This window comes from Dietzia sp. MNB45 (assembly GCF_051994785.1).
Lineage (GTDB): Bacteria > Actinomycetota > Actinomycetes > Mycobacteriales > Mycobacteriaceae > Dietzia > Dietzia kunjamensis.
On the sequence record NZ_CP163397.1, the window covers coordinates 509,196 to 562,267 of the forward strand.

Sequence of the window (53,072 nt, forward strand, 5' to 3'; positions counted from 1 at the left end):
GAACCAGGTCTGTGCCGGCTCAAGGCCACCGAAGAGGTTGCCGTACGAGCACTGGCGCAGGGGGCTGGTACACAGCTCGGTGGTGGTGGTGCCGTCGTTGAACGCGTAGACGGCCGCCGCGTAGTTGTTGGTGAAGCCCAGGAAGGCGGAGGACCGGTTGGCCTCGGATGTGCCCGTCTTGCCGGACATCGGCAGGCTCCACCCCGCGCCCGATGCGGCGCCGGCCGCCGTGCCGGCGCCCACGTGGTCCTTGGACATGGCGACGGCGAGGGTGTCGGCGAGCCCTTCCTCGACGACCTGCTCGCACTCCGGCTCGTTCAGCTCGACGGGTGCGCCGGTGCGGTCGGTGATCGACTCGATGGGACTGGGGGGACACCAGACGCCGCCGGAGGCGATGGTGGCGCCGACGTTGGACAGCTCCAGTGCGTTGACGGCGGTGGGCCCGAGGGTGAACGAGCCGAGGTTGTTCTTCTTGACGAATTCGCTGATCGAGTCGCCTCCGGGCGCGGTGCCCTTGCGGTCGTAGGAACGCATGCCGAGGCGGACCGCCATGTCGACGGTGGGCGAGACGCCCACGTCCTTGATGAGATTCACGAACGTCGTGTTGGGCGACTGCGCGAGGGCGTCGGTCACGGACAGGGAGGAGGGGTACGAGCCGGCGTTCTCCACGCAGTACTGTGCGGGCGGGCACCCGGCGGCGCCACCGGCGCCGAGTCCGGAGACCTGGACGCGACGCGGCACCGGGAGGGTCGTGTTGGTGCCCATGCCCTTCTCCATGGCGGCGGCGACGGTGAAGACCTTGAAGACCGAGCCCCCGCCGTCACCGACCAGCGAGAACGGCTGCGGTTGCACGGTCTGGCTGTCCCCCAGTTCGAGTCCGTACTGGCGGCTGGAGGCCATCGCGACGACCTTGTGGGCGTCCTTGCCGGGCCGGACGACGCTCATCACCTCGGCCACGCCCTGGGCGGTCGGGTTGCCGTACGTGTCGACCGAGCGCTGGACGTTGGACTGGACGGTCTCGTCGAGGGTGGTGCGGATCGTGTACCCGCCCTGCTCCACCATGTCGCGACTCAGGCCGTTCTCCTCGAGGTACTGGAGGACGTAGTCGCAGAAGAATCCGCTGTCACCGGCGGTGATGCACCCGCGGGGCAGCGGGTTCGGTCGCTTGAGCACGCCCAGCGGTTCGGCCGCGTAGGCCTCGCCCTCGGCCGGGGTGATGGCGCCGGTCTGGACCATCGTGTCGATGACGGTGTTGCGGCGCTGCGTGGTGCCCTCGGGGTTGGTGTACGGGTCGAACCGACTGGTGGACTGCACCATGCCCGCGAGCATCGCCGCCTGGGGGACGCTGAGGTCGCGGGCGTCGACGCCGAAGTAGGTCTGCGCGGCGGTCTGGACGCCGAACGTGCCGTTGCCGAACGAGATCAGGTTGAGGTACTTGGTGAGGATCTCGTCCTTGCTCAACTCCCCGTCGAGGGTGAGCGCCATCCGGATCTCTTTGATCTTGCGCGCGGGCGTGGTCTCGACCGCGGCGCGACGCTCCGCGTCGTTCTCGGCGGAGACGAGGAACTGGTAGTTCTTGACCAGCTGCTGGTCGATCGTCGACGCGCCCTGCTCGACCTCGCCCGAGGTGGCGTTGGTCAGGGCCGCGCGGACGGTGCCTCGCCAGTCGACACCGTTGTGGTCCGCGAACCGGCGGTCCTCGATGGCGATGATCGCCAGCTTCATCTGCTGCGAGATCTCCTCGCTGGGCACCGGCACGCGCTGCTGGTCGTACAGCCACGCGATGGGGGCGCCGGCCGAGTCGGTCACCGTGGAGATCGACGGGAGGTCACCCTTGATGAGGTCCGCGGACGTCCCGGCCAACGTGTCGGCCATCTTGTTGGATGCCAGCCCCGCTGCCCCCGCGATCGGGAACAGCGACCCCGCCGTGACCACCCCGGCGGCGACACACGTCGCGACCAGCTTTCCCAGCGAACTCATAGCCGACACACGCACAGGGTACGTGACCACCCCTCCGGGACCACCCGTCGCGCGGCGATCATGTGTCGACTCTTTACTTCTGTTGTGTGACTGCGGTAACAATATGGGGGAACGCGGGACGGATCGGACCGGAATGGGATCGCGATACACGAATCCCAGGTGCGAACGCCCGCCGACACAGTGAGTCCGCCGCGTCGGGCGGGCTCAGAAGGCCGGAGACGTGGGCGGTGAACCCGTCCACGACTCCACTCACGCTAGGGGCACTTCGATGACGTCCACCCTCCCCGGGACCACCCACTCCTCCGACCACGGGGTCCGCCCCGGTGCCGGCAACCCCCTCGGCTCCGAGGAGATCATCATCGGGGAGGGTCGCCAGGAATGGGTGGCCCAGGCCCGGTGCAAGGACATCGATCCGGACGAGCTGTTCGTCCGCGGCGCGGCGCAGCGTAAGGCCGCGTCCATCTGCCGGCACTGCCCGGTCCTGCTGCAGTGCCGGGCCGACGCACTCGACAACCGCGTCGAGTTCGGTGTCTGGGGCGGTATGACCGAGCGGCAGCGCCGCGCCCTGCTCAAGCAGCACCCCGAGGTCCGTTCCTGGGCAGACTTCTTCGCGCAGCAGATCGAGCGGCACACCGCGGTCTACTGAGTCCTGAGGTCCAACGAGTCCTGGCGAGTCGAGGCCCGGACACCTCGAGCGCGGCCCGCGGCACCCGCCGCGGGCCGCGCTCGTATCCGTCAGCCGCAGAGTTGGTCGCCCACCGACCGCAGTGCCTCCAGGTTGGAGATCTCGAACGGCAGTGAGGGCACGCCGACGATCCGCACGTCCGGGTGGGTGTCGGTGAACGACTCGAGCAGCCGGACCTCCTGCTTGGCGGTGCCCGCCCGGTCGGCGTGGATGCGCAGCACCGCCTCGGCCTCCGGGTTCTCCCCGGCCAGGCGGTCGGCGGCCGCGCAGGCCTGTTCGGCGCTCAGGTCGGTCAGTCGCGGATGGGTGCGGTTGACCACGACCCCCGCCAGCGGCATCTTCTCCTCGGACAGTCGCTCGGCGAAGAACGCGGCCTCGCGCAGGGCGGGCCGCTCCGCGGAGGAGACCACCAGGAACTCCGTGCCCTTGCGGCGCAGGATCGCCTGGGTCCGGGACGCGCGGGTGGAGAACCCGCCGAACGTGGAGTCCAGCGCCACCACCATCTCGGAGGCGTCCTTGAGCATCGAGGACCCCACCACCGTGGACACGCCGCGCATCGCGGTGCTCATCGCGCCGGTCACCAGGCGTCCGACCCCGCGGCCGGGCGTGGAGAGCAATCGCATGAGCCGACTGTCGAGGAATGCGCCGAGGCGGCGCGGTGCGTCGAGGAAGTCCAGTGCGTTGCGCGACGGGGGAGTGTCGACGACGACGAGGTCCCACGCGGAGTCGTCGAGAAGTTGCCCCAACTTCTCCATGGCCATGTACTCCTGGGTCCCCGCGAAGGAGGTGACCATCGTCTTGTAGAAGCGGTTGTCCAGGATGTCCCGGGCCTTGGCTTCCGTGGTGTTGGCCACCACCAGTTCGTCGAACGTACGGCGCATGTCCAGCATCATCGCGTGCAGTGACCCGCCGGCGGCGGATTTCTCCTGCCCGAGGTCCACGGGGGAGGGTTCGTTGGACAACTCGTCGATGCCGAGGGCCTGCGCGAGGCGACGGGCCGGGTCGATGGTCAACACGACCGTGTCGCGGCCGAGTTCGGCGGCCCGCAGGGCGACCGCCGCGGCGGTGGTCGTCTTGCCCACGCCGCCGGCGCCGGTGCACACCACCACCCGGGTGGCGGGGTCGGTGAGCATGGCGGTGATGTCGAGGCGGCGTGTCATGTCAGTGGACTCCCTGGTCGACGAGGGCGGAGGCGAGGTCGTAGAGGTCCGCGACCTCCACCCCGTTGGGCAGCGCCGGCAGCACGAGGGTGGGGCAGGCGGCGGAGGTGAGCGTCTCGCCGGCGCGGAGTTGGCCGCGGGCCACGCGGGCGTGCTCGATCGCCTGCACCAGCAGGCCCTGCAGTCCCTCGTCGTCGACCTCCACGCCGGTCGCGTCGAGGCCGTCCGCGACCGCCTCGGCGTCGATGTCCTCCTCGGCGATCCGCCGCAGCGCATCGTCGTCGAGGTGACGGGTCTCGGCGCGGTTGATGATCACCTGGCCGACCCGCAGTCCGTGGCTCTTGAGTTCGGCGATCGCCTCGATGGTCTCCTGCACCGGCAGTGACTCCAACAGCGTCACCAGGTGCACGACCGTGCGGGTGGAGTGGACCAGCTCGGCCACGGCCTCCGCCTGGCGACGGATGGGCCCGCCCCCGCCGGCGAGGTCGGCCATCGCGGTGGTGACGTCGAGGAACTTGCCGATCCGGCCCGTGGGCGGGGCGTCGACCACCACGGCGTCGTAGACGACCTCACGCTTGGCGTGCTCGCGCGCGACGACCTCATAGATCTTGCCGGTGAGCAGGACGTCCTTGAGCCCGGGCGCGATCGTGGTCGCGAATTCGATCGCACCGACCGACTTCATCACCTTGCCCACCACCCCGAGGCGGTAGAAGGTGTCGAGGTAGTCGAGCATCGCGGCCTCGATGTCGATCGCCAGCGCGAACACCTTGCCGCCGCCGTCGACCCTGGCCACGAGTTCCTCGCGGTAGGGCAGGGGGGCGCGGTCGAAGATCCGGGCGATGCCCTGACGTTCCTCCACCTCCACCAGCAGGACCCGCTTACCGGTGGAGGCCAGCGCCAGTGCGAGGGAGGTGGCGACGGTCGTCTTGCCGGTGCCGCCCTTCCCCGAGACGTAGTGCAACTCGGCCCGTTCGGAGCTGTCGGACCACCCGGTGGACAGCTCGTCGGCGATGGTCGATCGTGTCGACCGGGTACCTGGACTCATCGTGGACGGCATGCGTTCCACACTAAGCGCTCACACCACCGCGCGCGGGGCGCTCGTGACTTACCTAGAGTGGGGCACATGAGCGAATCCACTGGAGCAGCCCGGTTCGAGTACGTGACGGTCCCGCTGCTGACGCACGCCACCAAGCAGATCCTCGACCAGTGGGGAGGCGACGGCTGGGAGCTGGTCTCCGTTCTGCCCGGCCCCACGGGTGAGCAGCACGTCGCCTACATGAAGCGACAGCTCTGATGCCCGAGACCGAGACCGCCGGCTACTGGACCCGCAAGCTCGACCAGCTGGGTCTGGAGCTGCCGACGGTCGTCCCGCCGGTCGCCAACTACGTCCCGGCAGTACGTACCGGCGCGTTCGTGTACACCTCCGGGCAGTTGCCCATGGTCGACGGCGCCCTGGCGGCCACGGGCAAGGTGGGGGCCGAGGTCACCGCCGAGCAGGCCGCCGAGCTGGCCCGCACCTGCGCCCTCAACGCGCTGGCGGCCGTCGACGGGCTCGTCGGGATCGATTCGGTGGTGAAGGTCGTCAAGGTGGTCGGGTTCGTCGCCTCCGCGCCCGGCTTCAGCGGGCAGCCGGGTGTCCTCAACGGCGCCTCCGACGTGCTCGGTGAGATCTTCGGCGACGCCGGCGTCCACGCCCGGTCGGCGGTCGGCGTGTCCGAGCTGCCGCTGAACGCGCCCGTCGAGGTCGAGCTCGTGGTCGAGGTCGAGGGATAGCCGCGATGTCCGCAGGCCTGGCCCCGATCACCTTCCCGGCGTACGAGACCCTCCGGCCCGTCACGGAGCTGTCCGGGGTCATCCTCTGCGACAACCCCTCCGAGATGACCTTCGAGGGGACCAACACCGTCATCCTGCGGGCCCCGGGGTCGCCTACCTGCGTGGTGGTGGACCCCGGACCCGACGACCTCGCGCACGCCGAGCGGATCGCGGCCATCGTGGGAGAGATCGAGCTCGTCGTCGTCACCCATCGTCACGGCGACCACACCGACGGCATCGATCACCTGCGCGGATTCACCTCCGCCCCCGTCAGGGCCGTGGAGGAACGGTTCTGCCGGGACGCCGCGCCGTTGGTGACGGGCGGTGACGACGACGAGGTGATCCACGCCGCCGGCCTGGACATCATCGTGCTCGGCACCCCGGGGCACACTGCCGACTCGATCAGTCTCGAGGTGCGGGCCGCGGGGACCGGGTTCACTGCCCCGCCGGACTGCGTGGTCCTCGGGGACACGATCCTCGGCCGGGATTCGACGGTGCTGGACTCGACCGACGGCGATCTCGGCGACTACCTGGGCAGCATGGATCTCCTCGCGGCGCGGGCCGACGGGGTGATCGGTATCCCGGGGCACGGGCCCGACGTGGAGAACACCGGCCGCGCCGCCCAGGTACTCGGTCGGCACCGGCGCGATCGACTCGACCAGATCATCGCCGCCCGGGCCGAGTTGGGGCGCGACGCCTCGGCCGAGGCGATCACGCAGCACATCTACCGCGACGTGACGCCGTTCCTGCTCAAGGTGGCCGAGCAGTCCACCAAGGTCGCGCTGCGCTACCTCGACCGCCTGGATACAGGGGGCACGGAGGGCACGGGTAGCGCGGCCAACGCCTGACCCGCCCGCGACCTGACCAGCCCGCCCAGCCCGCAACGCCCGCCGGGTCCGACCATTCGCGAAAATCGGCTAGTCCGAATAGGGATCGGCTAGTCGAATTGGAGTCGCCGATCCGGATTCCGGCTAGCGGATTTGGGTGGGGCGCGGGGACGCGGGGGAGATTGTCCACAGGGAGGATTTCTCCACAGGCGGCCTGCATATCGCGGGTTACAGCGGGAGTGCGCGTGTCGGCGTGGGCGAGACTGCCGAACATGGGTGCATCAAAGACAGACGACCACGACAGTCCCTTTCTCTCGACATTCGCGCAGCTCGCCCGCAGCGGCCTGGACCACGATGAGATCAACAGGCGGATCGGCGCCGGAACGCTACGGCGGGTGCGGTCCGGCGTCTACGCCCACGAGCCGGAGGAGGCGCCCGCCGGGACCGGGCCCGATTACGTCCGCAGGGAGCGGGAGTTCCTCGAACGAACTCGGGCGGCCGCGCTCGCGGTGGAACCCGGGACGGTGATGTCGCACGGTTCCGCCCTCGCGCTCTACGGGCTGCCGCTCCACGGGATCTCCTTGGACCGGCCCACCGCCACCCGGCCACGCGAGGGCGGCGGAACGCGGCGCAGTTCGGCGCTCGTGTGCTTCACCCTGCCCGTGGAGGGGGCGACCAGACTCGTCGACGGCATCCAGTTGACCTCTCCCGCCAGGACGATCATCGACGTCGCACGGACGGTGAGCCTGGAGAGCGGCGTTGCTGCTGCCGACCAGGCCATCCGCCGAGGCATGCTGTCGCGCCCAGAACTCCAGGACGAGGCGGGTCTGGCGAAGGGGCGCACGGGTGTCGGGCGCGCGCGGGCGCTGCCGGAGCTGACATGCGGGTTGGCGGAATCGGTTCTGGAATCGTTGATACGGCTGATCCTGGTGTTCGCGGGTCTCCCGCAGCCCGAGATGCAGGTGTGGCTGTCGGGCCGGAGCGGCAAGCGGTTCCGCGTGGACTTCTACTGGCGAGAATGGAGGCTCATCGGCGAGGCGGACGGCTTCGGCAAATACGGGAACAGCCCGCAGGAGATACGGGAAGCACAGAGCCGTGAACGCCAGAGGCAGCGCGATCTGGAAGATGCCGGCTACGTGGTGATTCGCTGGGTATGGGATGACCTGCGGCGTCCGGACGTGATCGTCCGGCGGGTGAAGGACGCGATGCGTCGGCAGGAGCAACTCGGACTTGGCCGCGCGGCGTGAGAGCGTCGCCCGCCGGCAACCAAGAATCCGCTACTCGGAATAGGGATCGGCTGGTCGGATTGGACTAGCGGATCCCTATTCCGAGTAGCGGATCTCGGGGCGGGGGCTGGGGCTGGGTCTGCAGCCGGGGCCGGGGCCGGGGCCGGGGCGTCAGCGGGCGCGGCGGGCCAGCCGCTCGGTGTCGGAGATGATGACGCTCTTGCCCTCGAGCCGCAGCCAGCCGCGGTGCGCGAACTCGGCCAGCGCCTTGTTCACCGTCTCGCGGGAGGCGCCGACGAGCTGGGCGATCTCCTCCTGCGTGAGGTCGTGCGTCACGCGGATGTTGCCGCCCTCCTGCGTGCCGAAGCGCTGCGCGAGCTGCAGCAGGGCCTTGGCCACGCGGCCGGGCACGTCGGTGAAGATGAGGTCGGCGAGGTTGTTGTTGGTGCGGCGCAGGCGGCGGGCCAGCACGCGCAGCAGCTGGTCGGAGATCTCCGGACGCTCGGCGATCCAGCGCTTGAGGGCCGAGCGGTCCATGGCCTGCACAGACACGTCGGTGACACACACGGCCGACGAGGTGCGCGGGCCGGGGTCGAAGATGGAGAGCTCGCCGAACATGTCGGACGGCCCGAGGATGGAGAGCAGGTTCTCGCGACCGTCGGGGGCCTTCCGGGAGAGCTTCACCTTGCCGGAGGTGACGATGTACAGGCTGTCGCCCTGCTCGCCCTCGCGGATGATCACGTCACCCTTCGAGTACTCCTCGCTGGTCAGGTCGGAACGCAGGGCGGAGACCGCCGCCGGCTCCACGCCCTGGAAGATTCCGGCTCTGGTGAGGACGTCGTCGGCAGACTGGTCCGTGCGGCGATCAATCGTCACAGTCTGTGACCCTCCGTTCGGGCGCGGACATGCGTGTCCGTGCCATGGCGTGCGTGTGGCGAAAACCACTGTAGTCGTAAGCGCGTCGGTGGTGGTGGCGACGCGCGATCAGCGGGATGGTTCAGACGTCGATCTGTTCGGGTTCGTCGAGGATCGCGTTCTCGAAACGGTCCATGAGTAGTGCGAATCCGGCGAGGAGGACCGGCACCAGGACGACGAGGATTCCCTGCATCTGTCCGATTATCCACCCCCGGACCGCGGGACGCACACGCACCCGGGGCGGCGGTTCCGCGCCGCGGGGGCGCCGAGCCGTAATGTGGACTCATGCCCGACCCAGCTCCAGCCGTGAAGCGCCGCAGACGAGGGGTGGCCGCGAGGGGGGTGGAGACCGACCTCGGGCGCACCCGGCGCGCGAGACGCATGCTCCGCGCCCTCGAGGAGGCGTTCCCGCACGTCTACTGCGAGCTCGACTTCACCAACCCGCTGGAACTGAGCGTGGCGACGATCCTGTCCGCCCAGTGCACGGACAAGCGGGTCAACGAGGTCACGCCGGCACTGTTCGCGCGCTACCGGACCGCCGCCGACTACGCGGGGGCGGACCGGGAGGAGCTGGAGGAGTTCATCCGGCCGACGGGCTTCTACCGCAACAAGGCGCGGAGCATCCAGGGCCTGGGCGCGGCGCTCGTGGAGAGGTACGACGGCGAGGTGCCGCAGCGGCTCGAGGACCTGGTCACCCTCCCGGGATTCGGACGGAAGACGGCCAACGTGGTGTTGGGCAACGCATTCGGGATCCCGGGTCTGCCGGTCGACACCCACTTCATCCGGTTGGTGAACCGCTGGAAGTGGACCGAGGCCACGGACGCCGTCCGCATCGAGCGCGAGGTGTCGCGCATGCTGCCGCGGGCCTCCTGGACCGACGCGAGCCACCGGATCATCTTCCACGGTCGCCGGGTGTGCCACGCCCGGACCGCGGCCTGTGGGGCGTGTGTGCTGGCCGACGACTGCCCGTCCGCGGGCGAGGCCGGCCCGCTCGAGCCGGTCGCCGCCGCCCGCCTCGTGGCGGGACCCGAGCGCGACCACCTGCTGGAACTGGTCGGACTGGGGGACCAGGCGTGAGCGCCTCAGCCCGGTGGTCGCTGGTCGCTCTCGTGGCGATGATCGGCGTCGTCGTCGCACTTCTCTCCACGTTCGGTGATACCGACGACGGGTCCGGCGACCCGACCGCCGCCCCCACAGCACCTCCCGTGGGCGCCCCGCCCGCGGACGAGCCGCGCACCGTCGTGGACCCCGCGGTCCGCGCCGAGGCCGGGCTCCCCGCCTGCCGCGACAGCGCCGTGCCCGCCACCACCACCGGCCCCGTCGCCGGACTGATGGTGCGCTGCATGGACGACGGCTCCACCACCACGCTCGGCAAGATCCAGGCCGGCAGGCCCATGGTGGTCAACATGTGGGCCTACTGGTGCGAACCGTGCCGCCGTGAGCTGCCCGCCATCCGTGACGCCCAGGCCACCCTCGGTGACGAGGTGCGGGTGGTGCTCTCGCACACGGACCCGTCCGAGACCAAGGGTTTCGACACCCTCGCCGCGCTGGGCATCGAGGAACTGATCTCGGTCTCCGACCAGGAGGAGGAGCTGCCGGCCGTGCTCGGCGCGCCACCCGTCCTGCCGCTGACGCTCTTCGTCCGCGCCGACGGGACGATCGCGCACGTGCTGGTCGAGCCCATGGACAGCGAACAGGACGTGCTGGACGCCGTCGCCGAACACCTGGGAGTGACCGCGTGAGCAACCCCGCGAACGGGCCCGTGCCCCGGCCCGGCGACGTCACCGGCGTCCCGCACCCCGCTTGGATGGACCCCCTCATGACGGCGTGCACCGACGGCAGCTTCGACGGGTTGCTGCCGAGACGGCGCCCGCCCGAGGACCGCGGTCCCAACGAGGTCGGCCGGCCGCACCGCGACGCCGCCGTCCTGGTGCTGTTCTCCGGCTCGGAGGACGCGCCCGGCCCCCAGCCACCCAGCGATGCCCGCGTCCTGCTCACCCACCGGGCCCCCACGCTGCGCAACCACTCGGGTCAGATCTCGTTCCCCGGCGGCGGCGTCGACGACACGGACAGCGGCCCGGTGGAGGCCGCGCTGCGTGAGGCGTGGGAGGAGACCGGCCTCGACCCCCACGGGGTGGACGTGCTCGCGGTGCTCCCCGAGCTGTACATCCCGGTCTCGAACTACTCCGTCGCACCGGTGCTCGGATACTGGCGGGAGCCGATGGAGGTCGACGTCGTGGACCCGGGGGAGACCGCGCGCGTGATGACCGTGCCGGTCGACGAGCTACTCGATCCCGCCAACCGATTCCTGCTCCGGCACACCACCGGGTGGACCGGCCCGGCGTTCCAGCACGACGACCTCGTCGTGTGGGGCTTCACCGCCGGCATCCTCGCCGCGATGTTCCACTCCGCCGGATGGGACCTGGACTGGGACACGTCCGACATCCGGGACCTCGAGAAGACCCTGGCCGCGTCCGCGAACGGGGAGCAGCACCGCATGTCGGCGGAGGAGGCCCGCCGCGAATCCGCGGACCCACTGGCCGATCGCACCGTCGCCGGCGTGCCCGGGCTGAGCGCGCGCGCCGCCGACGGCACCGTCGCCGGTGGCACGGCCCCCGACGGCGGGCTGGCCGGGGACGGCGAGCAGCCCGCCGACGGCGAGGAGTCGCTCGACCTGCCCGCGGACAATCCTCGGAGGGGGTACCGGTGACGGGCTCGCAATGGCTCGACCTGGCACTGTTCGCACTCGCCGCGGCCGCGGCGATCTCGGGATGGATCAACGGGGCCGCCGCGTCGGGCTTCGCGTTGCTCGGGGTGGGCATCGGCGCGACCTCCGGACTGCTGGTGGCCCCGCACCTCGTGCGGGAGATCGACTCGCCGTTCGGCAGGCTGTCCGCGGGGCTGGCGATCATCGCGGTGATGGTGATCATCGGGCAGGTCGCCGGCGTCACGATCGGCCGCGCCGCCAGGCGCTACATCGCCGGATCCGGTGCACGACTCCTCGACAGCACGGTGGGCGCCGTCCTCCAGTCCGCGGCCATGCTGCTCGTGGCCTGGCTGGTCGCGGTGCCCATCGCCGCGCAGGAGGGACCCGGGCTGGGCAAGGCGGTGCGAGGGTCGTCCGTGCTGGCCAAGATCGACGACGTCGCCCCCGAACAGCTGCAACGGATCCCCGCGACGTTCACCTCGGTCCTGGGCACCACCGGTTTCCCGGACATCCTCGGCCCCTTCGGGACCACCCCGATGCAGGAGGTCCCACCGCCCGATCCGGTCCTCGCCGGCTCCGAGGTGGTGGCCCGCGTACAGCCGTCCGTGCTGAAGATCCGCGGCCGGGCCGAGTCCTGCAGCCGCGCGCTGGAGGGGTCGGGGTTCGTGGCCGCGCCGGGGCTCGTGATGACCAACGCGCACGTAGTGGCGGGCACCGAGTCCGCGACCGTGGTGTCCGGTGATGACGAGCTGGACGCCGAGGTGGTGGTCTACGACCCCCGAGTGGATATCGCGGTGCTGCGCGTGGACGGTCTGGACGCTCCGGTTCTTCCCTTCGCCGAGAATCGTGCCCGCACCGGCGACGACGCGATCGTCGTGGGCTACCCGGGCAACGGGCCCTACCGTCCGGACGCGGCACGGATCCGCGAGCGTGTGACCCTGCGCGGCCCGGACATCTACCGCGAGCAGACCGTCGAGCGCGAGGTATACATCCTGCGGGGCTCCGTTCGCGAGGGCAATTCCGGCGGACCGCTGGTCACCCCGCAGGGGCAGGTCGCCGGTGTGGTGTTCGGCGCCGCGATGGACGCCGCGGACACCGGGTACGCGCTGACCGTGGAGCAGGTGCTGCCGCAGCTCCAGCTCGCGGTCGATGCGCAGGAGTCGGTCTCGACGGGGCGGTGCGTGGGGCTGCCCAGCTGATCACCGCGGGGCCCGGCCGGCGGGGCTGGCCGGCGGGTCGGAGTCCCGGCGGCTCAGAGCGGGGTGACGCGCCGCGCGAAGTCCACGATCAGCCGGGACGTGGCGTCCGGGGCCTCCATCGCGGGATAGTGCCCGGCCCCCGGGACCAGTTCGGTGGTGAAGTCGCGCGCCCACGCCGAGGACGCGCGGACGGTGGCCGGCAGGATGAACCTGTCCTCGGCTCCACTGATCCCCAGCACGGGCTGCGGCAGGACGCCGGAGACCGCGCGGCGGAAGTCGCGGCCGTCCGGACGGAACTGGCTCCGCACCATCCAGCGGCGGCTCTCCAGGGTCAGGTGGGCGACCTTCGGGATGAGCATGGACCGCCTGAGCAGGTCGGCGGATTCGCGGAAGTCCTCCGTGTCGGGCCACGTGGGCCCGGATCGACTGCGGAGCATCTCCTCGACCACTGCGGCGCCGTCGCGGGTGAGGTGCCGCTCGGGCAACCGCGGCGCCTGGTCCGCGAGCAGGCGAGGCACCAGCGCACGACGTTGGGAGCGGTCGAGCAGTGCGGCGCGCCGGGTGGCGACCGGGTGGGGAGAGCCGACGACGACGAGGCCCCGCACCGCGCGTGGCCGGCGGTAGGCGGCGGTCCATGCGATGAATCCGCCCTCGCCCTGGCCGACGACCACCGCCGAGGAGTGACCGAGGGCCCGGATGAGGTTGGTCATGTCCGCGGCCAGGGTCCACCCGTCGTAACCGCGCGGCGGCTTGTCCGAGTCGCCGTGGCCCCGGAGATCGACGGCAACGGCATGGAACCCGGCGTCGGCCAGCGCGAGCATGGGCGCCCGCATCGTCCACCAGATTCCACTGAGACCGTGGATCAGGAGGACCAGAGGGGGGAGTCGGCCCGGCGGGGTGTCGGCCGGCAGCGCCTCGGCGATGTGCAGGCGGATGCCGTTGGCCGAGACGTCACGATGCCGCCACGACCCGTCGATCCTGACGATCGACGGGTCGGGCGGCCGGTGAGCGGGAGTTCTCAGGACTTCGACGCGGGCAAGGGCGTCTCGGTGACACGCACCGTGCCGGGCCGGGGCTCGTTGCCCTTCGGCATGGCCAGCTTGAGGTCCGACACCGAGTCGATGGTGCGCTGCGGCTTCCGGATCTTCTTGACCTTGCGGTAGCCGAGTAGTCCGAACACCGCCGCGAGCAGCACCAGGACGACGAACACGATGAGGAAGCCCATCCAGTCCCAGGTCTTGGTGCCGAACCACATCGAGATGAGCTTGGCCCACATGAACACGAACGGGAAGAAGGACATCAGCAGCAGGACGAGGGCCGCGACGAAGAAGCCGGACCCGGTCGCGGCCTTCTTCACCTGCTCGGTGACCTCGGTCTTCGCCAGTTCGATCTCGGCACGAACCAGTGTCGACACCTGCGTCGTGGCGTTCTTGACCAGGGTGCCGATACTGGCGTCGCCACGGCCGATCGAGTCAGCGTCATGCAGGGGGATCGAGGCCTCGGTCGGCTTGTGCGTTCCCTGGGCGTGGCTCACGGTTGTTCCTCCATAGTCCGGCGACGGATGCACCGTCGTCCATCGTGCCACGTCACGTGGCGGTGTTCACCCGCTACCCGTCAGCCGCGCGTGCCCTTCTCGCGGATCTGGTCCATGATCGTCGGATCCGACAGGGTCGAGGTGTCGCCGCCGTCGCGGCCCTCGGCCATGTCCTTGAGCAGGCGACGCATGATCTTCCCGGACCGCGTCTTGGGCAGCTCGGGCACGATCGTGATGTCGCGGGGCTTGGCGATCGGGGAGATCTCCCGCGACACCTCGGCCCGCAGTTCGTCGATGAGCTTCTGACGATCCTCCTCGGCGTCCACGTTGCCCCGCAGGATCACGTACGCGACGATCGCCTGGCCGGTGGTCTCGTCGTTGGCGCCGACGACCGCGGCCTCGGCGACCGCGCGGTGACCGACGAGGGCCGATTCGACCTCGGAGGTCGAGATGCGGTGACCGGAGATATTCATGACGTCGTCGACGCGGCCGAGGACCCACAGGGCGCCGTCGGCATCCCACTTGGCGCCGTCACCGGCGAAGTAGTAGCCCTCCTCGGCGAACCGGGACCAGTAGGTGTCGCGATAGCGTTCCATGTCGCCCCAGATGCCGCGGAGCATGGCCGGCCACGGCTCGGTGATCACGAGGAAGCCCTGCTCGTCCGTCGCGACCTCCTTGGCGTCGCCGTCCACGATGGCGATCTCGATACCGGGCAGCGGCCGCATGGCGGAACCGGGCTTGGTCTCGGTGACGCCCGGGAGCGGGGAGATCATGATCGCGCCGGTCTCGGTCTGCCACCAGGTGTCGACGATGGGAGCCTTGCCGCCGCCGATGTTCTCGCGGTACCAGCGCCACGCCTCCGGGTTGATCGGCTCGCCGACCGAACCGAGCAGGCGGATCGAGGACAGGTCGTGCGAGGCCGGGATCTCGTTGCCCCACTTCATGAACGTCCGGATCAGGGTCGGCGCGGAGTAGTAGATGGTGACGCCGTACTTCTCGATGATCTGGAAGTGACGGTGCTCGTCGGGCGAGTTCGGGGTTCCCTCGTAGACGATGCACTCGGCGCCGTTGGCCAGCGGGGCGTACACGCCGTAGGTGTGGCCCGTGACCCAGCCGACGTCCGCCGTGCACCAGTAGACGTCCTCGCCGGGCTTGTGGTCGAAGACGTTGTGGTGGGTGTACGCGGACTGGGTGAGGTACCCGCCCGAGGTGTGGACGATGCCCTTGGGCTTGCCGGTCGTGCCGGAGGTGTAGAGCAGGAACAGCGGGTGCTCCGAGTCGAAAGCCTCCGGCGTGTGCTCGGCGGACTGCTCGGACATCGCCTCGTCCCACCAGACGTCACGGCCGTCGGTCCAGTCCACGTCGAGACCGGTCCGGCGGACCACGAGCACGTTCTGCACGGACTCGGCGTCGCCGTCGGCATCGACGCCGTTTCCGGAGAGCGCGTCGTCGACTCCCGCCTTCAGCGGTGCGGGCTTACCGCGCCGGAACTGCCCGTCGGCGGTGATGACGAGCTTCGCCTCCGCGTCGTCGATGCGGGAGCGCAGCGCGTTCGGCGAGAAACCGGCGAAGACCACGGAGTGGGTCAGGCCCAGGCGGGCACACGCGAGCATCGCGATGTAGACCTCGGGCAGCAGGGGCATGTAGATGGCCACGCGGTCACCGGCGACGAGGCCGAGCGAGCTGAGGTAGTTGGCCGCCCGGCTGACCTCGTCCTTGAGTTCGGCGTAGGTGATGTCGCGGGCGTCGTCGCCGGGCTCGCCGATCCAGTGGATGGCCACACGATCGCCGTTGCCGGCCTCCACATGGCGGTCGACACAGTTGTAGGCCACGTTGAGCTTGCCGCCCACGAACCACTTGGCGACCGGCGCGTCAGACCAGTCCAGGACCTCGGTCCACTCGGTGTCCCAGTCGAGTCGCCGAGCCTGCTCCTCCCAGAAGGCGAGACGGTCGCTCGACGCGCTGTCGTAGAGGTCGGCCTGCGCATTGGCCTGCGCGGCGAAGTCGGGGTCGGGAGCGAAGGACTGGTCGTGCTCGGGAGCGGTCATCAGCGGCTCTCTCTCGGGATCAGATTTCACGGACGGCCGGGATCGTCACGGCGGAAGCGACCGGACCGATGTATGTGAGCGTAGTCACATGCGGCGCACCGTGTTCGGGATCTGGCCCGGCGGGGGGAGGCCGGGGGAGGCCCGCCCGATCCCGTTCACTCGCGAGGGGGGTTCTCTCCCTTCGTGGAGCCGCCGTCGGACGGCGGCCCGGCGGGTGTGGCGGGCCCCGGGCCGGAGGACTTCGCGGGCTCCGGGGTGTCGGTCGACGAGGACGAGGCAGCGGAGTTCGTCGTCGTCGTCGGCTTGTTCCCGCCCCCCGACGTCGCGCCCTTCGGCGCCGTGGCCCCGGTCGATGCGGGTGGGGTAGCCGGCCGGCGCGGCGCGCCGGTGCCCGACGACGTGCTCGTTCCCTCTGCGCTGGCTCCGACCGCGGCCCCGCCCCCGCTCGCCGGCGTGCTGCTGGTCGTCCGGGCGCTGTCCGTCTTGCCCGCACCCTCCGGCGTGTCCGTCTTGTCGGCGACGGCTGTCTTGTCGGCGACGGCTGTCTTGCCGGTGCCCTCGGGCTTGCCGGTGCCCTCGGCCTTCCCGGCGCCTGCCGTCTTGCCCGCGCTCGTCTCCTTTCCGCCGCTCGGCGCCGACTCCCCGGTCGCCGTCCCGGGCCCGGACGCGGCGGTTCCGCGAAGCCGCGTGGGGGTCTCGATGCCGTAGTACTCCAGCAACCTGGCCTCCTGCTCCGGCGTGAGGGCGTCCTCGGTGTTGTCGGGGCGCGGGGAATCGCGGATGACGGCGCGGGTGTGGTCGACATGGAGTTCGTCGTCGAGGAGTCGCGCGCCGTGGAGCGGGACGATCGCGTCGGCGGAGAAGATCCCGGTGGCGACGGTCGCGAACGTGGCCTTGCCACTGGCATCGTCCACGTAGATCTGGCGCACGGCGCCGACCTTGGCCCCGGTCGAGTCGAAGGCGGTCGCGTCGAGCAGCGCGTCGAGCTGGTCCTTGAGATTCACGAGGGCCTCCGGGATCGAGGTGTAGGGGCTGAGCCGGGCGCGTGCCCCGACGGATTGGGCTGATTACACCAGCTCGACACCGGTTGAGGCAGCTGAAAATCACCTGTGTCGGCCGATTCGCGCCGGGTCGGTAACCTCGACCCGTGACCTCCACCGCCCCCGACCCGCTCGCCCCGCTCCTCGCCCTGCCCGGTGTGGCCGAGGCCGCGGACGCCGCCCGGGCAGCCCTCGCCTCGGTGCACCGACACCCCGCCAACCGCCGCGGATGGCCCACCACCGCCGCCGAATCGGTGTTGCGGGGTGCGCGCGCATCGGCCGGCGTCGAGGGCGCGTCCGTCCGCCTGGACACCGACGGCGAGCAGGACGAGGTGCTCTCGGCAGCGCTGCGCGTGGCCGGGGAACTGACGGGCGAGTCGCTCGACCGCGCCGTGTCCGTGTGGACCCGCTCGCCCCTCCAGGAACTCGCCCATCTGCACCTCCTCGCGGCGTCCGGGCCCGGGGTGGACCCTCAGGGTCTCGGCCGGCCGCGCCCGGAGGAGGGAGTCGCCGAGCGTCTCCAGGGCCTCGCCGAGTTGGTCACCGGAGGCACTCGCGCGCCGGCGCCCGTCCTCGCCGCGGTCGTCCTCGGCGAACTCTCGGGCCTGCGACCGTTCGGGTCCGCGGACGGGATCGTCGCCCGGGCGGCGTTCCGCCTGGTCGGGGTGTCGACCGGGCTCGACCCCCATTGCCTGGGCGTGCCCGAGGTGACCTTCTATCGGGACCCGGAGGCACACCGGGCCGCCCTGCAGGGATACATGAGCGGCACCGAGGAGGGCGTGACCGAATGGCTCCTCCATTGCTGTAGAGCCCTCGAGGCCGGCGCGCGCGAGGCCACCTCGATCGCCGACGCAGCCGGGGGCTAAGCGGAGCGCGCCGGTGGCCGAACGGGCCGGGCGCGCGCGAATGGCGGGCCGACCGGAGTCGACCCGCCAATTCACTGCGGTCCATCGAGAGATCCGGGTACCAAGCGTCCTGTGGTCCGCCGTGTCGCCGGCCCGGGACAACCGTCGGTGACGGCTGGCGCGGACCCACGGCTGGTGTTGCCTCTCGGGCGTTATCCGTCGCGTGGGTTTCCGAATGTCGATGACGGTGAGGAGGGCGGGGGGCCGTGACTTCTCTTCCGTCCCGGTCCTGGCGTCTTCACCACCGTGCCCTGAGCATGCCGCCTGTGACCGGCCCGGGGCGATGGTGGGATCGCACAAGGAACACCAGAACTCGTGGGGGAGTCCGGCTATCGCCCGTGCCCGTCGCCGACGCCGATGATGAGGTGTTGCCGACGCACCGCACGGGCCCGCCCCGCCGCCGCGCGCACCCGATGGGCCGCGCTACCGCCCCGCGTGTCGCGCGGCCCGGACGAACGACACGGTGGCGGACCCCACGGCCAGGACGATGGCCGCCACCCCAACGATCGGCCCGGTCGCCCGTTCGAGCGTGGGCAGCAGCGGAGTGGGGTTCTCGAACGTCAGGATCGGCCAGCCCCGCTCCAGCGCCTCGCGCCGCAGTGCGCGGTCGGGGTTGATGACCGTCGGGTGGCCGACCATGTCGAGCATGGGCAGGTCGGTGGAGGAGTCCGAGTAGGCGTAGCTCGCCTCGAGGTCGTAACCGTAGCGCTCCGCGAACGCGCTGATCGCCTCCGCCTTGCCCGGGCCCTGGCAGTAGAACTCGATCGATCCGCCGTAGCGGCCGTCGGCGTCCCGGTTCATCCGCGTGCCGGCGTAGTGGTCCACGCCGAGCATCCGGGCGATCGGCGCCACCAACTCCTCGCCCGAGGCGGACACGATCACCAGGTCGTGGCCCAGCGCGCGGTGCTCGGCGAGCAGGTCCTGGGCCTCGGCGTACACGGTCGGGGAGACGGTCTCCTTGAGTCCCTCGGTGACGATCCGCTCGACCTGCTCGGGAGACCACCCCTTGGTGGCGGTCGCCATGGCCTGGCGCACCTTCTGCATCTGCTCGTCGTCGGCGTCGGACAGGCTGAACGCCAGCTGCGTGTAGGCCAGATCGATCACCGACCGTCGCGACAGCAGTCCCTCGCCGAGGAACGACTTGTTGAACGCGAACACCGAGGAGGTCGCGATGATCGTCTTGTCCAGGTCGAAGAACGCAGCGACCCGACGAGGCCGGTGCGACATCCTGGGGCCCGGTGGGCGTGGGGCGGACACGCCCCAACGATACGGTTCTTGTGCTGGCCATGCAGATGGGCGATACTGACGGTGCCCGTGATGGGCATCCCCCTAAGGTGCTCAGTTCATCCCCCCGAGAACTGACACTTCTGAGAGACCGCGGCACCCCCTGCCGCGGTCTCTCGCATTTCGCGGGCTCGGCTGTACCGGACAGCTGCCGACGCGTCCACCGCACAGTGCCCTCGCGAGCTTTCCCCGCGGCACGTTGTCCACAGCCCCGTCCCCCTCCACAGGCGGACCGCCGTGAGCCTTCGCGGAGCGGCCGGAGGGCGGGTGGGTGCGCGAGGCTGAGCCTCGTGAACACGACTACGAGAGCGCGGTCCGTCGCGGTGGACGTCGCCGACCCCGATCTGGACGCCGACGTGCGCGCCGTGCTGGCCGCCCTCGCCCTGGACACGGGCCCCCTGGGCGGGAACCACTCCGAGGTGGTGGTCACCGATCGCGCGGACGCCGCCGTGAGTTCCGGTGGTTCACGCGTCGTGCGGGTGGGATCCGACCGCGATCGGGGCGACGACGACGACGAGGTGGTCCGCCTGCCGTCCGGCACCGGCGATCTCGTGGGTGCGCTGCTCGCGCCGGTGCGTACGCGGTCGGGTCCGCTGATCGTGGTCGCCGGCGCGGTGGGCGGCTGCGGGGCCAGCACCCTCGCGGCGGCGCTGGCGGTTCGGGCTGCGCCGTCCTTCCGGACCCTGCTGGTCGAGGCGGACCCGCACGGCACCGGCGTCGATCTGGTGCTGGGCGTCGAGGAGCGGCCCGGGCTACGGGTCGAGGACGTGCGCGCCGACCTGGGCGGACCTGATCCGGAGGCCCTGTGGGGTGCGGTGCCCGAGGCCCTGCCCGGACTCGGCGTCCTGGCGCGGTCCAGGAGTGGACCGGTCGTGGCCGACCCTGTCCGCGCCCTCGACGGCGCCCCGGGAGCGGAGCAGGCCCACCGGTCGGCCGGGGGACTCGTGGTGAGCGATCGCGGTGGGCTCGCCGACGGCGGGCCGGTGTTCGCCGGTGCGGACCTCGTCGTCGTCGTCACCAGGGCCGACCTCCAGGGCGCTGTCGCCGCCGGGAACGCGGTGCGCGACCACCCGGGCGTGGTCCTGGTCATCAGGACCGGACGCGGCGACCCCCTGCACGCCGCCGATGTCGCCGACGTGGCCGGGGCGAGGAACTGGCACGTCCTGCCGGAGATCCGGGCGGTCCGCCGTGCGGCGGGCGCCGGTGAGCTGGCGGCCGCGCTCCATCGCGGACGGGCGGGCCGGGTGCGACGACTGGCCGCGCTCGCCGACGCACTGCTGGAGCAGGTGGACCTCGATGAACGGTGACGATCCGGCGGTGGTCGCACCGCCGGCCGACCTCGTCGACAGGGTGCGCGCGCGGCTCGCCGGCCTGGGCGTGGAGCCCGAGCCGGACGAGGTGGTCCGCGCGGTGCGGGCCGAGTCCGGGGTGCTGCACGGCCACCTCGACCTGCTGCGTACAGCGCGATTGGTCCGCGAGCACCTGGCCGGGGCCGGGCCGCTCGAGGCGCTCCTCGCGAGCCCCGGTGTCACCGACGTCGTGGTCGACGGGCCGGGGCCGGCACTGGTGGACCGCGGACGCGGCCTGGAGGAGACGGACGTCGTCGTACCCACCGAGGCCGAGCTGCGGGCGCTCGCGGTACGCCTGGCCGGACGGGCGGGTCAGCGGCTCGATGACGCCCGACCCTGGGCCGACGGCGTGGTGCGCTCCCGCGACGGGATGGCGTGGCGACTGCACGCGGTTCTGCCGCCGGTGGCCGTGGACGGGACCTGCCTGTCGCTGCGCGTGTCGCGGCCGGCGCAGGTGACCTTCGACCGGTTGGTGGAGGCGGGGACGGTGCATGCCTCCGCGGAGCCGCTGCTGCGGGGGCTCGTCGACGCCCGGGTGGGCTACCTCGTGGTGGGTGGCACCGGCTCCGGAAAGACCACCATGCTCGCGGCGCTGTTGGGGCTGGTCCCGGCGACCGAGCGGCTGCTGTGCGTCGAGGATTCCCCCGAGCTGCGACCCGCGCACCCGCACGTCGTGCGACTGGTGGTGCGGCACGGCAACGTCGAGGGCGCCGGACAGGTGACCATGGCCGACCTGGTCCGGCAGGCACTGCGCATGCGACCGGACCGGATCGCGGTGGGGGAGGTGCGTGGCGGCGAGGTCGCCGACCTGCTGGCCGCGCTGAACACCGGCCACGAAGGCAGCGCCGGCACCGTCCACGCCAACTCGCCCACGGAGCTGCCCGCCCGGCTGGAGGCGCTCGGCGCGCTGGGCGGACTCGACAGGGCGGCCCTGTCCGCACAGGTCGCGGCGTCCCTGCGGGTGGTGGTGGGGATGCGCCGGCTGCCCGACGGGCGGCGGGGCGTCGACTCGATCGGGGTGGTGCGGCGCGAGGCGCACGGGATCGTCGTGGACCCGGCCTGGCGCGCCGACGGTGGGGCGGTTCCCGGCCGCGCGGGCCTGGACGCGGTGCTCGGGGCGAGGGTCTCATGACGGCCGCGGTGCTCCTCGCCGCCGCGCTGCTGGTGTGGCCGGGCGGGATCGCGGCCGGCAGGGTACGCGCGCTCGGGGTCGGCGGTGCGCGGCAGGCGGGCGGTGCGGGGCAGGCGGGCGGCGCGGGGCAGGCGGGCGGCGCGGGCGTGGCCCGGCTGCGGTACGCCCTCGCGCAGGTGCCGATCGGCGTGCTGTGGCCTGTCGCCGCGGGCACGGTCGCGCTCGTGGCGGCGGGCCCGATCCACGCCTGCGCGGCCGCCGTGCTGGGTGGCGCCGCGGCCGACCTGCGCGGGCGGGCCACCGAACGCCGACAGCGTCTCTCGCGACTGGGGGCGTGGGAGCGTGCGCTCGACGACACCTCCTCGGCCCTGCGTGCCGGCGCCGGGCCGGGAGGCGCCCTCGGGCAGGCCGCCGACGCCGCGGCCGCGCACGACCGGCGAGTGGCCGGGATCCTCGCCGCGGCAGGGTCGCACGCCCGCCTGGGCGGCGACGTCGCGGCAGCCCTGCGACCCGCCGGAGGCGACGGCCCGGACGGGGACCGCGTCGCCGGGGAGCTCGCCGGCGCCTGGCTCCTCGCCACCCGACACGGGGTGGTGCTGGCCGACGTCGTGGACGGATTGCGGGCCGACGTGGCCTCGCGGCGGCAGCGGGCGCTGCGTGTGGACGCCACCCTCGCCGGACCCCGAGCCACCTCCGTCATCCTCACCGCGCTCCCCGGACTGGGCGTGCTCCTGGGGTCCGGCTTCGGCGCCGACCCGCTGGGGGTCCTGGGCAGCGGCGCGCTGGGCGGCGGGTTGTGCCTGGCCGGGGCGGTCCTGCTGTCCGCCGGACTGCTGTGGACCGACCGCATCGCGGGCGGTGCCGCCCGATGACCGCGGCCGTCCTCCTGCTCGCCGCCGCGCTGTGCGTGGCGCCGTGGCGCCCGCGGGCCGCCGACAGGGTGACGGCTCTCCCGGCCGGTGCCGAGGGATCGACACCCCGGGCCCGGGACAGCGACCGACCCGGCGGCAGGCTCGCCTCAAAGGTGGCCGCCCGCGCCCTGGCCGCGATCACGCGCCGCGGCCCCACCAGGGCCGACACCGGAGCCCTGGCCCAGCTGGTCGACCTGCTGGCGGTTGCGTTGCAGTCCGGTCTGCCCGTGCCCGACGCACTGGCCGCGGTGGCCGACGCCGTCGACCACTCCGATCCCGCGTCGGCGCGTCCGTTGCGGGCGGCCGCGGCGCGGATGCGGCTGGGGGCCGCCCCGGCCGAGGCCTGGCGGGAGGTCCCGGACGCCGCCCGGCTGGCCCCGATCGCCCCGGTGTTGGCCCGCGCGACCGACGGGGGTGGGTCGGTACTGGCCGCGCTCGGCCACGCCGCCGACCAGTTGCGCTCCGAGGCGGACGCCGACGCCACCGCCCGGGCCGAGCGGGCCGCCGTCATGGTCGCCGGCCCGCTCGGCCTGTGCTTCCTCCCGGCGTTCGTCTGCCTGGGAGTCCTCCCCGTCGTCGTGGGCCTGGCCGACGGGATGCTGCCGGGGGTCCTGCCGTGAGCGGACCGGCCGGCCACACCGATTCCGGGACGGAGACGCCGCCCCGGTCACCGAAGAAGGAGAACCCAGATGAACACCCACCTCACGGCCCACTCCACCGCCCGGAACGCCACCGAGAACGCCGCCCGCACGCCAGCGGTCTCCGCCGCGCCGATAGCCCGGGCCCGTGCCGCCCTGGCTCGACGGTTCAGCGCCGTGACCAGACCGGACGCCGGCATGTCGACGGTCGAGTACGCCGTGGGGATGGTGTTGTTGTAATCCCTGCCCTGACCTGCGATAATAGGGATGTACATGCAACACCGAACGGCAATATATTCTCGGATTTCTGAAGACCCCAAGAGGACTGGTTTAGGTGTTGCCCGACAGCTCGAAGACTGCCGGAACTACGCGCTGGAGCGCGGCTGGGATGTCGTGGCTGAACTCTCCGACAACGACATCAGCGCCTACAGCGGAAAACCTCGACCTGGATATAGAAGCCTTCTGGAACTCATCAAGTCCGGCCAGGTGGACTACGTCTTGGCTTGGCACACCGACCGACTCCATAGGCGGCTGAGAGAGCTTGTCGAGTACTGCGATGTAGTCACAGGCCACAACGTCCTGACGTTCACCGTGAAGTCAGGCGACCTGGACCTATCCACGCCGAGCGGCATCATGATGGCTCAGATCAAAGGCGCGGTGGATGAAGCCTACGTCTCCGAAGCGCGGCTCAAGAACAAGCGTGCTCGTCGGCAGATCGCCGAAGCTGGCAAGCGCCACTCGTGCGGTCGCGTCTACGGGTGGCAAGACGGCGGCAACAAGATTGAGCCGGCCGAGGCTGACGTGGTGCGCGAGTTAGTGCGTCGGATCATCGCGGGAGAGACCCCTACCGCCATCGCTGCGGACTTGAACGACCGTGGCATCCCTACGGTGCGTGGAGCCCGTTGGACCGGCATCGGCGTCCGCAAGTGCGCGGGCCGGGCATCGAACGCGGCTATACGTGAGCACAACGGCAGGCTCCACTACAACGGGCAATGGGAACCGATCATTACCCGCGAAGAGTACGAGCAAGTCACAAGCGTTTTGAGCAAGAAAGTTGTTCACTATCGCCGCTCGACGGGCCGCAAGTACCTGCTGACGGGCCTGGTCTACTGTGAATGCGGCAACAAAATAAGCGCCACGGTCGGGTCTGGTGAGCGCAAACCTGCGTACCGCTGCAAGACCTACTTGTCCAATGATCACCGCCGCATAGGCTGTGGAAAAGTAAGCCGGAACATCGCCGCGCTGGAGCTGCTTACAAAGAAGGCCATTCTAAAGCGCCTAGAAAGCCCGAAGTTGTTGGAGGTCATCAATACTCATTCCAGCAACGAAAGCGCCGTGAAAACGCTTGTAGAGCGCCGAGGGGCGCAGCAACAGCGGGTGGATGAACTCGTGAACGACTACGCCACGGGTTTGCTCACGGCGAGCCAGTTCCGCAGCGCCAAAGAACTCGCAGACGCAACCTTGGACAACATCGACCAACAGCTCGCCCGCGTCCAGGTGGTCGGCACCATGACGATGATCGACCTCACGCGTGACCTAGCTACTCAGTGGGAGTCTGGTGGCATCGCGTTCCGCCGCAACCTGGTTGACCTGCTGGTTGAGCGTGTTACCGTGCATCCGCTTCCCCAGGGCCATCCGCGGGTGATGTGGGAGGGTTTCAGGTTCGATCCCTCGCTAGTCGACGTCGGGTGGCGGGTTTGAATAGCCGAGTTCTTTAGCGGCTGCCTCGATCCGTAACTTAAGTAAATCTCGATCGCGAAGGCAAGATAGTAGGGTGTCAGCGACTTGCTGAGCCCGTTCGACAAGTTCTGGATCGCCCAGAGTCTCTCTCAGAGTGGTCACGAGGTTCTGGGCCACCCAGAATGGACGACCATCTTCTTTCTCTAGGGTGCGCCACTCTAGGTAAGACTTAAAACCAGCTTCGTACGACCTCGCAAATAGCTCTGCCCCGGCGCGCTCGCGGCGAATGATGGTGCTCTCGGACGCCTGCAGATCCTCCGCAACTCGTCTCCTTCGCTCCCCTAGGGGAGAAGGTACCCATTCTGGGGAAATGATGAATGATAGGGCGGCCGCAGCGGCAATTACCTCTTCGGCTACGTCGTGATCGAACTCGCCCAGCTGGTTCGCTAGTTCGAGGTACGAAAAGGTCTTTCTCAATGCTGGCCCAAAGTTAATCCTGAACGCTTGCTCGGGGTGGTCCCCTTCGAACGGCTCTAAGTCTTCGTCGGCCACAGCGTTGTTCTTCGCCATCCTGGTCAGGGCATCGACGCGCCTGCGAACGGTCTCTTCGGGTATCTGCATGACGGGCAACCTACCACCTTGACAGGCAAGCGACCACAGGGCACTCTGTCGTTACCCGAATGGTGACTAACCTGGCACCAGGGCAGGCAACCTCTCAGGAGTTGGTCGCGGTGGCAACGAACGGGAAGCGTCGGAACGGACAGGACATGGCTCGGCAGAGCGTCCACGACATGGCGATGGAACGCGCCTTGGAGCAGGTGAATCGGAGCCTTGAGCTCGATCGCCTCACGGAAGACGCACATGCACTCGACTCATTGCAGGCACTCCACGGCTCAGTCACTCGGCTGGTCGGGGCGGATGTCATCTCGACGGCACGGGGCATGAGCGCAATGGCCGAAGACGAAACGGAACTGAAGCTGCTCTGGGGCATCTTCGAGCCGTACTACCAGCGCTCGCACGACCGAGTGCAGCGCTTCGGGCAGTAAGAGCCATGACGTTCTTCGTCCTGGCCGGCTTGATTGTCCTGGCGGTACTGCTCGTCAGCTCGCTACGGACGATCTTCGGGTCCTCGGGAGGCCAACGCCCTGGGAACACGACTGAACAGGCAGCGCATGAGCGCGCAGCGGAGCAGTTGTTCGAGGCATCACTTGAGCAGCAGCTCGACAGCATCAATACACGGCTCCGGGCGCGTGAAGCGCTCGCTGAGTACAGAAACGTCAGGTGATCGCAATGAGCAGCACAAGCCTTCTCGGGCTCTTCTATCTGGTCTTCTTCTGCGTGGTGGTGATTGGCCTCAGCATCCTCATGCGACCGTATGTCCTCCGCTACCAGCGGTGGGCACTCAAGCGGGAGCTGCGCCAGCGGATCGAGATTCAGGAGGGCTACAACCGCCTGGCCGATGAAGCGTACGACGAGTACTGGGACGAGCGGGATTAGTCATGAGGCGGATGACAGATCGTCTCTTGGGGGCGTTCATCGGGTTCATTGCGATCCTGGCAGGCGCCCAAGTGTTGATCGCTCTGATTCGCCCCTACGTCCCCTACATCCTCGGCGGTCTGGCGTTCTTCCTAACCGTCGTGCTCGTGATCTGGATAGTCCGTCTCTTCTACGGGGGCGGCAAGTTCAACCACTGAGGCATGAGGCGGGGTCGCGTAATTGCGGCCCCGCTTTATGCGTCTGACGTGCGATAATGATGGTACATGGCCTCCATTGTCGCCCTCGTTTTCGTCTTTTCCTTCAGCCTCATCGGAGTGGTCATGTTCTCCAATGCCAAGCAACAGCTGCGCGACAACGATCGACGCTCGTACAAGCTGACTTTCCCCAGCGATCTCGCCCAGGCGCAGGTCGAGTCCTGGCTCCGCTCTATGTCTGCGGTGGCCCCGACTGGTGTGCGACGTGTGAGCGGGGTGGACTCCATTGTCTTCGAGACCCTCGCGGACACACGCGGCATCTCTCACTACTTGCACATCCCGTCACTGCAATCCGAGTACGTCATCGCTCAGCTCCGTGCAGCGGTGCCGTCCATCGACTACGAGCTTCTCAAAGCAGCGCCTAACCCGTGGTACTTCGACTACGGCGTGGAGGTGGGAATGAACTACCCTGATCGCCCCCTCGTCATCAAGAGCGCCAAGGACTTCGCCGGACGGCTCCTGGCCTCGATGGTGGGCATCGGCAAAGGGGAGCGAGTCCTAGTGCAGCTCGTGGTTTCGCCTACCCCACGCCTCAAACGCCCGGTCGCTGAGCAACAGCTCACCTCGACAAGTGCCTCGATGCTGCGCGTGTTGGTCGGAGCAAACCAAGCGACCCGCGACGAGAAGGCCTTCAGATCCCAGAAGCTCGACGATCAGAACTATGCCGTTTCAATCCGTGTAGCCACGGCAGCCAAAGGCTTACCTCGAGCCAAGGGCCTCGCCGGAAACGTGATCACCGCGCTCAAAGCCGAGAACATCGGTCCCGCGGCGTTCGGGGCACGGAAGGTCCCCGTCGAGAAGCTGAACCGGGCGATCAACATGCGCGGCACGCCCCGTCGTGCGACGGCGCAACTGATGGTGTCGGAGCTAGTGGCGCTTATTGGCTACCCGATCGACTTGCCTTATGTGCCAGGCCTCGACAGGCGTAGCACCCGGCATCTCCCCGCCCCTGAGTCTGTGCCTCGTGAGGGGCGCGTGATCGGCACGTCGACCATGCCTGGCAACGAGCGACCTATCGCCATGGACTACAGGGCTGCGGTCCAGCACGCCTACGTTTCGGGCAGTACGACTACTGGCAAGACGACAGTCCTCGTGAACCTGCTGGCGCAAGACTTCGCCAACGGGTGCGGAGCGATTGTCATCGAGTACGACGGCAACCTCATTGAGCGAGGGCTACGCCAAGTTCCTCCGCACCGTGCTCAAGACGTAGTGGTGGTGGACTTCAAGAACAAGGATCGTCACCTCGGGCTGAACCTTCTGGAGATTGAGGAACCGGGGAGTGTTGCCTCACGGCTCGTGTCCATCTTCGAGAAGGTCTACAGCGACAGCGGCCGCAGCGTGATGCTGCGCAAGTACATCAACTACGCGGTACGGGCGATGGGGGACACACCAGGCCTCACGGTGGGTGACCTGGTTCCCTATCTGAACCCGTCGACGCCACGAGAGACTGCTTGGGCCAAGTCGGTGGACTCGAACATCAAAGACTCCGAGATCAAGAGCTTCATGGACGCGTGGCGTTCACAGGCCTCGAAGAAGAGCGGGGATGCAATACGAGAGATCGCCCCGTTGCTGAACCGTATGTGGGAGTTCATGCTTCCCGTTCAGACCCGATACATGCTGAGCCAGTCGAAGTCGACCTTCAACCCGACGGAGATTATCGAAAAGAACAAGCTGCTCTTCGTGAACCTGGCCGGCGTGGACGCACAGGTCGCTGAGATCACCGGGACGCTGCTGCTAGGCGTCATGTGGGACGCGGCGAAAAGGTCTCACCCTGAGAAGCCCAACTTCCTGGTGGCGGATGAGTTCCAGATGTTCAGCCATCTCAACGATGAGTTCATCGACATGCTGGCGACCGCCCGTAAGCGCAACCTCGGACTCGTACTAGCTACGCAGTACATCGACCGCCTGGAGCGGAAGATGCAGGACGCGATCGGCACCAACTGCCGCACGAAGCTGGTGTTCCAGAGCGGCCCCGGTGCCTCACAGGTGCATGTACGCGACTTCGCTGATCCAAGCATCAAAGCCGAGCACATTCAGAACCTCGCCACTTACCACGCCATCGGGCGCGTGGTGACGGATGCCGGAGTGAGTGCTCCACTAACCCTCAAGACAATTCCTGACCCCCGCGGTCACTCTGACGGTGCAGAAGCCCTGGCGCTGAGTCTGAGTCGTTATTCGCGCACGAGTGAGGAAGTAGAGCAAGAGATCAAAGCTCGCAGGGTCGCACCAGACGGTCCCAAATTCGAGGAGCCGGACGTCGGCTTCGCACCACTAGGAGAGTGATTGCAATGAACAGTGATGACGCGAACCAGGTGCACAGCCTTGCCGATGATGTGCGCCGACTGGCCATGGACATCGCGGGACGTGCTGAGGCCGTGATTGTGGAGACGAGAGAGCTTGGCTACGCCATGGATCGCATCCGTAGCGGGGACGTGGACGACCGAACCTTCCAGCGGCTCACAGGGACGGTTGACGAGCTGGAGCACGTGTATCGAGACCATCTGCAGGGTGCGCTGAACACACTGAGATCGCTCCACTTCTAGGAGCTGCGAATCAGGCCCGCCACTCGAACCAACGCAGCATCGTCGGAAACGGTGAGAGATACACCGCTTTCGGCGGTGCTGCGTTCTATTAGGTCTTCGAGTAGTGGGTCTTGCATAAATGGTGGTCTTTAATCCAACAATCCACCTATGCCAAGTGGAGCTAGAAACTCGGCTGGTGGACTGCTGGTTATTCTGGCGCTCGATTCACTTCAAGCCCTTTTATTATGCGCTCTCTTTACAATTATTGCAATGTGTAATTAACTAATTGCAGTTATATCAGCCCGATATAGCAGTACATGAGGAGGTGTTTGAGATGGCTTTCATCTCGAAGCGAGTCAGCGATATTTCGGGGAAGGAACTGGAGGACGGCGAAGTGCTGAACATCGTCGTTCGCAACCATCCCGACCTGGACGAGGCCAAGCAGATCGACACGAGCGAGGAGGAGATCAAGTCCCTCAAGACGGTCGACGGCCTGGTGGAACTGGAGATCAGGCCCGCCAACGGCGAACCCCGCACGGAGTTCGTGACGAAGGCGGAGCTGGCAAAGCTGGTGCCGCTCGACGTGTTGCAGCATGCCGACGCCATTCGCGGCCGACGCAAAGGAGTACGGCTCAACGGCTCGTGACAGACGTGGTGAAGGCGCTAATCCGCTCGCACCACCTACATCCCCCCGATCGCTTGAACCATGAGTTCGCGGTCGGGGGGCTTTTAAAACCCCCGCACTGGATGTACGGGGGTTGCTGTTTTTAGCGAGACAGCACCTCGTCGATCAGGTCCTGCGGTGCACTGGTTGTGTTGCCAACTGCGTCGGGCTTGCCGAGTACCAGCACGTTGCCAAGCAGGATCAGCAGGTTGACGTGCATGTCGAAGCAAAGTTCCCAAAGGAGCAGGGTGCCTCGATTGTTCACAGGGAGGGTCTTGAGCATGCCTTCCTCGTCAACGAAGAACGACGCGGGGTGGTTGGGTACTTCCACCACTTGAAAGAGCCCGCCTATGAGCCCTTTGATGAGGCGGTAGTCCCCACCCTCCAATGTGACTTCCTCTATGGGTAGTTCGCCGTCGCAGGGGATGAACAGTCCGGTGATGGTTGTCATCTCGACTCCCTAGTGGCCTTGTGGCTCGCTCGGGAGGAGGCCGTACCTCACCGAGTCCAGGGGCTCGGGGAGCCCTAGGATTCGGAGACGTGGGCGCTCACTGGCCTTGCTTTACGCGGTCACGTTCGGCTTTGACGTCTCTAATTATCGAGTCGAGCAAGCGCTCTTCGTAGCCGTTCAACCCCTTGCCGTAGTACTTTTGTATTGCAGCGATAATCGAGTCGATCTGCTTTTCGGTGTGGCTGTGAAAAAGGTCCATCAGCATCAATACAAACTGGTCTGCTTCTGAGTGGAGCTTCGTGCGTTGCTCCCCAGTTGTCATTGATGACCACGCAAGTATCGTATGCTCAATATCTCTTCGTAGCTCGTCAGTGTCCTTGCTCATCCGTCGATCCTTCCTCTTTGCCCAGTCGCACCGGCTCGGACTTCGCTGCGTTCAACGGCCTCTATAGTTTTCAAGGTGTCGATGTCGAGCCGTCCCATCGCGTACGCTCTTTGGACTGTTCGGATCTCATCTTCGGTCATTCCCACAGCCATAAAAGAGGTTGATTGCTGGAGGATCGAATCAAGGACGTCCACGGTGGTTCCGTACTTGTTTGTTAATGTGCGGATTAAGTAAGCGTTCTCCATTATCCTATTGATTGCTTGCCAATAACTCATCGCGTTTCTTCCTTCGGCTTCTTCGTCACTACAGTTTCTACAAACCCAATCGCGTCCTCAGCGCCCTTGCAGACCGCAGCACGGAACCCGTACTCGGCCAGGGTGTCCAACCATTCCAGCTGCTCGGGGGTCGCTCGTCCGCCTCTCTGGCGCTTTAACTCGATCGCTATGCGGTGGCCTTCAGCGAAGACGAAGTAATCAGAGACACCACGCTGCACGCCAGCCCGCTTCATGCGGATTGCTCGGCGTTTGGCCGCGGGATCACTACCCGTCTCGTTCGGTACGTGGAAGAACCAGTAGCCCTTCAGGCGCAGCCAGGCCACGAGAGCCTCGCCCTCTTGCTGTTCAGTAGGGCAGGGGTTAAGCGCCATCACCTGACCCCTTCTCGAACAGCGATTCTCTGCCCGCTAAGGTCACGCGCCGGCCACGTGGCTTATCAAGTTGTCCCCAAGAAACCAGGGCATCCTGACAGTGGTTGGCCAGCTCTACGAGCTCCTGAGCGCGCAGCATGGCCGTGCGTCCTATGCCTCGGATGACATCGGGGTCTTGCAGGTCGAGCCAGTCTCGCTCGCTGCCGAGCGGTATCTGGTCGTCATCCTCTGGGTCGTAGACGACGTGAATCTCGCGAGGTGGGTGTTCGAACCTACTCATCGCGGTGTCCTCCGTAGACGAACTCCCAGACACCGTCCTTCCTGCGCTCAGAGGCGATGATGTGACCTTCCTGGCGAAGGTCGTGGATGCGCGCGCCGTAGCGGAAGCAGATGTTGTTCAAGACCACGTTGGTGACGCGGCGGTGCTTCTTTAACATCCGCAGTATCCGTGCGGTCTGTGATTCTTTCGGTTTGCTCTCCTCGCTACTCATGGTCCCCTCCAATTGTTTCCTTTACTAGTGCTCCAACTCCCTCGATCGCTTCCTCGCGGCTGATCTCGCCGTTGTCCGCTGATGTCATTGCCATCTCGAACAGCGCCCGTCGAGCCATCAGCTCGCGCTGGTGGCGGCGGAGCATGTCACGCCAGACGTCGTTGTTGTCCAGGTGGGCGTACTCCAAGAACTGAGCTCGCTTGTGTGCCCAGAACGGTGCCGAATATAGGTGTGGTTTCTTCTCCATAATTGTTGCGATCGAGATCGCAGTACCGGCGTGGATGGAATAACTACTGGGAGCGTGCCCTTCTGTTTCCACGCCAGTACTGTGGTCTCGATTGACACCAGAAGCCCTGACAGTTACCCGCTAAAATCGGAACTCGTGAGCAGTGCACTGCGCAGAGTGAATATCTCCCGCTTCTGATGCCATCCCCCACCATCACAAGCAACAGTGACGATGGGGGATGGTTGAGCGTATGAGTCAGGGGTAGGAGTTCGCTACACTCCGCATAAGGTGTCCGAGACTTACTAGACTCCGTAGTCCTCCGTGCGGTGAGGCCCAGAACGCTAACCTTGCCTTGCTCTTGGCTATACCCCTGGCTACTACGCTCAATCTACTTTTCAAGGTGCTGACTCCAGGACGCTCGCAGTCGCCCTGGAGTGAATCAACTGAGAAAAACAGCTTGCCTAGGTCTTTGGCTAACGGCCGTGCAGTGGAGTGATCCACCGCAACGAGCAAGCTTCTTATCTCATCTGTTCGTCTAGCTCGTCCGGTAGCCGTGTGACTAGGTATAGCGTGACCACCGGAGTGACTATGATTGCCACCGCGAGCATTACATTAAAGAGCATGGCGTCCGAGCATCCTTGTGATGCGGTGCTTCACCCGGTAAAGGATCGCCCGCAGCTCGGATGGATGCCGCAAGTCCTCGTAGTAAAGCTCAAACTTTGATAATTCGCTTTCGTCTTTCATGTAATGCTCCCGTTTAGTTGTTCCATTACTATTATGCGCTTTCTGATACTAATTGCAATAGTAATATCGCGTGAAAGCGGTGTAGCGTTTACAACTGTGGATAACCCGCTTTAAGTATCTCGTCTGACGCTTTGAACACCTGGCTGATCGCCTGCTCGTTTGGCGTCTCGTCCTTGAGCCAACTGCTGATGTACGCCCTGGACTCGGCAGGGTCGAACTCATCACGTAGGTCTAGCTCGTTCATGACTATGTACGCCGTGCCCTCGGCCTGAAACTCTTTCTCGCCCCGGTGCTGCACGTACTCGGCGTGAGCCTCTCGGACGGTGTGGTTCAGAACCACGTGCCCGAGCTCATGGATTGTCGTCTTCATCGGGTAGCGGGCGATGGGGGAGACGGCGATGTTCCGCTCAAAGCTAAAGCCCTGAAGGTTGCCGTCGATCTGGTCGAAGGCGACCTCACGGATAGCCAGCGCTCCCAAGGCACGTTCCTTGCTCCAAGTGGGGTGCTCGACTTCGGGGAGTGGCTCGCCCTCGGTGTCGGAGTAGGCGAACGCTCCCTTCACGGGCTTGAAGCGCATGTACTTCTTGGGGTCGCCGTTCTCGTCAAGCTCGTCCTTCGACTTCACCGTGATCGGGCGGTAGATGTACTTGCCGCTCGCACCTTTCACCACGTGACGGTCGAACTCCTTCCAACCCTCGTAGCTGCACACGGGCTCCCGTACGCCCTGCATGCGCAGCAGCATCTGGTTCCGGATGGAGTAGGTGTGTGCCCGGTTGTAGGTGGTTAGCTCTCCTGGCTCAAGCGTCAGGGCTTCGTGCAGCAGGTCCGCAGGTGTCAGCTTGGCGACTGCCTCGGGGACTTCCGCTGGTCGGCGACGGCCGGCCACTTACGTAGTTGCCTCCGAGAATGGGTCAGCCGCGTACAGCTTGTCCATCTCAGCAAAGTGGTCGGCGAGAGCCTGAGCCTCCTCTTCTTGAGCCCTGAGGTCTTTCTCGGTCACAACGAACGTATGTCGACCGCCTTTTATCTCTGATAGAAGCTCGCCAGTGCATCCGTCGACCACACCGCAGATTATGTGCGCACCACCAGGACGTTGGCTCGCTCGTACCGCATCCTTGTTCTCGCCACAGTAGAAGCAAGCGTCGAGGTACTGCTTGCTCATCCCTCGCCCTCAACAATCTCCACGTGTGGTCGGTAGAAGTCACCCGCCCAGCGCCAGGTCTTGCCCTCGGCGCTCAGCCTGCGATTGAGCTCGTACTCCTCGTCATCCGCTCCAAAGTCGTCTGCCGCCTCCAGTCGTCGGATCAGCGCTGGTGTAGATACTCCGAGGAACTTCTGCCGGATTGCCTCGGACAGCTCATCAGCCGCGGGCTCTGCCTCTACGGCGGTACTAGGCTGCTCAAGCCAAAGACCGCCCCATCCGTCGATTGCCTCGGGGGTTTCGCGGCTCGCTACGTACGCGGAGAGACTGCGCATCCATATGGCGATCTCCTCGGCGTGGGCTTCCTCCGCCTCGAGCAGCTCCCGGTCGATCTCATCCTGGAGACCCGGTGTGATCTCTCCGGTAGACGCGAAGGCGTACATGGCGCTCGTCTGCCCCGTGTGGAGCATGGTGGCGATCATGCGGCTCGTCGCGTCATCAATGCCGCGTTCCTGGGAAGCGGCCTGCTCGATGGAACTAGTGACTAGCTCGTCGTCGTAGACGCGGCGGGGTTGCTCTTGGTTTGGTTTGAATTCTTCTTTCACATCACCTCCTTCACTTTGTTATTCGTAGTAATCCCCTCGGACCGATCAAGCTCGTAGCACTCACGGCATACGCCGAATCCCAGCCCGTAGCCGTTGTGGATTGTCGGCGAGGTGTAGCAGCGGCCGTACTCCTGAGTGGTGCCGCACGAGGCGCAGTTCACGACGACCCACAGGTCTGTCAGAAGCGGGCAGTGCCACTCAGCGGGGACCGCGTAGGGCTCGTACGCGTGCTTCGCGTAGTCCCACTTGCGCATCGTGGTGTCGCTGAAGAGCGCCTCTCGGTTCAGTGCGACGACCATCAGTTGTGATCCCGCCATGCCTTGATGGCGCTACGCACGAACAGTGCGACGGCCACCACGACGAGTATCAGTAGCCCGACGCAGACCGCGACGATGACCGTCAAGCCGAGCACCTGGACCGTTGCGAGCAGGAGACCGATCATCTCTTGGAGCCAGGTCATCGTCCGTCTCCGAGCAGCATCTTTGGATCGGCGGCTATCTTCTCGAACAACGTCACACCGCGGTCGTCCACTGCGTATGGCAGGAACAGTTGCGGCAGCACCACGCTTTTCGTTGCGAGTAGCGCCATCTGGGCTTCGACCCAGTCCTTCGTAATCCTCCAGGCGACGCGCCGAGCGTGTGGTTCCTCGTAGCGGACTCGGTCGTTCTTGAGGACTTGCTGGGTGCTCCTCCAGTCGGCTGGCAGTCGGAAGTTAATCGGGTTGCCTTCGAGCATGATGCGGAAGCTCACGGCCACGACCTGGCCGGTCTCGTCGTAGTCCTGCATGATGCTGCTCGCGCCAGCTTTTACCAAAGACTTCGTGATGTCCTGGACGCTTTTTTCTACGGGCACTTTAGTTGTGTAGTTCAAGAGCGGCATGTCACCTGCGCTCCTCTTTCTCAACTGCCACGACCTGCCACACGATCCCGGCGCACATCATGAAGATGCCGTACAAGTAGTGCACCAACAGAAACACGACCAAGCCGCAGATTATGAGTGAAGCGGGACCCGGCTTGACGTCCTGCCTATATGCTGATTTTCGTTTAGTCATTTCAGACCTCCATATTAAGTTGTTGTCAAATGCGCCGAATGCGCTACGTTTTTTCTATACGTCCGTTTTCCTGAATCGCTCAATCAGTAGTTGAGTGTCTAAATCTTCGTCCCGAATGTAGCGACGCAACGTACTGATGTTCACTTCAAGCAGGCGGGCAATCGCGGTTCTGGGGACGCGCTTTCGCATGTAGCCGAGAATCTCGTCGGACTTGCCGTGAAGCTTGCGGTTTTCTGCACGGTGGCTGCCGGGTGGCCGGCCAAGCCTCACGCCCTCGGCTTTCTTGCGAGCGAGCGCCTCCCGCGTCCTGGCGCTGATCATCTCGCGCTCTACCTCCGCCGCCAGGCCGAGCCCGATCATCATGATCTTGCTCGATAGGCCTTTTGCGAAGGTCACGTCCTGCTTCACGGAGACAACGACGATGCCGCGGTCAATGCAGTCCTCCAGCACGTTTAAGAGCGTTCGGACGCTACGGCTGATGCGGCTGATCTCGCTCACGATGAGGGTGTCGCCTGCTCTAAGCCGGTCGATCAGGGCGCCGACCTTACGGTCCTTGAGTTGGAGAGTCCCGCTCGCTATGTCCTCGTCCCACTCCTCGATGGCCAGCCCACGAGCCGAGCAGTAGCGCTCGATCTCGTGTCGCTGGTTCTCCAGGTCCTGCTTGTCTGTCGAGACACGGACGTAGGCGATGACCCGGCTCATCTAGTCCTTCTTCACCCGCAAGGTGCCCGCTTCGATGCCGAGCTTCTCTTCGAGCTCGGCTACGGATAGCTCTGTGGTCTCAGTCTCGGGAGCATCTTTGAACTTGAAGCCACGCTCGTTCAGTTCATCTGGGGTGTACCAAGCACCCGCCCGGTCCTTATTGACGTAGCTGCTGAGCAGCACGCTGTTGGGCAGGACGTCGATGGCACGGAACTCATCGTCATCTGAATCGAGAAGGATGTCGCCCGGTTGAAGGTCGTGAAGCGTGCGCTCTACGGGTTCGAGGTAGTGACCGTTTTGTTGTCCCCAGTGCTTTGAGTAGCATTCGCCTCCGTGAGGACCCTCAATATGGATGTCTCCGTTAGAGTCGATCTCGGTAATCGTTACTAATTCCCCGGGATCGGCCACCTCGCACACCTCGCCGACCATTCTTGCTCTGTCGCCAACTTTGAACTTAGTTGTTTGCTGTGTCATACCACCTCCTCTAACTCTTGTGGTTTTCGGCGGCGGCTAATGCGGCCGCCCTTAGTTCCGGCAATGCTCGCCAGCTTGGGGTTCGCGGCGAAGCCTCCGGTGTTCCCGTTCTTGCCACCCAGGGCTCCGATCCGCTTATAGAAGTCCGCGCCGTGCAGCTTCATATTCGTCTGTGCGGCCTTCTTTCCACCCTGGAGAGTGCCCGGCATTAGAGGCGCCCTCCGATCTTGTCCATAAGCTTGCGCCACCAGGGCCGATCGTCTTGTCCCCGATCGAACCAGGAGAGGTCTAGCGCCTGATTGTCCCCTTCAAGGGTTTGAACGCGGTCCTCTAGCTTTTCCTGCTTCCTGGACACTGACAGCACGTTGGAGTCGAGGCTCTCTAGCTTCGTTTGAAGCTCTGCTATATCTGTTGTGACCGTGTGTGCCGCCCTGTCTGCGACACTGGGTTCATCCCGCCGTGATGCAGGGTTAAACGCGTGGCCTGGTCGCTTGAACTCCCGTGTGGTTGGGGCTTGAGGGAGTTCCTTAGCCGTAGGTGCTTGATCAGGCTTCGCTACAGCTGGACTGCTCGCCTCAGACTTGCTAGCCGTGCGCTTGCGCTTCGCTCGCCACGTCTCGTAATCCTTGGCGCTCTTGATGCTCTTAATGGTGCGCAGCGAGTAGCCAGTGTCGGCCTGCGTCGCGGTGACTCCTTGAGCGGCGATCACGGCCTTCAGGTTCTTGAATGCGTTCTCATTGATTCGTTTAGTGCCTTTGTAAGACATAGTCGTTCCTGGCGCTGAGCGCCGCTTTACGTTGTTGCTTCAAATCTTCGGTTATCTCGGTGCCTCGGTAGGGGCCAGCCACAAGGGCAAGCGTGAGGCTGAAGGTGTCATCGTTCAAACGGATGCAGGTGCCACACACGTTTGGATAGGTAGTGGTGGGGGAGAGACAGACGACACACCTTCCCGCGTGCGGCGTGTCCGCCCACAACTCATCGAACAAGACGGTCTTTCCCTCTGCATCTTGATCGTGGCGGTCGTAGGCTTCTGGGCCGTAGAAATCACTCACTGGTGGCCTCTTGCTCCGCTAGCTTTTCCTTGAGCTTCTCGATTACCGCTGACGCGTCGGCTGAGGTGTCGATCTTCATCATGACCGTTGCGTACCACTCGTCATCGTGACCGAGCTGCTGTCCCATGCGCTTAATGGCAGCGAGTTGCTTCTCGCTCGCTTCCTTCTTCGTGCTAGCGCGGGGCGCTGTCTGAGGGGCGCTTGCGGGCTTGCTGTTGCCAGCCTGGCCATCGTCATCGTCCTCAGTTGCGATGCCTAGGATTGCTCCCAGGGCGTAGCGCTTCATGTAGGTGTATAGCGAGCCGAGCTCCTGAGCGGTTTTCTGCTTCGTCGCAATATCAAGCCGCGAACTAATCGACTGGCCTGAAGTGTGCACGAGCGTCGTAGTGAGCACGGTCCACTCGTCGCGTCCACCATCAAGATGCTGGATTACCGCGAGGCCTGCTTGTTCTAGTGGCTTCCTGATCGTGTCTCGGATAATCCCGAGATCGGCATAGCTGTAGCCGTATTTGCCAGCATTAGCCGTCTTCGTCTTCTCGACATTGGGGCACGACCCCTGAAACTTCACTAGTGCGGCGTAGAGTTCTTTGTTGTCTGGTGCGGAATCAGTCCTTGTTTCCTTCTCCATCCTCTAGCTCCTTCTTTACTTGTTTAAGCATCGCCCTGTACTCGGGTATCTTTCGTAGACCCGTGACGATAATGTTGTTCATGCTGGCTTCGTAGCCGTTCTTGTACTTGGCAGAGAGTCGCCGTAGGGCTTCCCGGTCCTCCGAGTGCAGGTGTATTACTAGCTGCTTTTTCCTCGTGCCGTTCCGCTTGGGTGCTCTGTACCAGGTTGTTTCATTAGTGCTCATTGTCCATTCAATGCTCGCTCCCGTTTAACTTGATAGTGTTTTTAGTATGAACGGTTATGTTAGGCATTGCAATAGTAAAACTAAGTAGTAATTACAACAGTACAATCTGACGTGCGGATCGCTCGCGGGAAACACTGGGACTCGACCCACGCCCATACCGCCGTTTACCTGGGTGTTTAAGCGCTTGACGCCGCGGACTGCTCGCTTCATAGTGTGGTTCATGATTCTCTCGCCGCGCGACATGCAGATTTTGAGGCTCGTGGGGAGGTTCGGGCAGATGACCACGAGCCAACTCCGCACTTGCTGCTTCGCTGCGAATAAGTCACCCACAGCCTCTGAGCGCGTCTTAAAGCGTCTAGTCGATACCAAGTGCCTCCGACGCTTTGAAACGCGCACCGTGGGCGGCTGGAAGGGCGGGAGTGGGCAGTACGTCTATCAGCTCGGGAGCAAGGGCTGGACTGCGCTGCGGCGCGACGGGAAGTACTGGCCGTATAGAGCAGTGGACCTTCACCGCCTGGCGACTGCTGGGGTGTATGTCCAGGCAGTAGAAGCGTCACATGACGGATTGCTAGAGATAGACGGCTACACCTGCGAGCCGGATACATGGCAGACCGTCGGCGGCGCTGAGGTACGCCCAGACCTCGCGCTAGAGCTGAAGCTAGAGCAGGCGCGGCTTTACCTGTGGCTTGAGGTGGATATGGGCACGGAGCGCCCGAAGCAAGTCACGGAGAAGCTCACGCGCTACTGGCACGCGTATAAACACTGGAACACGGAGCACGCCGGCCAACCGTTCCCACTGGTCGTGTTTGTCGCCGTGGATGAAGAGCGCAAGCGGGAACTGGTAAAGATCACGGCTCAGAATGCGAATGCTTCGAAGCTGTTCCGGGTTCTATTACCGGAGGAGTTCGAGAACCTGTGGAAAACTGTCGCAATCTAGCGTTTTACTATTGCAAATAAAGAGGTGGGGCTTCATAATAGTAAGTGGAATAACAACTAAATAGGAGCATCAACATGAATAACGTGTCCACTTTGGAAGCTATAGAAAAGTCACCTGTCTATCAGGAGATCATGCGCGACTCATTCGGCGGCGTGATCTACAACGTAGCGAACGCGGGAAAATATCAGACCGAAGAGATCGAGAACATTTGGAACTCTACAAGCCCGGCAGAGCGTGAGTGCGCCGGGGGAGTAATGAAGGGGGCCTTTCATTTCCTGGAGGATTACCGCCGATAGCGCTGGGGTCCAAGTCCGGACCTAAGTCCAAACGCCTCGTCTAGTCGCGGGGCGTTTTTGGGTACTTCGGAACCATCCGCTGCCGTTTAGCGTCGTAGCGCCAACGCTTGTCCTCTGCGCCGATCACGTAGCGGGCTATATACATGACGCGGTTCTTGGACTGCTGGCGCTCGTGATGGAGTTCACCGGGAATGCGGGGCACAACATAGGTGGGGGCGGCGTAGACTCTGCCGATTAGTTCGGAGGGGTCCAATGTCCTACCGCTATTGTTGTTGATGCCCATATATGGCACCAGTATCGCACAAGAAACTATTTCCAACAATAGAAGATTGTTGTATTATGTAGGTGGCCTAGTCGGAGTACTCATTCCGGTAGGTAGTACTTTCCGCACTTTTTCGCACCTCCACGGTGCGTTTTACCCCCAATTCAGAAGCCCCACGACCGAACAAGTAACGTGGGGCTTTTTGTTTAACGTGGGGCTTTTTGTTTTGGGTATTGTAAAGCTGTAAGCGAAATGCTTAAATGGTGGCAACTCATTCACTAAATAAACCTAGGGGGTGAGGGGTAAGCAAGAAATGCAAAAGCGCCCGGGTAAAGGGCGCTACTGCTAAGTGTTTCACTAAATAAACCTGATACTATTATATCTCGTTTTGACTTGTTTGCAAAGACCTTTTTTGTACAAATGAGTTATACGATCTCATACCAACAAAGACGTAGATCGAGTGTGGAGCCAATACCAGGCGCTGTCGGAAGCTGACAACCTGGTCCTCCCTCTGCACTTGATCCCAATAGGTGCGAATAAAGATGTGGGAAGAGGACGCGAAAGCGGAGGGCTTAGAGCTAAAGGCGGTAACACAGTAGTCCGCGCCCTGATATTGAAAGCACTGTACAAGACTGCGTTAGAGAGGGTTCCTCGTAAGATTTAATAATCAGGGAGGGATAAAGCTTGATATTGGGTTAAGGAGAAAATGAAGCAATATGAGTACAGTAAGTAGCTATCGTGACCAACTAACTGAGCGTCTAGAGCGCAACCGGGCCAAACGTGCCGCAGCAATAGCCAACCAGGACAAGGCCAAGCCCTGTGAGCATGACTGGCAGACGTTCCGCGAGACGATCGTGCCTGAACGCCTACGACACCAGCTAAGGACGCTAGACGGCCATACGACGAGCTTTAAGGGCTCTTCTGCCCACTTCGTCGTACGTGGCTGCGTGAAGTGCCATGCGAAGCGTCGCGTGGACTATGTAGTGAGCATGCTATAGCGGGCGAGTGAACTGGTAATCAACCCACGTGCGAATCGTGCGGTAGTAGTCACGCGCAATGTAGTACGTCGTAAGTTTGTATGCTGGTTTGTTGTTTATCTTTATCGTCATTACATAACTATTTAAGCATAAACCGCGAGTTTAGTCAATAGCAATAGGCCTTTCTCGGCTCACTTATGGTAGTATGTCGCGGGTACTCGATGCATATTCGGCTGGCGAAAGATTGGTAATGACAGAGGCACTGCCAAAGAAGCGCAAACGACCTGAGGGAAAGTCTACGAACTCCGTAGTGCTCTCGTCCTCGCTGGGCAATAACGCGCCGGTCTTTCGGGACATTCTTAGACTCTTTGTCCCCGTAGGTTCAACCGTCGCTGACGTGACTTGGGGCAAGGGTGCTTTCTGGTCGTTGGTTCCAGACGGTCTTTATGACGTGCGCGCCACCGACATCCAGATGGGCGTGGACTGCAGGGACCTTCCGTACGAAGACGGCTCGATTGACGCCTTGGTTCTTGACCCTCCTTACATGGAGGGTTTGTTCCGCAAGTCCACTGGGCACATGGCCGGCGGCGGTAGTCACTCCGCCTTCCGGGAGCGCTATAGCGACAGCCAAGCTACGGAACACGTCGAGGGAGCTCCGAAGTACCACGATGCGGTGCTTGATCTGTACTTCAAGGCAGCGCAAGAGGCGAAGCGGGTGCTGCGCAACTACGGTGTGTTCATCGTTAAGTGCCAGGACGAAGTGTCAGCCAACCGGCAGCGGCTCACGCACGTCGAGCTGATCAACGAATGGGCGGAAGACTTCTACTGCAAGGACCTCTACGTCGTCACCCGAGGCAACCGCCCGGGGATCGTGCGGGTCAAGAAGCAGGAGCACGCACGCAAGAACCACTCCTACTTCCTGGTCTTCGTGAAGCGGAACCCTGAGTACCCGAAGCGCATACGTCCGACGAAGCGTGAGGCTGAAGCGCTAGGGATCGCTGATGCTCCCGAGTGGCCCGAGACAATGCCAGCTCTAGAGCAGGAGAACAACGGGCTGTTCTGACCTAGAGTCCGCCGCGCCCGCCTTTGCCTCCAGTGCCCCTGGCCTTGGACTGGGCGCGACCGCTGCTCTCTCGTCGCATGGCGTAGTAGTCGAAGTCGGCGCGATCGGCCTTCCGCTTCTCCCTTGCCTGTTTGACTTCGGGACGCTGCTCCAGACGTTCATCCTCAAGCGCTTCCATGAGAGCGATAGCGAGGGTGTCTGACTTGCAGCTGCGGACGACGGTCCCGCCTTCGACCAGGTCGTAGCCCTCGGCGGTCTTGATCACCGCAAGGTCCAGGTCTTTCACGCGGGCTAGGTACTCGCTCATCATCCTCCTACTCGGATGGGCAGCACGACGCTATAACCCTAGCGCTCCTCGACTTCCTCGCCAGCCACCTTGTCGACGTGGCTTATCTGGATGCCCTTCCTGCGCTGTTCGACAACCTCGTCCATGAGGGCGTAGAGATTTTCGGTGTAGGGAGGGGCGAGCGGGTCAGGTACGACCTGGCCGGTGCGGAGCAGGTTCTCCTTCTGGTAATCGGTGTAGTCAATCGCCTTGCCGCGGTTGTTGCCTTCGAGCGTCGTAAGATCCTCGTTCTTGCAGAAGGCGAAACGCCAGCTCTGGTATCGGTCAAACAGATTCACCGCAACAATGTCGAACTCGCCGACCGCAAGTGACGTTGTGTGGACTGAAGAGCCGTCGTCGAATTGGACGGGGCGAGCGTCGGACGCATCGCACTGGTACGGCAGCTTCCACGTGCCGTCGGCCTTCTTCCGTACGAGGTTCTTCTGGAGGCTTTTTACCTCGATGCCGATGCGCTCACCCTTGTAGGAGACGATCCAATCGCCCTTCTCTACGCGGTCATGGTCGTCGGGCTTATAGAAGTCGCTGATCTCCGGGTAGTTCTGCAGGTACAAGTTCCGGAACTTGAGCTCCGCGGCGTAGCCCTTCACGAAGGACACGAGGCTGGGGTTGTTTGTGAGCAACTCGTTGATGTCGTTGTAGCTCAGGTCCCAGTCATCCAACAGTCCCACGGCGGCGCTCCTAGGTCGGTCGTTCAAGTTGGCGCCAGCGTACATCGTAGGTCCGACAGTCAAGCTCGAGCGGTGCGCTTCGTAAAGACTCTGGACTAAACGCGCCGTTTATGCATAAATGGTGGTATATGCAAGAAGTCGAACAAAAGAACAAGGGCGGCCGACCACTAAAGTTTCAAACAGTGGAGGAGTTGCAGCGCAGAATTAGCGACTACTTCAACGCTTGCGATCCCCACACGGAGATGCGCCGCGTCCCTGTAGGTAACGACAAAGAGGGAAAAGCGATCTTCGGCGACCGCGAAGTGATGACCGATCAGAAGCCCTACACCATCACTGGGCTCGCTCGTGCGCTTGGGACCAGCCGAGAAACTCTCCTCGATTACGAGTCTGGAAAGCATGACGAAAAGGCGGGAGATTTCGACGGTGCAGACCAGCGGTTTTCTGACGCAGTAAAAGAAGCCAAGTCTCGTGTGCAGGAGGATGCCGAGTCTCGCTTGATGTCTGGTATGCCTGCGACAGGCTTCATCTTCTGGCTCAAGAACAACGCTGGATGGCGCGACCGCCAGGAGGTTGACCACACGACCAAAGACCAGCCCATGCCCCTACTCGCAGGCCTCGCTCCAGCAAAGCTAGAGGTAGACGACGATGGCGGCACTGCTCAAGCAGACGACAGCTCTCACGAAGATCAGTAGCCTCAAGCGGCGACTTCGTATTATCCAGGGAGGAACTAGCGCGTCGAAGACGTTCTCGATCCTCGCCTACCTGATTCACGTCTCGCAGGCCAACCCCGACCTGCTCACGTCAGTTGTCTCGGAGTCTCTGCCGCACCTCAAGCTCGGTGCCATCCGCGACTTCAAGCTGATCATGAAAGCCCAGCGTTACTGGGACGAGGAAGCGTGGAGCAAGGGTGACTTCATCTACACGTTCCCGAACGGCTCGATCATCGAGTTCTTCAGTGTGGACAGCTCAAAGGCGCACGGACCCCGCCGTGACATCCTCTTCCTCAACGAGTGCAACAACGTCAGCTACGAGGTGTTCACGCAGCTAGAGACGCGTACTCGCAAGCTGGTGATCGTCGACTTCAACCCGGTAGCGAGCTTCTGGATTCACGAGCGGGTCATCCCGCACATGCCCCATGACTTCCTCAAGCTCACGTACAAGGACAACGAAGCACTGGAGCCCGCCATCGTGCGGTCCATCGAGTCGCGCAAGAACGACCCGAACTACTGGAAGGTCTACGGCCTGGGTGAAGTGGGCGTCTTGGAGGGCGTCATCTTCGGCGACTGGCAGGAGATCGACCAGATTCCGGACGAGGCACGTCTTCGCCGGCGGGGCTTGGACTTCGGCTACACCAACGACCCCACGGCCATCGTGGCGGTCTACGAGTGGAACGGCGGCTACATCCTCGACGAGGAGTGCTACCAGACCGGGATGCGCAACCGTCACATCGCTGGGCACATCAAGGGACTGCCCGACCCCGACACTCTGGTCGTAGGGGACAGTTCCGAGCCAAAGAGCATCGACGACATCGAAGACGAGGGCGTGCCGATCATTGGCGCGGAGAAGGGCGCCGACTCAGTCCGCAACGGCATCGACACCATGCTCGGCCTGAAGATCTACGTGACGAAGCGCAGCCTCAACCTGATCAAAGAGCGCCGCAACTACACCTGGAAGAAGAACCGCCATGGTGAGGCGTTGAATGAGCCAATAGACAACTGGAATCACGGTATGGACGCTGCGCGGTATGCCATCACCGACTTAGTGGGCAATGATGCGGGTCCTTTGCGCTACGAGCGTCCGAGCGAAGAAAACGACATTGACACCATCTACACATCTGGACTTCTCGACAAAAGATTCTAATTGTTTTACATTAAACTCATATGGCAGATGCAAGCAAAACGAATCTACCGAAAGGTTCTAAAGAAATAGGCGAGAGCGGTACTCGCATCATCAATGGGTTTATTACTGGTGAGGAGTACAACGCCGACCTACGCGGTCGTCGGATGTACGAAATCTACGAAGAGATGCGACGTGGCAATGCCACCGTCAAGGCCACGCTCTCCGCAATGAAGCTGCCGATCCTCTCCGCGACCTGGGGAGTCAAGCCAGCTAGCGATGACCAGACCGACATTGAGGCCGCGGACCTGGTGGAGGCCAACCTCATGGAGGTGCTCAACTTCCAGTCCATCCTGAACGAGGCTCTGACACACCTGGACTTCGGCTTCGCCGTGTTCGAGAAGTGCTGGGGAGTCCAAGAGATCGACGGCAAGTGGCGCGTCGTGCTCAACAAGCTCGCGTTCCGCAAGCAGACCACCGTCTACAAGTGGGAGACCGAGGACGGCAAGCCTGGCATCACTCAGATGAGTGCCGATGGCAAGACCTACAGCATCCCTGCATCGAAGCTGCTCGTGACTACCAACGCCCAGGAGGGCGAGAACTACGAGGGCGTCAGCATCCTGCGTCCCGCCTACCAGAGCTGGTACATCATCAACCAGCTCTACAAGATCGACGCCATCGGCCATGAACGCCAGGCGCTCGGTGTGGTGGATGTGCAGTACCCCAAGGGTGCGAGCGAGAAGGACATCCAGAAGGTTGAGCGCCTAGCTCGCAACGTCCGCGCCAACGAAGAGGCGTACATCTCTCACCCTGAGGGTTGGAGCGTTGGCTTCATGGACATGAAGGCACACACGCTCAAGGACATCGGACCGTCCGTCTCGCACCACAACCGCCAGATCACGCTCTCAGCGATGGCCCAGTGGCTCATGATCGGCGCAGAGAACGGCAGTGGCACCCGCTCAGCGGGCGAGGACCAGTCGAGCATGTTCGAGCTCGCTAACCAGGCGATCGCCGACAATATCGCCGCAGACTTCAATGCCCAGGTCGTCAAGGAGATTGTCGACCACAACTTCAACGTCACCTCGTACCCGCAGGTCGTCGTCTCCCGCGTTGGCCGTGAGAACACCAAGGAACTAGCCGAGACTTTTAAGACACTCGTGGACGCTGGCGGTATCAACCCGTACGAGCAAGACGAAGAGCACCTGCGAAAGCTACTGCACCTTCCACTCCCTCAAGACATAGATGGTGACGATTCCACAACGAACTTATCCACAGGAAAGAAGAAGCCGACTGCATCAGAGGAAGAGGATGTGGACGACTCGGTCGACGGCGGTGGAAAAGTAGAAGCGTCTGTAAGTGCGCGCGAGTTCCCCGGTCTTCACGAGGGGCTAGGCATAGATACGAAGAAGCTCGGATGCATCATGCTCGACACAGAGAAGCTTGAAATCACGAAGCACATCGAGGGTGCTGAGGACGACCTTGTCCATTCCACCGATAGGCATGATCACAAAATGGGTGCGGTCGCAGAGGAAGAGCCCCACGTAACGCTACTGTTCGGGCTGCTGGAGAACGGAAACCTCTGGAAGAAGGAGGTGGATACGGTCCTGAAGGGCTGGAAGATGGACAACATCGAGATCGAGGAAGTTGACTACTTTGATACCCCTGACTCGTACGCCGTAGTAGCGCACGTCAAGAAGACGCCTGAGCTCATTGATGGGCACGAACGTCTGACTCTCCTGCCGCATGTGGCTACGTTCAGCGAGTACAAGCCTCACCTGACGCTCGCATACCTGGAGAAGTCTGCGGACGTGGACCGATGGGTATCGCAACTCGGCAAGGTCTACAACGGTAAGAAGATCAAGGCCACGGGGATCAACTACGGCGATCTTCCTGACGAGGGCGGAACAAAAGCTTCAGCACTCCACGCCCAAGCCAAGCGCCTCAGTGATCAGCTGGCAGAGGAGCTCTATGGATCGCGCCGCGCTGCTTGAGTCCCGTCGCTTAGTCCTAGCGGCTGCGAAGGCGGGGGAGCCGTGGCACTCGAGCTATAAGCGCAACAAGGCGCTGTTTCGTCGTCTCACGGAAGCGGAGGCCGCGCTTGAAACGTCTGCTGCCGAGTACCTCTACAACCTCTCAAGGCGAGCGCCGGCCTACGTCGATTGGTCCGTGTATGCCGGGGAGCTAGCCAAGCAGCCCAAGCTCCAGGCGGGCATCAAGGCCGCAGCCGATCCGGTCAGTAGCGAACCGTGGGAAGCGGAAGCGTTCGAATTCCAGCGAGCCGTCATCGACGCCATCACGATCGTGGCAACCATCGGCGCAGAAGCAGCGTATGAGCGCTATGGTCTCCCGCTCACTGTCTCCGACTACGGCGACCTGGTATCCGACGCAGCTCGCAATCACGTAGCGACTCTCGTGTCCGGCGTGACTGAGACGTCACGTGACCAGATACGCCGTGCGCTGCGGGACAGCCTGGCGCGTGGGGAGTCCTCGGACCTCGCCATGGAACGCATCATGAAGACGATCAACAACCCGGTCCGCGCCGAGATGATCGCCCAGACCGAGAGCGTCAACGCCTACACGATGGGCACGCTCGCATATGCCGAAGAGACTGGCGCGAAGAAAAAGACTTGGGAAGCGCTCGTGGATGCCTGTGATGTCTGTGCGCCCCTCGACGGCAAGACGATAAAACTGAGCGAGAAGTTCAAGCTGAACGATGGCACTGAGGTAGACGGTCCTACTTCGCACGTGCGCTGCCGATGCGGTGTCTACGTGGAGTATTAACCCTGTTGACAAACAAAATGCACTTCAGCATATTACAAGTTAGATGAAAACCAAGCCAACACTTTTTCAAGTAAAACTCAATGCCTCCACCGATGGAGGTAAGTATCCAAGCCGTATCGAGGCAATTCAAGTTGGTGAGTGGTGCGCTCCGTATCACGGCGACTTTGAAGTAACTCGTGGCGATCTGCTCGAAGCGAAAGCCAACTTCGATGCTGGTATCTATCGCGTGAACGGCACAGAGCCAATCGCGGGAACGCTCGACCACCTGGGCGGTGGCACGCCTGCAGCGTTCCGCATGACCGCCTTCGAGGTAGAGGGCGATTCACTCTATGCATCAGTCGAGTGGACTGAACTCGGCAAAGAGAAGCTTGACCGTGACGAGTACCGGTACTTCTCTATCGAGTACTTCCCACGCTCAATGCCGTGGACGAATCCGGAAGATGCCGGGCAAGTATTAGCGAACGTGATCACTGGCGGGACACTGACCAATGATCCGTTGTTCAAGAAGCTGAAACCCGTCATGGCAAGCGCCAGGGCCGGAGAAAGCGATAACCATAATGAAAGGAAAGGTATGGATTTAGAAGCAATCCGAGCGAAGCAGGTTTCAGACCTCACCGCAGAAGAGAAGACGTTCCTAGCGGAACACAAAGCCGACCTCACCGAGGAAGAGCTGACGAAGTTCGAACTGAGTGAAGGTGCTGGTGAAGGCGAAAGCCAAGACCAAGGCGGAGACCAGGGCGAAGGCACTGGTGATGAAGGTAAGAACGTCGAAGCAAGCGCCACTGGCCGCATCGCAGCACTTGAGAAAGAGCTCGCAGCCGTACGCGCCAGCGCAACCGCAGCAACCGCAGCACTTGCAGACCGTGACGCACGTGAGTTCGTCCAGGCGAGCGTGAAGGCAGGACAGATCAAAAGCGACCAAGAGGACGCAGCGGTCCGCCTGATCACTGCATCAAGCAAGAGCCAAGCAGCGGCCGTCAAGAAGTTCATCGAGGGCCTCCCGAAGAACGAGAGCCTCAACGCATCAGCCGCTGGCACAGACAGCCAAGCAGGTGCACCGTCAGCGATCAACATGGTCTACGCGAAAGCAGACGAGATGGTCAAAGCTGATGCAGGCCTCAGGCGCACCGATGCGATTATGAAAGTGCTCAAAGAGGACAAAGATCTAGCAACTAAATTTGAAGCAGAAAGGAACCAGTAATGGCAACATTCCGAGAAGGTGACTACAACACTGTCGAAGCGGCAGTCGAGCTAGCGCCATACACAATCGTGAAACACAACGCCGATGGAAAAGCAGTCAAGGCAGCAGCCGGCACTGACCTTATCCGGGGCGTGGTAGAAAAAGGCGGCAAAGCGGGAGACTCAGTCTCATACGCTCGCGTCAACGGCAGCGGGACATTCAAGGTCCGCGTCGGCGGTACAGCGGTAGCCAAGGATGCACTATTAACTAGCAATGCCAGCGGACTCGCAGTTACTGCGACTACTGGCGACACGGTGTTTGGTCGAGCAAACGTGGCTGGTGAAGCTGACAGCGTTGTTGAGTACGACAAGCTCGACACAACAGCTTAACAACTAAAACAACTTAATAGGAAAACTGAATATGGAAAACTATACAGATCAAGTGCTCACTAACATGAGCCAATCCATGCAGAACAGCGATGACTCCTTCCTGGCGTCAAAGCTTCTGCCTCGCGTCGCAGTCGCGAAAAACAGTGGTGTCTTCCCGAAGTGGGGCAAAGAAGCACTGGTCATCCAGAGCGACCTACGTCGTACAGGGCGATCACTCACTCGTGAAATCGGCATCACTCGAAGCACTGGCACATGGGGACCGCTAACAGAGAAGGCTCTCAAGTACTTCCTCTCACGCGACGAAGCCCGCATGTACAGCACACCGCTTGAAAGCCAGACACAGGCGCTCAACGTGCTCAACCAACAGATGTTGCTAGCCGAGGAGTACCAGGCTGCGCAGACACTCACAAGCACGAGCCTCATCACTAACAACGTGACTTTGACTAGCGGTTCACAGTTCAACGACGAAGCTGCTGATCCAATCAAGACCATCGTGACTGGTATCCGTGCGGTAGAAGACGCATCATTCGTCTCTCCGAACACTGTTGTCTTCTCACGCAAGGCATGGAACGCACTACTTGAGCACCCATCAATCACTGATCGTTTCAAGTACGTACAGGCCAGCATCATCGGTAAAGCTGAAATCTTGGCTATCCTCGCACCTCACGGTATAGAGAACATCGAGATCGCTAAGGCTCGCGGAACTCTGGTAGACACAGAGAATCCAAACGAGGGCGGCTCTCTGATCGACCTATGGGGCCGGGACGTACTGATCACTCACGTGACACCACGACCTGCTCTGAACACCATCAATGGTGGTTACACTCTCTACCTCGAAGGTGAGAAGTTCGTCGATCGCTGGGACGTTAAAGACCCAATCGGTGAGTACATCCGCCAACGCGACTACTACGACCAGGTGCTGTTCTCAACTGACGTGTACTACCTAATCAAGAACGCTGTCGCGGCGTAGGTAGGGCTATGAAGGTAGTTCTACAGCGCGACATCATGCTTGAGGGCAAGGTGCTTGTCCGGGGCGAAGAGATCGAGGTGAGCCAAGAGCGTGCCAAAGAACTCAAACGCCTTGGCGTGATTGAAAAACAAACATCTGATGAACAACCAAAATCAGCACCGAGTAAAGCGAAGGCTAAGAAAGACTAGTCAACCGGCTTTTCGGAAGAAGGGCGCTCCTGTGAGGGGGCGCTCTTCTCGTTCCACTCTATCTCTTTGGATTGATTTTCGGCCAGCGTGCCTGCGAGGCCCGACTTACTTCTAAACTCCGGGCGAACCCTATTTCTTGATTTGAGGTGGTGTAGTTTGCGAATCGAGTTAACGAAGTCGTTTCGGCGCTTGAAGACATCCTTAAGGTGCTTCCCGACGTTCTTTTTCTTTTCGGCAGCCATGATAAGTTCAAACAGCGCATTGGATAAATTCGATGCGTTCTCTAGGATGTCCGGCGGTGCAAAGAGGTCTCCTTGGCGTACCACGCGCCTTACGGGATACCATAGAGTTTCTGGCCTCATCGGTAGGTCGTCTCCTGCGTCGCTATCGTGTCCACGACGGTGTAGCGCGCCCGAAATTACTTCTTCGCAGACTATGAGGACTTCCGTGGCCCACTCTCGTAACTGCTTTCGGTCCTCGGCCTTGTGGGCCCTAGCGGCGATTATCCACGTAACTGTTCCAGTTATCAGCGCGCCAACAAGGGTGCCGATCAATGGCAGTACCCACACGAAGTCTTCCACTTTACTATTCCTTCGACTTCCGCCATATTAGAGACATATGGCATATAATGTTCAATGCGAATCGTTCCAAGAAGTAATCGTAAAGGAGCGCACCCAACTTCGGGAGGGTGTTCTGGTAGGAGGTGCGTCCCTCACAGTCGTGAGTGCGCAGGGAATCGCCAACGGCGACGTGGTGTTGGTGGGCACACCAGGCCTGGACGGCTGCGAGAGAGCCGTTGTGGAGACCGTTACGTCCGAGACGCAACTGGCACTGGCTGAGCCGCTGAAACTGCCACACGCGGCCTATGAAGCGCTCACAGCCCTCAAGGCGGACCGTGTTCGCACCTACCGCGCCAGCGACCTGCTGAACCAGCCGCCCGAATCAGACGAGGCTTGGACCGTCCTGGGCGATCGAGAGATCGACTTCGACCAGCACAGCACTTATTACACAGACAGCGACGGTGGTGCCGACTTTTGGTACCGCTACACCTACGTGGACGCGTCCGACTCAGTAGAGACCGCTCCATCAACCCCTATCCGTGGCACTAACTACAAGCGCTACTGCTCACTGCGGGAGATACGCGAAGAGGCCGGGTTCCTCAACGCGGTGAACCTCAAGGACACACTCGTGGAACAACAGCGTCGTGCTGCTGAGGCGGAGATCAACGCGGTTGTCTCAGGCATCTACGGTGCGCACCTACCGTTCAGCCCGGTACCCGAGATAGTTCGGTCCCTGACCATCCAGCTTGCGGCAGGACTACTGCTGCTCGTCACGTTCGGTGAAGACAGCACCCGAGGCAACGATCTGACCAGCTCCGTACGCACTCGCCTCAAAGCGATTGCGTCACGCGAAGAGACGATCGACATTCCTGGAGCGACGCCAGGTGGCACGACCACCATTGGCTTCTGGCCTGATGAAACCGCACCGCGGGCGTTCCGCATGGACCAGAGGTTCTAGCTATGGCAGACGGCAGCTTGTCGATCACGATGGAGCTAGAGAACGAGGTGCTTGTTCGACGAATGCTCGGCGCACTTGGTCTGGCTATGTCCGACCTCAAGAGCGGCATGGAGGATGTCGGCTCAGATGCCGTCAAGTTCTTCAGCGGTCCAGTCTTTGCCAGCCGAGGCCAAGCAATCGACGCCACGTGGCCGCGTCTCTCGACGTCATACGCCGCCACCAAAGCGAAGCGCTTCCCCGGACGAGGCGTGCTGGTCGCCAGCGGAACTATGCGTAAGAGCTTCGACTCCGAAGCGGACTCAATGAGCGTCACGATCAGCAACACCGACCCGAAGTTCAAGTACCACCAGTCCAGTCGCGCTCGTAAGCGCATCCCTCGCCGTCAGATGCTCGGCATGAGCCCGAGCTTGCAGAAGCGGGTGACCAACACCCTCGCCGGCACGCTGGCTAAGAAGGTGCGGGAGGCTCAGCGATGAACGACCCAGTAGACCTCGTGATCAAGTTCCTCAAGGACGAGTACGTCGGCAAGGGCTTCATCAAGACCGTCATGGACGGCGATCCTGGCGCCCTTCCCCAGTTCGACATGCCGTGCCTAATCGTGGAGAAGCTCGAAGATGAGAGCTCTAACGGAGCCACTGGCCTGCAGGAAGTCAGAGACAGCCTGGTGATCAAGGTCGTGATGGATAAGCGGGAGGACTTCCCCGACCCCCAGGCGACCCAGGCGGACACCGCCAACCTCACCGGACGACGCCTGCGCAAGTTCATCGAGGGACGCGACCCTGAGTCCCGGCAGCGGTACGCCAAGGGCTCACTGCGAAGAGTGGTCCTCAACAGGTTCGAGGCTGAAGGGATCGCCACGAACAGCACTAT

At 63.8% G+C, this 53,072-nt stretch carries 69 protein-coding genes (2 of these 69 cut by a window edge); 37 read left to right on the forward strand and 32 right to left on the reverse strand.

The features are described 5' to 3' along the window. On the reverse strand, positions 1-1,980 hold the 5' portion of the coding sequence (locus AB5G72_RS02430) for a transglycosylase domain-containing protein (protein WP_440221455.1). 402 nt of this gene lie to the left of the window's left edge; only the first 1,980 of its 2,382 coding nucleotides appear in the window; the start codon lies at positions 1,978-1,980; the stop codon falls past the left edge of the window. 268 nt (positions 1,981-2,248) lie between these two features. On the opposite strand from AB5G72_RS02430, the gene AB5G72_RS02435 reads away from it, so the two are divergent. Next, on the forward strand, positions 2,249-2,626 hold the full coding sequence (locus AB5G72_RS02435) for a WhiB family transcriptional regulator (RefSeq protein ID WP_187352252.1): 378 nt from the start codon (positions 2,249-2,251) through the stop codon (positions 2,624-2,626). 89 nt (positions 2,627-2,715) lie between these two features. Here the strand turns inward: AB5G72_RS02435 and AB5G72_RS02440 are convergent, their stop codons facing one another. Both AB5G72_RS02440 and AB5G72_RS02445 read right to left on the reverse strand, forming a co-directional pair. Beyond that, positions 2,716-3,825: an ArsA family ATPase gene (locus AB5G72_RS02440; RefSeq protein WP_067716252.1), complete on the reverse strand. Its 1,110-nt coding sequence runs from the start codon at positions 3,823-3,825 to the stop codon at positions 2,716-2,718. A gap of 1 nt (position 3,826) precedes the next feature. Further along, a complete protein-coding gene (locus AB5G72_RS02445; protein ID WP_154829133.1) occupies positions 3,827-4,882 on the reverse strand; it encodes an ArsA-related P-loop ATPase in 1,056 nt (351 codons plus the stop codon). Between the two features lie 66 nt (positions 4,883-4,948). On the opposite strand from AB5G72_RS02445, the gene AB5G72_RS02450 reads away from it, so the two are divergent. The 4 genes from AB5G72_RS02450 (at position 4,949) to AB5G72_RS02465 (ending at position 7,711) form a co-directional block, all read left to right on the forward strand. Beyond that, on the forward strand, positions 4,949-5,119 hold the full coding sequence (locus AB5G72_RS02450) for a DUF4177 domain-containing protein (protein ID WP_096906156.1): 171 nt from the start codon (positions 4,949-4,951) through the stop codon (positions 5,117-5,119). Next, positions 5,119-5,598: a RidA family protein gene (locus tag AB5G72_RS02455; RefSeq protein ID WP_096906155.1), complete on the forward strand. Its 480-nt coding sequence runs from the start codon at positions 5,119-5,121 to the stop codon at positions 5,596-5,598. The genes AB5G72_RS02450 and AB5G72_RS02455 overlap by 1 nt, the downstream gene beginning before the upstream one ends. Before the next feature lie 5 nt (positions 5,599-5,603). Then, positions 5,604-6,485 (forward strand): MBL fold metallo-hydrolase, encoded by an 882-nt coding sequence (locus tag AB5G72_RS02460; RefSeq protein WP_440220872.1) that lies wholly within the window; start codon positions 5,604-5,606, stop codon positions 6,483-6,485. 251 nt (positions 6,486-6,736) lie between these two features. Beyond that, the gene (locus tag AB5G72_RS02465; protein WP_440220873.1) at positions 6,737-7,711 is read left to right on the forward strand and encodes a hypothetical protein; all 975 of its coding nucleotides are present in this window, start codon (positions 6,737-6,739) and stop codon (positions 7,709-7,711) included. 150 nt (positions 7,712-7,861) lie between these two features. Here AB5G72_RS02465 and AB5G72_RS02470 read toward each other — a convergent pair whose 3' ends face one another. Further along, complete coding sequence (locus tag AB5G72_RS02470) at positions 7,862-8,566, reverse strand: Crp/Fnr family transcriptional regulator (RefSeq protein ID WP_096906152.1); 705 nt, start codon at positions 8,564-8,566, stop codon at positions 7,862-7,864. Between the two features lie 324 nt (positions 8,567-8,890). Between AB5G72_RS02470 and nth the strand changes: the two genes are divergently transcribed. The 4 genes from nth to AB5G72_RS02490 are packed head-to-tail and all read left to right on the forward strand — an operon-like array spanning position 8,891 to position 12,511. Beyond that, entirely contained in the window at positions 8,891-9,682 is a 792-nt protein-coding gene (gene nth, locus AB5G72_RS02475; protein WP_440220874.1) for an endonuclease III, read from the forward strand. Then, positions 9,679-10,347, forward strand: a complete 669-nt coding sequence (locus AB5G72_RS02480) for a TlpA family protein disulfide reductase (RefSeq protein WP_440220875.1) — start codon at positions 9,679-9,681, stop codon at positions 10,345-10,347. The genes nth and AB5G72_RS02480 overlap by 4 nt, the downstream gene beginning before the upstream one ends. Beyond that, positions 10,344-11,315, forward strand: a complete 972-nt coding sequence (locus AB5G72_RS02485; protein ID WP_440220876.1) for an NUDIX hydrolase — start codon at positions 10,344-10,346, stop codon at positions 11,313-11,315. Before AB5G72_RS02480 ends, AB5G72_RS02485 begins: the two co-directional genes overlap by 4 nt. Then, positions 11,312-12,511 carry a MarP family serine protease gene (locus tag AB5G72_RS02490; RefSeq protein WP_067711414.1) on the forward strand — a complete coding sequence of 400 codons (1,200 nt, stop codon included), beginning with the start codon at positions 11,312-11,314 and terminating at the stop codon, positions 12,509-12,511. The genes AB5G72_RS02485 and AB5G72_RS02490 overlap by 4 nt, the downstream gene beginning before the upstream one ends. A gap of 53 nt (positions 12,512-12,564) precedes the next feature. Here the strand turns inward: AB5G72_RS02490 and AB5G72_RS02495 are convergent, their stop codons facing one another. The 4 genes from AB5G72_RS02495 to AB5G72_RS02510 form a co-directional block, all read right to left on the reverse strand. Beyond that, positions 12,565-13,434, reverse strand: a complete 870-nt coding sequence (locus AB5G72_RS02495; protein ID WP_440221456.1) for an alpha/beta fold hydrolase — start codon at positions 13,432-13,434, stop codon at positions 12,565-12,567. A gap of 95 nt (positions 13,435-13,529) precedes the next feature. After that, entirely contained in the window at positions 13,530-14,045 is a 516-nt protein-coding gene (locus tag AB5G72_RS02500; protein WP_067711418.1) for a phage holin family protein, read from the reverse strand. A gap of 80 nt (positions 14,046-14,125) precedes the next feature. Continuing rightward, a complete protein-coding gene (acs, locus tag AB5G72_RS02505; RefSeq protein ID WP_440220877.1) occupies positions 14,126-16,093 on the reverse strand; it encodes an acetate--CoA ligase in 1,968 nt (655 codons plus the stop codon). Between the two features lie 155 nt (positions 16,094-16,248). Continuing rightward, on the reverse strand, positions 16,249-17,097 hold the full coding sequence (locus AB5G72_RS02510; protein ID WP_440220878.1) for a PRC-barrel domain-containing protein: 849 nt from the start codon (positions 17,095-17,097) through the stop codon (positions 16,249-16,251). Positions 17,098-17,240: 143 nt separating this feature from the next. Here AB5G72_RS02510 and AB5G72_RS02515 point away from each other — a divergent pair, with 143 nt between their 5' ends. Next, positions 17,241-17,999: an oxidoreductase gene (locus tag AB5G72_RS02515; protein WP_154829123.1), complete on the forward strand. Its 759-nt coding sequence runs from the start codon at positions 17,241-17,243 to the stop codon at positions 17,997-17,999. A 462-nt stretch (positions 18,000-18,461) separates the two neighbouring features. Here the strand turns inward: AB5G72_RS02515 and AB5G72_RS02520 are convergent, their stop codons facing one another. Next, complete coding sequence (locus AB5G72_RS02520) at positions 18,462-19,295, reverse strand: HAD family hydrolase (RefSeq protein WP_096906146.1); 834 nt, start codon at positions 19,293-19,295, stop codon at positions 18,462-18,464. A gap of 317 nt (positions 19,296-19,612) precedes the next feature. Here AB5G72_RS02520 and AB5G72_RS02525 point away from each other — a divergent pair, with 317 nt between their 5' ends. From AB5G72_RS02525 to AB5G72_RS02550, 6 genes are all read left to right on the forward strand, one after another. Beyond that, on the forward strand, positions 19,613-20,629 hold the full coding sequence (locus AB5G72_RS02525; RefSeq protein ID WP_440220879.1) for a chromosome partitioning protein: 1,017 nt from the start codon (positions 19,613-19,615) through the stop codon (positions 20,627-20,629). Further along, a complete protein-coding gene (locus AB5G72_RS02530) occupies positions 20,619-21,803 on the forward strand; it encodes a TadA family conjugal transfer-associated ATPase (RefSeq protein WP_440220880.1) in 1,185 nt (394 codons plus the stop codon). Before AB5G72_RS02525 ends, AB5G72_RS02530 begins: the two co-directional genes overlap by 11 nt. Then, positions 21,800-22,675 carry a type II secretion system F family protein gene (locus AB5G72_RS02535; RefSeq protein ID WP_253003119.1) on the forward strand — a complete coding sequence of 292 codons (876 nt, stop codon included), beginning with the start codon at positions 21,800-21,802 and terminating at the stop codon, positions 22,673-22,675. Before AB5G72_RS02530 ends, AB5G72_RS02535 begins: the two co-directional genes overlap by 4 nt. After that, positions 22,672-23,334 (forward strand): type II secretion system F family protein, encoded by a 663-nt coding sequence (locus tag AB5G72_RS02540; protein WP_440220881.1) that lies wholly within the window; start codon positions 22,672-22,674, stop codon positions 23,332-23,334. The genes AB5G72_RS02535 and AB5G72_RS02540 overlap by 4 nt, the downstream gene beginning before the upstream one ends. A 69-nt stretch (positions 23,335-23,403) precedes the next feature. Further along, positions 23,404-23,592, forward strand: coding sequence for a DUF4244 domain-containing protein (locus AB5G72_RS02545; RefSeq protein WP_440220882.1), 189 nt, complete (start codon positions 23,404-23,406; stop codon positions 23,590-23,592). Between the two features lie 33 nt (positions 23,593-23,625). Continuing rightward, the gene (locus tag AB5G72_RS02550; RefSeq protein WP_440221457.1) at positions 23,626-25,053 is read left to right on the forward strand and encodes a recombinase family protein; all 1,428 of its coding nucleotides are present in this window, start codon (positions 23,626-23,628) and stop codon (positions 25,051-25,053) included. Here the strand turns inward: AB5G72_RS02550 and AB5G72_RS02555 are convergent. Continuing rightward, on the reverse strand, positions 25,027-25,653 hold the full coding sequence (locus AB5G72_RS02555; protein ID WP_440220883.1) for a hypothetical protein: 627 nt from the start codon (positions 25,651-25,653) through the stop codon (positions 25,027-25,029). The genes AB5G72_RS02550 and AB5G72_RS02555 overlap by 27 nt on opposite strands. Before the next feature lie 170 nt (positions 25,654-25,823). On the opposite strand from AB5G72_RS02555, the gene AB5G72_RS02560 reads away from it, so the two are divergent. The 7 genes from AB5G72_RS02560 (at position 25,824) to AB5G72_RS02590 (ending at position 29,951) form a co-directional block, all read left to right on the forward strand. After that, a complete protein-coding gene (locus AB5G72_RS02560) occupies positions 25,824-26,078 on the forward strand; it encodes a hypothetical protein (RefSeq protein WP_440220884.1) in 255 nt (84 codons plus the stop codon). A gap of 5 nt (positions 26,079-26,083) precedes the next feature. Further along, positions 26,084-26,317: a hypothetical protein gene (locus AB5G72_RS02565; RefSeq protein ID WP_440220885.1), complete on the forward strand. Its 234-nt coding sequence runs from the start codon at positions 26,084-26,086 to the stop codon at positions 26,315-26,317. A gap of 5 nt (positions 26,318-26,322) precedes the next feature. After that, positions 26,323-26,529: a hypothetical protein gene (locus AB5G72_RS02570; protein ID WP_440220886.1), complete on the forward strand. Its 207-nt coding sequence runs from the start codon at positions 26,323-26,325 to the stop codon at positions 26,527-26,529. A gap of 11 nt (positions 26,530-26,540) precedes the next feature. After that, positions 26,541-26,726, forward strand: a complete 186-nt coding sequence (locus tag AB5G72_RS02575; RefSeq protein WP_440220887.1) for a hypothetical protein — start codon at positions 26,541-26,543, stop codon at positions 26,724-26,726. Positions 26,727-26,792: 66 nt separating this feature from the next. Beyond that, positions 26,793-29,066 carry a TraM recognition domain-containing protein gene (locus AB5G72_RS02580; protein WP_440220888.1) on the forward strand — a complete coding sequence of 758 codons (2,274 nt, stop codon included), beginning with the start codon at positions 26,793-26,795 and terminating at the stop codon, positions 29,064-29,066. Between the two features lie 5 nt (positions 29,067-29,071). Continuing rightward, positions 29,072-29,326 (forward strand): hypothetical protein, encoded by a 255-nt coding sequence (locus AB5G72_RS02585; RefSeq protein WP_440220889.1) that lies wholly within the window; start codon positions 29,072-29,074, stop codon positions 29,324-29,326. A gap of 313 nt (positions 29,327-29,639) precedes the next feature. Continuing rightward, positions 29,640-29,951, forward strand: a complete 312-nt coding sequence (locus tag AB5G72_RS02590) for a hypothetical protein (RefSeq protein ID WP_440220890.1) — start codon at positions 29,640-29,642, stop codon at positions 29,949-29,951. A 121-nt stretch (positions 29,952-30,072) separates the two neighbouring features. Here the strand turns inward: AB5G72_RS02590 and AB5G72_RS02595 are convergent, their stop codons facing one another. From AB5G72_RS02595 to AB5G72_RS02680, 18 genes are all read right to left on the reverse strand, one after another. Next, complete coding sequence (locus tag AB5G72_RS02595) at positions 30,073-30,420, reverse strand: DUF3846 domain-containing protein (protein WP_440220891.1); 348 nt, start codon at positions 30,418-30,420, stop codon at positions 30,073-30,075. A 97-nt stretch (positions 30,421-30,517) separates the two neighbouring features. Next, the gene (locus AB5G72_RS02600) at positions 30,518-30,805 is read right to left on the reverse strand and encodes a hypothetical protein (protein WP_440220892.1); all 288 of its coding nucleotides are present in this window, start codon (positions 30,803-30,805) and stop codon (positions 30,518-30,520) included. Beyond that, entirely contained in the window at positions 30,802-31,080 is a 279-nt protein-coding gene (locus tag AB5G72_RS02605; protein ID WP_440220893.1) for a hypothetical protein, read from the reverse strand. The genes AB5G72_RS02600 and AB5G72_RS02605 overlap by 4 nt, the downstream gene beginning before the upstream one ends. Further along, positions 31,077-31,451, reverse strand: a complete 375-nt coding sequence (locus tag AB5G72_RS02610; protein WP_440220894.1) for a VRR-NUC domain-containing protein — start codon at positions 31,449-31,451, stop codon at positions 31,077-31,079. The genes AB5G72_RS02605 and AB5G72_RS02610 overlap by 4 nt, the downstream gene beginning before the upstream one ends. Before the next feature lie 272 nt (positions 31,452-31,723). Continuing rightward, positions 31,724-31,942 carry a helix-turn-helix domain-containing protein gene (locus AB5G72_RS02615; RefSeq protein ID WP_440220895.1) on the reverse strand — a complete coding sequence of 73 codons (219 nt, stop codon included), beginning with the start codon at positions 31,940-31,942 and terminating at the stop codon, positions 31,724-31,726. Continuing rightward, complete coding sequence (locus AB5G72_RS02620) at positions 31,935-32,261, reverse strand: hypothetical protein (RefSeq protein WP_440220896.1); 327 nt, start codon at positions 32,259-32,261, stop codon at positions 31,935-31,937. The genes AB5G72_RS02615 and AB5G72_RS02620 overlap by 8 nt, the downstream gene beginning before the upstream one ends. A 739-nt stretch (positions 32,262-33,000) precedes the next feature. After that, the gene (locus AB5G72_RS02625; RefSeq protein ID WP_440220897.1) at positions 33,001-33,798 is read right to left on the reverse strand and encodes an ArdC-like ssDNA-binding domain-containing protein; all 798 of its coding nucleotides are present in this window, start codon (positions 33,796-33,798) and stop codon (positions 33,001-33,003) included. Beyond that, positions 33,799-34,074 (reverse strand): hypothetical protein, encoded by a 276-nt coding sequence (locus AB5G72_RS02630; RefSeq protein WP_440220898.1) that lies wholly within the window; start codon positions 34,072-34,074, stop codon positions 33,799-33,801. Then, positions 34,071-34,658, reverse strand: coding sequence for a hypothetical protein (locus tag AB5G72_RS02635; protein ID WP_440220899.1), 588 nt, complete (start codon positions 34,656-34,658; stop codon positions 34,071-34,073). The genes AB5G72_RS02630 and AB5G72_RS02635 overlap by 4 nt, the downstream gene beginning before the upstream one ends. Beyond that, positions 34,655-34,957, reverse strand: coding sequence for a hypothetical protein (locus tag AB5G72_RS02640; protein ID WP_440220900.1), 303 nt, complete (start codon positions 34,955-34,957; stop codon positions 34,655-34,657). The genes AB5G72_RS02635 and AB5G72_RS02640 overlap by 4 nt, the downstream gene beginning before the upstream one ends. Beyond that, entirely contained in the window at positions 34,957-35,118 is a 162-nt protein-coding gene (locus AB5G72_RS02645; protein ID WP_440220901.1) for a hypothetical protein, read from the reverse strand. Before AB5G72_RS02645 ends, AB5G72_RS02640 begins: the two co-directional genes overlap by 1 nt. After that, positions 35,115-35,537: a hypothetical protein gene (locus AB5G72_RS02650; RefSeq protein ID WP_440220902.1), complete on the reverse strand. Its 423-nt coding sequence runs from the start codon at positions 35,535-35,537 to the stop codon at positions 35,115-35,117. The genes AB5G72_RS02645 and AB5G72_RS02650 overlap by 4 nt, the downstream gene beginning before the upstream one ends. 226 nt (positions 35,538-35,763) lie before the next feature. Continuing rightward, on the reverse strand, positions 35,764-36,411 hold the full coding sequence (locus AB5G72_RS02655) for a recombinase family protein (protein ID WP_440220903.1): 648 nt from the start codon (positions 36,409-36,411) through the stop codon (positions 35,764-35,766). Next, positions 36,412-36,885 carry a hypothetical protein gene (locus AB5G72_RS02660; protein ID WP_440220904.1) on the reverse strand — a complete coding sequence of 158 codons (474 nt, stop codon included), beginning with the start codon at positions 36,883-36,885 and terminating at the stop codon, positions 36,412-36,414. A gap of 208 nt (positions 36,886-37,093) precedes the next feature. After that, positions 37,094-37,651, reverse strand: coding sequence for a hypothetical protein (locus tag AB5G72_RS02665; protein ID WP_440220905.1), 558 nt, complete (start codon positions 37,649-37,651; stop codon positions 37,094-37,096). Then, a complete protein-coding gene (locus tag AB5G72_RS02670; protein WP_440220906.1) occupies positions 37,632-37,937 on the reverse strand; it encodes a hypothetical protein in 306 nt (101 codons plus the stop codon). Before AB5G72_RS02670 ends, AB5G72_RS02665 begins: the two co-directional genes overlap by 20 nt. Next, positions 37,930-38,565: an ERF family protein gene (locus AB5G72_RS02675; RefSeq protein ID WP_440220907.1), complete on the reverse strand. Its 636-nt coding sequence runs from the start codon at positions 38,563-38,565 to the stop codon at positions 37,930-37,932. Before AB5G72_RS02675 ends, AB5G72_RS02670 begins: the two co-directional genes overlap by 8 nt. Beyond that, positions 38,543-38,791, reverse strand: coding sequence for a hypothetical protein (locus AB5G72_RS02680; protein WP_440220908.1), 249 nt, complete (start codon positions 38,789-38,791; stop codon positions 38,543-38,545). Before AB5G72_RS02680 ends, AB5G72_RS02675 begins: the two co-directional genes overlap by 23 nt. A 220-nt stretch (positions 38,792-39,011) precedes the next feature. Between AB5G72_RS02680 and AB5G72_RS02685 the strand changes: the two genes are divergently transcribed. Beyond that, positions 39,012-39,728, forward strand: a complete 717-nt coding sequence (locus AB5G72_RS02685; RefSeq protein ID WP_440220909.1) for a replication-relaxation family protein — start codon at positions 39,012-39,014, stop codon at positions 39,726-39,728. Positions 39,729-39,802: 74 nt separating this feature from the next. Next, positions 39,803-40,024, forward strand: coding sequence for a hypothetical protein (locus tag AB5G72_RS02690; RefSeq protein WP_440220910.1), 222 nt, complete (start codon positions 39,803-39,805; stop codon positions 40,022-40,024). A 40-nt stretch (positions 40,025-40,064) separates the two neighbouring features. On the opposite strand, the gene AB5G72_RS02695 is transcribed toward AB5G72_RS02690, so the two are convergent. Then, positions 40,065-40,307: a hypothetical protein gene (locus tag AB5G72_RS02695; RefSeq protein ID WP_440220911.1), complete on the reverse strand. Its 243-nt coding sequence runs from the start codon at positions 40,305-40,307 to the stop codon at positions 40,065-40,067. Positions 40,308-41,660: 1,353 nt separating this feature from the next. On the opposite strand from AB5G72_RS02695, the gene AB5G72_RS02700 reads away from it, so the two are divergent. After that, positions 41,661-42,326: a DNA methyltransferase gene (locus AB5G72_RS02700; RefSeq protein WP_440220912.1), complete on the forward strand. Its 666-nt coding sequence runs from the start codon at positions 41,661-41,663 to the stop codon at positions 42,324-42,326. A 1-nt stretch (position 42,327) separates the two neighbouring features. On the opposite strand, the gene AB5G72_RS02705 is transcribed toward AB5G72_RS02700, so the two are convergent. Together AB5G72_RS02705 and AB5G72_RS02710 are read right to left on the reverse strand one after the other, a co-directional pair. After that, a complete protein-coding gene (locus tag AB5G72_RS02705) occupies positions 42,328-42,633 on the reverse strand; it encodes a hypothetical protein (protein WP_440220913.1) in 306 nt (101 codons plus the stop codon). Between the two features lie 38 nt (positions 42,634-42,671). After that, positions 42,672-43,340 (reverse strand): restriction endonuclease, encoded by a 669-nt coding sequence (locus AB5G72_RS02710; RefSeq protein WP_440220914.1) that lies wholly within the window; start codon positions 43,338-43,340, stop codon positions 42,672-42,674. Between the two features lie 128 nt (positions 43,341-43,468). On the opposite strand from AB5G72_RS02710, the gene AB5G72_RS02715 reads away from it, so the two are divergent. Genes AB5G72_RS02715 through AB5G72_RS02750 form a run of 8 tightly spaced genes read left to right on the forward strand, consistent with a single transcriptional unit; the run spans position 43,469 to position 50,684 of the window. Continuing rightward, positions 43,469-44,032, forward strand: coding sequence for a terminase small subunit (locus AB5G72_RS02715; protein ID WP_440220915.1), 564 nt, complete (start codon positions 43,469-43,471; stop codon positions 44,030-44,032). Then, positions 43,986-45,200: a PBSX family phage terminase large subunit gene (locus AB5G72_RS02720; RefSeq protein WP_440220916.1), complete on the forward strand. Its 1,215-nt coding sequence runs from the start codon at positions 43,986-43,988 to the stop codon at positions 45,198-45,200. Before AB5G72_RS02715 ends, AB5G72_RS02720 begins: the two co-directional genes overlap by 47 nt. A 20-nt stretch (positions 45,201-45,220) precedes the next feature. Continuing rightward, positions 45,221-47,167, forward strand: a complete 1,947-nt coding sequence (locus AB5G72_RS02725; RefSeq protein ID WP_440220917.1) for a phage portal protein family protein — start codon at positions 45,221-45,223, stop codon at positions 47,165-47,167. Beyond that, positions 47,145-47,957: a phage minor head protein gene (locus tag AB5G72_RS02730; RefSeq protein ID WP_440220918.1), complete on the forward strand. Its 813-nt coding sequence runs from the start codon at positions 47,145-47,147 to the stop codon at positions 47,955-47,957. The genes AB5G72_RS02725 and AB5G72_RS02730 overlap by 23 nt, the downstream gene beginning before the upstream one ends. Before the next feature lie 43 nt (positions 47,958-48,000). Next, positions 48,001-49,158, forward strand: coding sequence for a phage protease (locus tag AB5G72_RS02735; RefSeq protein ID WP_440220919.1), 1,158 nt, complete (start codon positions 48,001-48,003; stop codon positions 49,156-49,158). Beyond that, the gene (locus AB5G72_RS02740; RefSeq protein ID WP_440220920.1) at positions 49,158-49,526 is read left to right on the forward strand and encodes a hypothetical protein; all 369 of its coding nucleotides are present in this window, start codon (positions 49,158-49,160) and stop codon (positions 49,524-49,526) included. Before AB5G72_RS02735 ends, AB5G72_RS02740 begins: the two co-directional genes overlap by 1 nt. A 31-nt stretch (positions 49,527-49,557) precedes the next feature. Further along, positions 49,558-50,496 carry a major capsid protein gene (locus AB5G72_RS02745; RefSeq protein ID WP_440220921.1) on the forward strand — a complete coding sequence of 313 codons (939 nt, stop codon included), beginning with the start codon at positions 49,558-49,560 and terminating at the stop codon, positions 50,494-50,496. An 8-nt stretch (positions 50,497-50,504) separates the two neighbouring features. Next, positions 50,505-50,684 (forward strand): DUF7210 family protein, encoded by a 180-nt coding sequence (locus AB5G72_RS02750; RefSeq protein WP_440220922.1) that lies wholly within the window; start codon positions 50,505-50,507, stop codon positions 50,682-50,684. Here the strand turns inward: AB5G72_RS02750 and AB5G72_RS02755 are convergent. Then, positions 50,681-51,265 carry a hypothetical protein gene (locus tag AB5G72_RS02755; RefSeq protein WP_440220923.1) on the reverse strand — a complete coding sequence of 195 codons (585 nt, stop codon included), beginning with the start codon at positions 51,263-51,265 and terminating at the stop codon, positions 50,681-50,683. The two genes, AB5G72_RS02750 and AB5G72_RS02755, sit on opposite strands and share 4 nt — an antisense overlap. A 139-nt stretch (positions 51,266-51,404) precedes the next feature. On the opposite strand from AB5G72_RS02755, the gene AB5G72_RS02760 reads away from it, so the two are divergent. The 3 genes in view from AB5G72_RS02760 to AB5G72_RS02770 are tightly spaced (at most 2 nt apart) and all read left to right on the forward strand, a layout consistent with a single transcriptional unit that may run on beyond the window. Then, positions 51,405-52,202 carry a hypothetical protein gene (locus AB5G72_RS02760; protein ID WP_440220924.1) on the forward strand — a complete coding sequence of 266 codons (798 nt, stop codon included), beginning with the start codon at positions 51,405-51,407 and terminating at the stop codon, positions 52,200-52,202. A 2-nt stretch (positions 52,203-52,204) separates the two neighbouring features. Then, complete coding sequence (locus AB5G72_RS02765) at positions 52,205-52,678, forward strand: phage virion morphogenesis protein (protein ID WP_440220925.1); 474 nt, start codon at positions 52,205-52,207, stop codon at positions 52,676-52,678. Further along, positions 52,675-53,072, forward strand: partial view of a hypothetical protein gene (locus tag AB5G72_RS02770; protein WP_440220926.1) — the 5' portion only. Its footprint extends 118 nt past the window's final position; the window shows 398 of its 516 coding nt (coding positions 1-398); it begins with the start codon at positions 52,675-52,677; its stop codon lies off the right edge, out of view. The genes AB5G72_RS02765 and AB5G72_RS02770 overlap by 4 nt, the downstream gene beginning before the upstream one ends.

Excerpts from the sequence above, each read along its gene's own strand:
- AB5G72_RS02450 (WP_096906156.1), top strand. The coding sequence starts at position 4,949 with ATGAGCGAATCCACTGGAGCAGCCCGGTTCGAGTACGTGACGGTCCCG.
- AB5G72_RS02530 (WP_440220880.1), top strand. The coding sequence starts at position 20,619 with ATGAACGGTGACGATCCGGCGGTGGTCGCACCGCCGGCCGACCTCGTC.
- AB5G72_RS02720 (WP_440220916.1), top strand. The coding sequence starts at position 43,986 with ATGGCGGCACTGCTCAAGCAGACGACAGCTCTCACGAAGATCAGTAGC.
- AB5G72_RS02600 (WP_440220892.1), bottom strand. The coding sequence starts at position 30,805 with ATGAGCAAGGACACTGACGAGCTACGAAGAGATATTGAGCATACGATA.
- AB5G72_RS02545 (WP_440220882.1), top strand. The coding sequence starts at position 23,404 with ATGAACACCCACCTCACGGCCCACTCCACCGCCCGGAACGCCACCGAG.
- AB5G72_RS02690 (WP_440220910.1), top strand. The coding sequence starts at position 39,803 with ATGAATAACGTGTCCACTTTGGAAGCTATAGAAAAGTCACCTGTCTAT.
- acs (WP_440220877.1), bottom strand. The coding sequence starts at position 16,093 with ATGACCGCTCCCGAGCACGACCAGTCCTTCGCTCCCGACCCCGACTTC.
- AB5G72_RS02540 (WP_440220881.1), top strand. The coding sequence starts at position 22,672 with ATGACCGCGGCCGTCCTCCTGCTCGCCGCCGCGCTGTGCGTGGCGCCG.
- AB5G72_RS02595 (WP_440220891.1), bottom strand. The coding sequence starts at position 30,420 with ATGACAACCATCACCGGACTGTTCATCCCCTGCGACGGCGAACTACCC.
- AB5G72_RS02665 (WP_440220905.1), bottom strand. The coding sequence starts at position 37,651 with ATGTCTTACAAAGGCACTAAACGAATCAATGAGAACGCATTCAAGAAC.
- AB5G72_RS02655 (WP_440220903.1), bottom strand. The coding sequence starts at position 36,411 with ATGAGCCGGGTCATCGCCTACGTCCGTGTCTCGACAGACAAGCAGGAC.
- nth (WP_440220874.1), top strand. The coding sequence starts at position 8,891 with ATGCCCGACCCAGCTCCAGCCGTGAAGCGCCGCAGACGAGGGGTGGCC.
- AB5G72_RS02580 (WP_440220888.1), top strand. The coding sequence starts at position 26,793 with ATGGCCTCCATTGTCGCCCTCGTTTTCGTCTTTTCCTTCAGCCTCATC.
- AB5G72_RS02570 (WP_440220886.1), top strand. The coding sequence starts at position 26,323 with ATGAGCAGCACAAGCCTTCTCGGGCTCTTCTATCTGGTCTTCTTCTGC.
- AB5G72_RS02765 (WP_440220925.1), top strand. The coding sequence starts at position 52,205 with ATGGCAGACGGCAGCTTGTCGATCACGATGGAGCTAGAGAACGAGGTG.
- AB5G72_RS02660 (WP_440220904.1), bottom strand. The coding sequence starts at position 36,885 with ATGACACAGCAAACAACTAAGTTCAAAGTTGGCGACAGAGCAAGAATG.
- AB5G72_RS02550 (WP_440221457.1), top strand. The coding sequence starts at position 23,626 with ATGCAACACCGAACGGCAATATATTCTCGGATTTCTGAAGACCCCAAG.
- AB5G72_RS02445 (WP_154829133.1), bottom strand. The coding sequence starts at position 4,882 with ATGCCGTCCACGATGAGTCCAGGTACCCGGTCGACACGATCGACCATC.
- AB5G72_RS02590 (WP_440220890.1), top strand. The coding sequence starts at position 29,640 with ATGGCTTTCATCTCGAAGCGAGTCAGCGATATTTCGGGGAAGGAACTG.
- AB5G72_RS02685 (WP_440220909.1), top strand. The coding sequence starts at position 39,012 with ATGATTCTCTCGCCGCGCGACATGCAGATTTTGAGGCTCGTGGGGAGG.
- AB5G72_RS02435 (WP_187352252.1), top strand. The coding sequence starts at position 2,249 with ATGACGTCCACCCTCCCCGGGACCACCCACTCCTCCGACCACGGGGTC.
- AB5G72_RS02730 (WP_440220918.1), top strand. The coding sequence starts at position 47,145 with ATGGATCGCGCCGCGCTGCTTGAGTCCCGTCGCTTAGTCCTAGCGGCT.
- AB5G72_RS02605 (WP_440220893.1), bottom strand. The coding sequence starts at position 31,080 with ATGAGTTATTGGCAAGCAATCAATAGGATAATGGAGAACGCTTACTTA.
- AB5G72_RS02555 (WP_440220883.1), bottom strand. The coding sequence starts at position 25,653 with ATGCAGATACCCGAAGAGACCGTTCGCAGGCGCGTCGATGCCCTGACC.
- AB5G72_RS02565 (WP_440220885.1), top strand. The coding sequence starts at position 26,084 with ATGACGTTCTTCGTCCTGGCCGGCTTGATTGTCCTGGCGGTACTGCTC.
- AB5G72_RS02675 (WP_440220907.1), bottom strand. The coding sequence starts at position 38,565 with ATGGAGAAGGAAACAAGGACTGATTCCGCACCAGACAACAAAGAACTC.
- AB5G72_RS02705 (WP_440220913.1), bottom strand. The coding sequence starts at position 42,633 with ATGAGCGAGTACCTAGCCCGCGTGAAAGACCTGGACCTTGCGGTGATC.
- AB5G72_RS02455 (WP_096906155.1), top strand. The coding sequence starts at position 5,119 with ATGCCCGAGACCGAGACCGCCGGCTACTGGACCCGCAAGCTCGACCAG.
- AB5G72_RS02535 (WP_253003119.1), top strand. The coding sequence starts at position 21,800 with ATGACGGCCGCGGTGCTCCTCGCCGCCGCGCTGCTGGTGTGGCCGGGC.
- AB5G72_RS02630 (WP_440220898.1), bottom strand. The coding sequence starts at position 34,074 with ATGAGCAAGCAGTACCTCGACGCTTGCTTCTACTGTGGCGAGAACAAG.
- AB5G72_RS02735 (WP_440220919.1), top strand. The coding sequence starts at position 48,001 with ATGAAAACCAAGCCAACACTTTTTCAAGTAAAACTCAATGCCTCCACC.
- AB5G72_RS02615 (WP_440220895.1), bottom strand. The coding sequence starts at position 31,942 with ATGAGTAGCGAGGAGAGCAAACCGAAAGAATCACAGACCGCACGGATA.
- AB5G72_RS02680 (WP_440220908.1), bottom strand. The coding sequence starts at position 38,791 with ATGAGCACTAATGAAACAACCTGGTACAGAGCACCCAAGCGGAACGGC.
- AB5G72_RS02575 (WP_440220887.1), top strand. The coding sequence starts at position 26,541 with ATGACAGATCGTCTCTTGGGGGCGTTCATCGGGTTCATTGCGATCCTG.
- AB5G72_RS02460 (WP_440220872.1), top strand. The coding sequence starts at position 5,604 with ATGTCCGCAGGCCTGGCCCCGATCACCTTCCCGGCGTACGAGACCCTC.
- AB5G72_RS02640 (WP_440220900.1), bottom strand. The coding sequence starts at position 34,957 with ATGGTCGTCGCACTGAACCGAGAGGCGCTCTTCAGCGACACCACGATG.
- AB5G72_RS02740 (WP_440220920.1), top strand. The coding sequence starts at position 49,158 with ATGGCAACATTCCGAGAAGGTGACTACAACACTGTCGAAGCGGCAGTC.
- AB5G72_RS02745 (WP_440220921.1), top strand. The coding sequence starts at position 49,558 with ATGGAAAACTATACAGATCAAGTGCTCACTAACATGAGCCAATCCATG.
- AB5G72_RS02645 (WP_440220901.1), bottom strand. The coding sequence starts at position 35,118 with ATGACCTGGCTCCAAGAGATGATCGGTCTCCTGCTCGCAACGGTCCAG.
- AB5G72_RS02560 (WP_440220884.1), top strand. The coding sequence starts at position 25,824 with ATGGCGATGGAACGCGCCTTGGAGCAGGTGAATCGGAGCCTTGAGCTC.
- AB5G72_RS02585 (WP_440220889.1), top strand. The coding sequence starts at position 29,072 with ATGAACAGTGATGACGCGAACCAGGTGCACAGCCTTGCCGATGATGTG.
- AB5G72_RS02750 (WP_440220922.1), top strand. The coding sequence starts at position 50,505 with ATGAAGGTAGTTCTACAGCGCGACATCATGCTTGAGGGCAAGGTGCTT.
- AB5G72_RS02725 (WP_440220917.1), top strand. The coding sequence starts at position 45,221 with ATGGCAGATGCAAGCAAAACGAATCTACCGAAAGGTTCTAAAGAAATA.
- AB5G72_RS02650 (WP_440220902.1), bottom strand. The coding sequence starts at position 35,537 with ATGCCGCTCTTGAACTACACAACTAAAGTGCCCGTAGAAAAAAGCGTC.
- AB5G72_RS02715 (WP_440220915.1), top strand. The coding sequence starts at position 43,469 with ATGCAAGAAGTCGAACAAAAGAACAAGGGCGGCCGACCACTAAAGTTT.
- AB5G72_RS02695 (WP_440220911.1), bottom strand. The coding sequence starts at position 40,307 with ATGGGCATCAACAACAATAGCGGTAGGACATTGGACCCCTCCGAACTA.
- AB5G72_RS02465 (WP_440220873.1), top strand. The coding sequence starts at position 6,737 with ATGGGTGCATCAAAGACAGACGACCACGACAGTCCCTTTCTCTCGACA.
- AB5G72_RS02440 (WP_067716252.1), bottom strand. The coding sequence starts at position 3,825 with ATGACACGCCGCCTCGACATCACCGCCATGCTCACCGACCCCGCCACC.
- AB5G72_RS02610 (WP_440220894.1), bottom strand. The coding sequence starts at position 31,451 with ATGGCGCTTAACCCCTGCCCTACTGAACAGCAAGAGGGCGAGGCTCTC.